The following is a 57,671-nucleotide window of genomic DNA, read 5'->3' as shown; positions in this document are numbered from 1 at the left end:
CGCAGGCAAAAGTACGCTTGTGAAAATCATTTATGGCGTGCTTCAGGCCGATCAGGGCGACCTGATCTGGGAAGGCAAGCCGGTAACGATCCATAGTCCGCATGACGCGCGCGAAATGGGCGTTGGTCTGGTGTTCCAGCATTTCTCGCTGTTTGAAACCATGACCGTGCTTGAAAATATCGCGCTTGCCATGAACGATGTGCGCGATATGGCGGTCCTGCGTCAGAAAGTGATCGAGGTCGAAAAGACCTATGGCCTGCCGCTTGATCCCGATCGCCATGTCTATACGCTTTCGGTTGGTGAACGTCAGCGCATCGAGATCGTGCGCTGTCTGTTGCAGAACCCCAAGCTGCTTATTCTGGATGAGCCGACCTCGGTTCTGACGCCGCAGGAAGTCGAAAAGCTGTTTGAGACGCTCCGTCGTCTGGCCGATGAAGGCTGTGCGATCCTTTATATCAGCCACAAGCTGCACGAGGTCAAAGCACTGTGTCAGCGTGCGACCGTCCTGCGCGGTGGCAAGGTGGTTGGCGGCTGTGACCCGCGCGAGGAAACCGCAAAATCCATGGCCGAAATGATGATCGGTCAAAAACTGGTTGCGCCTGATCGTGGTAAGCAGCGCGAGTTTGGCGATGTCCGTCTGGATGTGACCGACCTTTCGCTGATCAGTGACGAGCAGTTTGGCACTCACCTTAAGAACATCAATCTTCAGGTCCGTGGCGGCGAGATCATGGGCGTTGCCGGTGTTGCCGGGAATGGCCAGAACGAACTGTTCCAGGCGCTTGCCGGTGAGACCGAACATGAGGCCGCCCCGGACAGCATCAAGATTGACGGCAAATCGGTTGCCCATTTCGGCCCGCGTCGCCGTCGCCGTCTTGGCGCGGCCTTTGTGCCTGAAGAACGTAATGGACATGGTGCCGTCCCTGATATGAGCCTGTCGGAAAACGGGTTCCTGACGGCGTTCCGTCGTATGGCGCTTGCCGCGCGTGGTTTGATCCGTGAAGTTCCGACCCGATCCTTTGCCGATAACATCATCAAGACATTTGATGTGCGCACGACTGGTTCGGGTGCCGAGGCAGGGTCGCTTTCGGGCGGTAACCTTCAGAAATTTATCGTCGGGCGTGAAATCCTTCAGGACCCGGGTGTTCTGGTGATTTCGCAGCCGACCTGGGGTGTCGATGCCGGTGCGGCCAGCGCCATTCATCAGGCCTTGCTTGATCTGGCGGCCAAGGGCACGGCGGTTCTGGTGATTTCCCAGGATCTCGACGAGATTTTTGCCATCTGTGATTCGGTTGTGGTGATGTCGGAAGGCAAAATGTCCAAACCGCGCCCGATGGCCGATGTCAGTATTGAAGAAATTGGTCTGTTGATGGGGGGGCTTCATGATCTTGAAGCCGACGCGACCCCGGCGAACGACACCGCAGAAGTAGGAGGTCGCGTTGGTCAGGCTTGAACCCCGTCGCCAGCACTCACAGGCGATGGTTTATCTGTCGCCGGTTCTGGCAATTTTCATGACGCTGGTGGTTGGCGGGATCATCTTTGCCTTTATGGGCAAGAACCCGTTCGACGCGCTTTATACGTTCTTCATTTTGCCGATCAATAACAGCTATGGGATTTCCGAGCTGTTTGTGAAGGCAACCCCGCTTGTCATCATTGCGGTTGGTCTTTCCCTTGGTTTCCGGGCGAATGTCTGGAATATCGGGGCCGAGGGCCAATTGACCATGGGGGCGATTTTCGGCGGTGGTCTGGCACTTTATTTCCATGACAGCGAAAGCGCATTTTTGCTGCCGGCGATGTTTGTTCTGGGTGCCATTGGCGGTGCGTTCTGGGCTGCGATCCCGGCCTTGCTGCGCACCAAATTCAATGCCAACGAAATCCTGACCAGCCTGATGTTGACCTATGTGGCGACGCTATTCCTGAGCTTCCTGGTTCATGGTCCGTGGCGTAACCCCGAAGGGTTCAACTTCCCGGAATCGCGTCCGTTCCCGGATGCCGGTTTGCTTCCGATCATTTATGACGGCACGCGCGTGCATCTTGGTACGGCGGTAGCGGTGTTTGTGGTGATTGCCGGTTGGTTGTTGCTGTCTAAATCGGTGATCGGGTTCCAGCTTCGCGTGGTTGGTAAGGCCCCGCAGGCCGCCCGCCATGTCGGTTTCCGTCAGAAACGCATGGTGTGGTTTACCCTGTTGCTGGGTGGTGCTCTTGCCGGTCTTGCCGGTTTGTTCGAGGTTGCAGGCCCGATTGGCCAGTTGCAGCCGTCGATTTCACCGGGTTATGGCTTTACCGCGATCATTGTTGCCTTCCTTGGGCGTTTGCATCCGGTCGGCATTCTGTTTGGCGGTTTGATCATGGCGCTGACCTATCTGGGCGGAGAGCTTGCCCAGATTACGCTTGGTCTTCCCAATGCGGTTACCGGGCTTTTCCAGGGGATATTGTTGTTCTTCCTGCTGGCCTGTGACGTTCTGACCAAATATCGCATTCGTTTCGGTTCAACCGCGGCCAAAGGGAGAACCGCATAATGGAATGGCTTGTACCCTTTATCCTGACCGTGATTACCGCATCGACCCCGCTTTTGCTGGCGGCGTCGGGTGAGTTGATCACCGAAAAGTCCGGGGTTCTGAACCTTGGCGTTGAAGGCATGATGCTGGTTGGGGCGATTGCCGGATTTGCTGTTACCGCATCAAGCGGATCGGCCATTCTGGGCATTGTTGCCGCGGTGATTGCCGGTGTTTTGATGTCGCTGATCTTTGCGTTCCTGACCTTGACCCTGATGGCCAATCAGGTGGCAACCGGCTTGGCACTGACCATTTTCGGGATCGGATTTTCCGCCCTTGTCGGTTCGAAGTTTGTCGGTTTCGCGATTGAGCCGCTGCCGGGTCTTTCGATCCCGGGCATCAGCGCTATTCCGGTGGTTGGTCCGATCCTGTTCGGGCAGGATTTCCTGGTTTATCTTTCAATCGCGGCGGTGTTCGGGGTTGGCTGGTTCCTTGCGAAATCGCGCGCGGGCCTTGTCCTTAAGGCGGTTGGGGATTCGCATCATTCGGCCCATGCCATTGGCTATTCCGTGATCAAGATCCGCTATCTTGCCACCATGTTTGGCGGGGCGATGGCGGGGCTTGCCGGGGCGTATCTTTCGCTTTCCTATACGCCGATGTGGGCGGAAAACATGACGGCGGGTCGCGGCTGGATCGCGCTGGCGCTGGTTGTGTTTGCGACCTGGCGTCCGGGCCGTTTGTTGGCCGGGGCCTATATGTTTGGCCTGATTTCGGTGATGCAGCTTCATGCGCAAGGGGCAGGCATTCATGTGCCGAGCCAGTTCATGTCGATGCTGCCATATCTGGCGACGATTATCGTGCTGGTGATTATTTCCAGTGACCGTGCGAAAATCAGACTGAATGCGCCTGCCTGTATCGGTCAGGCGTTCCGGCCGGCCCATTAAGGGCCGGTCTGCTTGGGGGACAGGAACGCGCCAAATGATGTTCCGGCCCATCGGGAGGAAAGATCATGCCGGACCAAAACTCACACAAGGCGATTGGCAAAACCGGTTAAAAGTGTGATCGGTTTGACTGAGTCTTGGTTACGGTGTGAACGTGTCATTGATTGCTTAGTGGATTGTGTTTAAATCCTGATCTGCTGATTAACAGGGAGACCTAAACGAATGAATGCAAGCTTCATGAAGCGCACGATTGCTGCTGTGGCAGCGGTTGGTGCTCTTGCGACCGGCATGGGTGCAGCCCAGGCCGAAGATGTTAAAGTCGGCTTTGTCTATGTTGGTCCGATTGGTGACCATGGCTGGTCCTACCGCCATGACATCGGTCGTCAGGCCATCGTGGCTGAAACCGGTGCCGAGACCAGCTTTGTCGAGAGCGTTCCGGAAGGTGCAGACGCCGAGCGTGTGATCCGTCAGATGGCCCAGACCGGCCACAACCTGATCTTCACCACCTCGTTCGGTTACATGAACCCGACCGAAAAAGTTGCCAAGCAGTTCCCGAACGTGAAGTTCGAACATGCAACCGGCTACAAGCGTGCCGACAACCTGTCGACCTATGCCGCACGTTTCTATGAAGGCCGTTATGTTGCTGGCGTCATCGCCGGTAAAATGACCAAGTCGAACATCGTTGGTTACGTCGGTTCGTTCCCGATCCCCGAAGTTGTGCGTGGCATCAACTCCTTCATGATGGGCGCATGGTCGGTTAACCCGGACGTCAAAGTGAAAATCGTCTGGGCGAACACCTGGTATGATCCGGGCAAGGAAGGCGATGCTGCCAAGGCGCTGATCGACCAGGGTGCAGACATCATGGTTCAGCATACCGACAGCCCGGCACCGCTTCAGGTTGCTGAAAACCGTGGCGTTCTTGGTTTCGGTCAGGCTTCTGACATGATCAAGTTCGCACCGAAGGCACAGTTGACCGCAATTGTTGATAACTGGGACAAATACTATGTCGCACGTGCCAAAGCAGTTGCTGATGGTACCTGGACGTCGACCGACACCTGGGGCGGCATCGACAGCGGTATGGTTGACATGGCTCCGTACACCAACATGCCTGATGACGTAAAAGCACTGGCAGAAGCAACCGAAGCTAAAATTGCTTCGGGTGAATTCCACCCGTTCACCGGTCCGATCTATGACCAGGCTGGCGAACTGCGTGTGAAGGAAGGCGAACTTGCTGATGACGGCATGCTGCTTGGCATGGACTGGTACATCAAGGGCATTGATGCCGAACTGCCGAAATAAGTCAGACTTCCGGTCTTTGCTGATCGGTTAAATGACGCAGCCCCGTGCATTGATTTGCGCGGGGCTTTTTCTTTATGACGGATTCTTGGGGCGGATGCGGGCCGGGGCTTCGGTCTTTTCATAGGCGATCATTTCGGTGCGGGGGTGAAGAATCGCATAAAGGGCCGCCCGCCAGCCATGCAGCTTGACCTTGTGTTCGCGGGCCTGACCGGCCCAGCGTTCGCGAAACAGTTCCATGTCTTCTCGTCGTGCAAAATAGATCACCATATCGACGAAGGGTGCCGATTGGTTGGATCGTGGCAATTCAATATTGCGAATTCCCATCGTCCACATATCGCTGCGCACGTTTTTATCGAGCCAGTCAAGAACGCCTTGGGCCGAATGTCGTTCGTGGATAACCACACGATATGGAAAGTTTCGCAAATCTTTGCTCATGAAATCCCCTTGGGATGGGTGCCCGTATTGATCCACGAAGGTCAGTACTTCTTGATATATATGTTTTTTCGGTGTTTGACTAATTCGAGAGTCAAATTTGGATGCGGGCTGGATGTGGTCTTCGGACGAGTTTCACGAATATAACAAACTGATTCCGCAATTTTACGAAGCTGCGATTTCACCGGAACTGTGGTCCGAACGGTTAGACTGGCTGGCTGGTCTGTTGCGTACGCGCAATGCGATCATCATGCATATCGAAAATATCCGGCCTGAAATTTCCGAATACTCGTTTCATGCCAATAGCTGGGTGCCCGGCGAAGCAATTGCCGAATATCTGAGCCTTGGTCTGAACCAGAATGATGGTTCGGCCTATTTCCACGAACAGGAGCTTTATCACTTTTCGGTCGGCGACGATGTCCGTCACCAAAATGGTGATATGGCGCCATCCCGGTTTTATCCGTGGCTTGAAAAAACCACCGGATGCAATCAGGCCGCAGGGATGTGTGTTTCCAAGGATGCTGCGGGCTATGACATTCTGACCGTCCATTATCGTGATGACGGGCCGTTCATCCCGTCCGAAGCCACGGATAAACTGCGTTTCATTGGCCCGCACCTGACCAAGGTTCTGGAAATGAACCGGCCGGTTCATCTTTTACGCCATCGATATGGGGCGTTTCTTGACGTGCTCGATCGGCTGCGCATCGGTGTTGCGATCCTGAATGCCAATGGCGAAATCGTCGTCATCAACGAGGAATTCAGCCGCATCCTTGATAGCCGGGATGCGCTGATTGTCGGGGCAGGGCAAAAGCTTACAGCGAAGGATGATAAGGATGCCCGACGGTTGTCGAATGCAATTCAGGCATTGGGGCAGCGGGCCTTTATCGAAAAGGCATCAGAAAACCTGCGCCTGAACAGCCGGATCAATGAAAGCAGTGCCTATTTGCTTGACCTGGCACCGCTGCGCGAACGACATGGTACGTTTGGCGGCCAGTTTTCCGGCGTATTGGCAACCGTTGTCGATCCGTTCTGGTACACCGATATCAATACCGACCTTTTGAACCGGCACTTTTCCCTGACCAGAACCGAAACGGATGTTTTTGACGCTGTTTTGCGCGGTTTAAGCAATAGTGAAATTGCAGAACATCTGGGCAAGGGACCGGAAACGGTCAAGTCGCAACTTGCCAGCGTCTATCGCAAGACCGGGGTAAATGACCGCCTTGAGCTGGTTCGTCTGGCGGTTCAAATGATCATTCCGCTAAACGAAGATAGTGTCGGCTACAGATAGCTGCCTGGCGATGTGTTTGCGCGTCGAGAAATCAGGAAGCGGCGTGTTTTATCCAGGTGGCGGGTGCTTTCGTGCCGGAAAAGTCGGTGCATCGATGCGCATAAGCCACGTGTTTGTTTCAACCTGTTACCATTTTTATCTTGGATTGGCAGACGTTTATGCCTCTAATAACAGACTTGTCGCATAAATAGACCGCAGGGGCTGATCGCACGTGACTTTCAGTGACAAGAAATTTGCTCTTTTGAACCAAATGATTCCCTTGTTGTACGAAGCTGCTATTGCGCCGGAACTTTGGGAAGATCGACTGGATTGGCTTGCAGGTGAATTGCGTTGCAAGAATGCCATCGCGGTACATGTCGAAAATGTACGACCCGAAATCTCCGAATACTCCTTCCACTCCAATAGCTGGATCACACAGGCATCAATTGATGAATATCTGAGCCTCGGTCTTAATCAGAATGACAGCTCTGCCTATTGTCATCAGCTTGATCTTTATGAGTTCTCGATTGGCGATGAAGTGCGTCATCGCAACGGAGACAGATCCCCGTCACGCTTTTACCCATGGCTGGAAAAGGTCACAGGATGTAATCAAGCAGCGGGCATGTGTGTTTCAAGGGATGCCAGCGGTTATGACATTCTGACCGTCCATTACCGCGATGATGGTCCGTTTGATCCGGTAGAGGCGGCAGAGAAACTGCGCTTTATCGGGCCGCACATGACGAAAGTCCTCGAGATGAATCGTCCTGTTCATCTGTTGCGACATCGCTATGGTGCGTTCTTGGATGTTCTGGACCGATTGCGCATTGGCGTGGCCATTTTGAATGGCAAAGGCGAGATCATTATCATCAATGAAGAATTCAGTCGCATTCTTGACAGTCGGGATGCTCTGATTGTTGGTGCGGGGCAAAGACTTACCGCGCGCGATGGTCAGGATGCGCGGCGGTTGGCGAGTGCTGTTCAGAAACTGGGCCAACCCGACCTTTTCAGCAAGTCTTCGGAAAATCTTCGGTTTAACAGCCGCGTGAATGAAAGCAGTGCCTATTTGCTTGATCTGGCCCCTTTGCGAGAACGACAGGGGACATTTGGCGGGCAGTTTTCCGGTGTGCTGGCAACAGTTGTCGATCCCTTCTGGTATACCGATATCAATACGGATCTTCTCAAACATCATTTTGCACTGACGCGGACCGAAACAGATGTGTTTGATGCGGTGTTACGCGGACTGAGCAACAGTGAAATCGCGGATCATCTGGGCAAGGGACCGGAAACGGTGAAATCGCAACTGGGCAGCGTTTACCGCAAGACAGGGGTCAAAGACCGGCTGGAACTGGTAAGACTGGCCGTGCAAATGATCATTCCGCTCAATGAGGAGAAGGCCTCGTCAAAATGAGTTTCGGTATCTTGCCGAACAAGGGATGCCGGGTCTGGTTCCAGTGCGGAAACGCAGACCCGAATGGATGCCGGAATTCGGATCGCGACATCAAACAGCATCCCAAAAGCCGGTGTTAACCGACCTTCTGGCCAAGGTCGAGTTCGCGGGTCTCGACCAGACCACGTTTCTTGCTAACCTTGGTATATTTGACAGGCCATTTGTGGGTTTGCGAATAGAACCAGGTGCGGGTATTCGATTTGTCCTTGCAGACGACCTCGTAGGTCGGGATCGTGGTGGTGCCAAGGGTGACCATTGCGATGCCTGCAACGCTGCATTCACGGTTGCTGGACCATGTGTCGGTTCCGTCGGTGCCTTCGATCGCATAGCTTTCGGTGTTGCCGACCTTCAGCGGCCAGATATCGCCGGTATGTTCAAGTGTCTGGCTGCCGGTCGAGCTTTCGCAATTTTCCCATTTTACGTCGGGTGAAACGAAGCCTGCCCCTTCAAATGTGCAGCCAGCACCCGGACCTTCGGTGACTTCGAAGCTGAAGGTGTCTGCTCCAACTGCTGTCACGGTCGTGGTTTCATGTTTACCATTCAGGTAATAGGAATATGTATCACCGACTGCCAGTTCCGGTTTCTGCAATGACAGCAAACTGACATTGGTGGTGCGAACGACATTGTCTGTTGTTTGGCATGCCGCCAAGCCTGCAAGCAGGGCGCATGAAAGGGCGATCTTCTTCATCTGGTTCTCCTGATACGTCGAGCCCGGTATTTGGTTGCTATTGTGACTGGATGGGCCCGGGATGCCTCTGCGCTTCTATAAAATGTGAAATTGTTCACGGGCGCATCCCCCGGTCGGGGGAGGAACAAAACGTGCCAGAGTTGCCAGGTTTCAAATATTGCAAATTTTGCAGTCGTTTCGCTGCTTGCTACAGTCAGGAATTCCGACCATTCGCTTAGAGGAATTCTAAAAATTATCGTTGTAAACTGTGCATGAAGCGTATGAAAAATTTACATTTTTTCTTCGCTCTATTAAGGTTGCATGATACTTCAATAATTCAGCTCCCAAGCGACTTGCGCATTGGGATCAAAAAAAAGATTAAACGGGGTGTCAAGGTGAGTGATAAGCGTCCGGTGATCAAGCCATCCGGCAGGGAACGTCACTTCAAGCCACAAGAACTGATCGTTAGCAAAACTGACCTTAAGGGCCATATTACCTATGCTAACGAAGTGTTCTTGCGCTTGTCGGATTACACCGAGAATGAAGTTCTCGGTCAGCCGCATTCCATGATCCGTCATCCCGATATGCCAAGATGCATCTTCAAATTGCTGTGGGACCATATCAGTTCCGGCAAGGAGATCTTTGCCTATGTCCTGAATATGGGGAAACACGGCGACCATTATTGGGTTTATGCCCATGTGACACCGACATTTGATTCCGGTCACAAAGTGATCGGATATCACTCCAACCGTCGGGTTGCTGATCCCGCTATTTTGCGTAGCAAGATCATCCCGCTATATGCGGAGCTTTGCAAAGTCGAAGAAAGTACAAGCAATCGCAAGGACGGCATGAATGCAGCGTCTGAATTGCTTGCCAAGAAACTGTCAGATGCCGGTTTGGCATATGATCAATTTATCCAAAGTCTCTAGGTCCTGACCCTGGGCGTCTCTAAATCGAAGGTTCGAGGTTCGCAATGGCGATATTTGGTGGTTCGAAAGCAGGTATCAAAAAGGCGCTGGACGTTGTTCTGGCTGCTGCAGAAGGTGATTACGAGGCCCGTATCACCAATGTCGACAGTCATCCGGACATGCGCGAGCTGTTTGTTGCGATCAACCGCCTGATCGACCGGAATGACGCGTTCTTGCGCGAAAGTGCGGCGTCGATGGGCGCTGTTTCGGAAAACCGTTATTATCGGCGGATTGTCGAAACCGGCCTTGTCGGTGAATATCTGTCATCGGCCAAGCGTATCAATGCCGCGACCGCATCGATTGAACAGAAACTTTCAGGGTTTTCTGAAATCCTGAGTGACTTCAAAAGCGGATCGTTTGCAGCTGTTGACGATATTGCCAATGCCGCCTCGGCCCTGGCCGAGGCATCGGGCGAAGCCAACACCATTGCCCATGAAACCAGTTCACGTTCGACCAATGTTGCGGCCGCTGCGCGCCAGACCGCAAGCAACGTGACCGAGGTTTCATCAGCGTCCGAGGAACTGAACCAGTCGATCCGTGCTGTGTCCGAGCAGGCCCGTGAATCGGTTGATATCGCCAATCGTGCCAATGGTCTTGCCCAGGAAACTGATGGCCGGATTGGCGAACTTGAAGCTGCGGCTGGCGAGATTGTCGAAGTGGTCAGCTTTATCCGTGATATCGCAGCCCAGACCAACCTTCTGGCCCTGAACGCCACCATCGAAGCCGCGCGTGCAGGCGAAGCCGGAAAGGGCTTTGCCGTCGTTGCCAACGAGGTCAAAAGTCTTGCCAACCAGACCAGCAAGGCGACCGAAAGCATCGAGGAAAAAGTTCAGGACATCCAGAACGCGATTGAACAATCGGTCGGGGCGATCCGCGAAATTGCCAGTGTGATTGATGATCTTGCCGTTCGGTCCGATACGATTTCGGGTAATGTTGAAACCCAGGCCAGCCTGTCATCGAACATCACGCGCAATGTCGAACAGGCATCCAGTGGTGCGCAGGAAGTGACCGACAACATCACCGTGGTGTCCGACATGGCCGGGCGGACCGGTGTTGCCGCCGATACCACACGCGATATGGCCGGACGTCTGGCCGAACAGTCGGAAAATCTGCGCAAGCATCTTGGCGGGTTCCTCGATACCATCGAGAAGCTTCTTTTTACCGCCAAGAAATAGCCGCTTTCACAGCGCAACACATAAACAGGGTGCCAGATATGGCGCCCTGTCGTCATCTCGAAACAAGGAAACGGGGTTATGCGCGTCTTTTTCAATTCCCGTCATGATGCCCATGACGGTGCGGGCGAAATGCATCACGGGCGTATGGTGCCCTGTTTTGAAAATGCCCGGCGTATTCCGATCATTCGTGATGCGGTGGCCCATGCGGTCAAGGCGCAGCTTGTGGATCCCACCGATCATGGCATGAACCCGATCCGGGCCATTCATGATCCCGAATATCTTGATTTCATCGAAAATGCCTGGGTTGAATGGACCAAAGCCGGCAAAAGCGGCGATGCCTTCCCCTATGTCTGGCCGACGGCCGGTTTTTCGGGTGGCCATCCCGAACATATCAGTGCGCGTCTTGGCCAGTTCGCGATTTCAAGCGATACACCGATTACCGCGGGTACTTGGAAGGCTGCTTATTGGGGGGCGCAGACGGTGACGTCGGCGGCCGATGCCACATGGAATGACGGCATTGCATCCTTTGCCTTGACCCGTCCGCCGGGACATCACGCCCATGCCAATCGTTATGGCGGATATTGCTTCCTCAATAACTCGGCGATTGCCGCCCAGCATATGATCACCAAGGGCGCGAAAAAGGTTGCGATCCTTGATATCGATTACCATCACGGGAATGGCACGCAGGATATTTTCTATGAACGTGGCGATGTTCTGACCATTTCGATCCATGCCGATCCAACCCATCAGTTCCCGTTCTTCATGGGCTATGCCAATGAAACTGGTCGTAATGACGGGGCTGGTGCAAACCTGAATATCCCGCTTGCCGGTGGCAGTGATTTCGGGGCGTGGGGACAGGCCTTTGCCAAGGCGATGCAAAAACTTGTCACCTGGCAGCCCGATGCACTTGTCATCGCGCTTGGCGTTGATGCGCATGAAGCCGAACCGATCTGTGACTTCAAATTGCAGACCGATGACTTTAACCGGATCGGTCAGATGATCGGGCGGTTGGGCCTTAAGACCGTGTTTGTCATGGAAGGCGGTTACGCCCATGACGTAATCGGACTTAATGTGGCAGCGGTTTTGAGTGGTTATCTGGATCAGGCGAAGCGCTGATCTTCGAGTAGCCGTTAAATACCAAAACGCCCCGTGCAGAGTGCCGGGGCGTTTTGCATTGTTGGTCTAGCGTTCCCAAGGCGGGGTGCCACCAAATTCGGATACCAGAAAATCGACAAAGGCGCGCACGCGGGTCGGTAGGTACCGGTTTTCCGGGTAAAGCGTATAGACCGCGTGTGACGGTGGTTGATAATCGGGCAGGACGACCCTGAGCTTGCCATCGCGGACCAGTTCGCCAACTTCCCAGTTTGATTTTAGCGAAATGCCGTGACCATCAAGGCACCAGCGGGTCAGAACTTCGCCATTATCGGAATCCATTGATCCGGAAACGGCAAGGGTGACGGGTGGTTCTTCGTTCGGGCCCGAAAGGGTCCATTGATACTGCCTTGAGCCGGGGAAGCGCAGAAGCAGGCAATTGTGGTTCATCAGATCGGCTGGGGTTTGCGGTGTGCCGTGCTTTGCCAGATAATCCGGGCTTGCCACCAGCATGCGTTTGTTGGCCGCAAGTTTGCGCACGATCAGGGAACTTTCCTTAAGCTCGGCGATACGGATGGCAAGATCGACCTTGTCCTGCAAAAGGTCCAAAAGCCGGTCGGACAGATGCAGGCGAATTTGCACGTCGGGGTTTTTTTCGACGAATTTCGGAATGATCGGCGCGACATATTTATTGCCAAATGCCACCGGGCAGGTCAGCGTTACCGGGCCGCGTGTGGTGTTTTTCTGGTTGGCTATGGCGTTTTCGGCTTCCTGCATTTCCGATAAAATGCGCAGGCAGTGCCGGTAATATACATCGCCTTCGGTGGTCAGGTTGACGCGCCGTGTGGTCCGGTTAAGCAGCCTTACGCCAAGGCGTTCTTCAAGGCGCGCAATCCGGTTCGACACCACGGCTGCTGAATGGCGCAACTCGCGACCGGCAGCAGAAAGGTTGCCAAGTTCGGCAACGCGGACAAAAATCTGGATGTCCTCAAAATCGGACATGGCGCGGGAAGCTCCTGAGGTGAATTCTGGCGTTTATTATCGTTCTATATTCTATTTATCGGCGCACACTGTGCCATTTTAAAGAATAGTTTGAAAGTCATTTCGATTATGCTCGGCCCCTTAATAATAGAGCCGATCAGGGGGCTGTGTTAGGAGAAGATAAGAGATTGATTTGAATGGTTCCGAACTGTGCGGGGATATGCAGGGCGGATCACAACCATCAGAGGGGCGGCCCGCAGGCAGAAATCCGTAACCTGCATCCGGGCGTGACGGAGGTTTCAAGCACCGTGGATATTCTGTTTCAGGACTGGATCAACCTGATCCTGCGCTGGGCGCATCTGATTACGGGCATCGCCTGGATCGGGTCTTCATTCTATTTTGTCTGGCTTGATCTGAGTTTGCGCAAGCGTCCGGGCATGGATGAGGGCGTTTATGGCGAAGCATGGATGGTCCATGGCGGCGGGTTCTATCACGTCAATAAATGGATGGTCGCGCCAAGCTCGATGCCGCCTGATCTGCACTGGTTCAAATACGAGGCCTATTTCACCTGGATGACCGGCTTCGCGCTTTTGGTCACCATGTATTACTGGAGTGCGGAAAGCTATCTGATCGATCCAAGCGTTCTGGCGCTGACCAAGATGGATGCGATCCTGATTGGTCTGGGCAGCCTGTTTGCCGGTTGGGTGATCTATGACATCATCTGCAAAAGCGCGATTGGCAAACGCACCGATACACTGGCGGTGGCGCTTTTTGTCCTGATCATGGTGGCGGCTTATCTGTTTACCCATGTGTTTAGCGGCCGCGGCGCATTCATTCATGTTGGTGCGATGATCGGGACGATCATGGCCGCCAACGTGTTTCGTATCATCATCCCGAACCAGAAAAAGGTCGTCGCCAGCCTGATGGCAGGCGAAAAGCCCGATCCGAAACTGGGTCTTCAGGCCAAGCAGCGTTCAACGCATAACAACTACCTGACCCTGCCGGTGTTGCTGATGATGATCAGCAACCATTATTCGATGCTGTTTTCCCATGACCAGTCATGGGTGATTGTCGGCCTGATCCTGATCATCGGTGGTCTGGTGCGTCACTTCTTTAACACGCGCAATGCCGGCGGGACGGGCAAGGCGATTGTCTGGCAGTTGCCGGCTGCGGGTGTTGGTATGGCGATCCTTGCGATGTTTGCATCCTATGATCCCAATGCGGTCAAGCTGGCGGACGAAGATGTGATCAGTGCGGATCACGCCCTTGCAATTGTGCAGACCCGTTGCACGCAATGTCATTCGGCCAATCCGCGGGATGAGGGCTTCGACGAAGCCCCGGCGGGTGTGATGTTTGATGATCTGGCCCAGGTTGAAGCCAATGCGCAGCGCATTCTGGCGCAAGCCGTAATTGGCCGGGCCATGCCGCTTGGCAATTTGACAGAGATGACCGACGAGGAGCGCGCCCAGATCGGGCAGTGGATCCGTGCGGGCATGCCGGAATAAGGGTTTTTCCATCCCGGTTTATCAGCAGAAAGGGCGGTCGCGTGATGCGGCCGCCCTTTTGCGTTAATGTGCCGGTTGGGGGATCGTGAAGTGTTTAGACGTCGGCGCGATAATTCATCGGCACCCAGTCATACATGGTCGTGTCTTCGCGGACGTGACCGATGCCCGGGAACGCAATATGGCATCCGGCAACCAGATATTTTTCCGAAACGGCCTCGGCAAAGGCGGCTTCGCGCGACTTGATGGCAAGATCGGGATCGCTGTCAAAGGCGATGGCAACGCCGGGTTCATCAAACTGAACAACGTCGCCATGGGTGATGTCGCCCCAATAGACAAACTTCTCGCCCTTGCTTTCGATCCAAAGCGCGCTGTGCCCCGGTGTGTGGCCCGGGCGGAAGGTCGTGTTGACCAGGCCGGGGATGGCCGGTGCATTCGGGGCAAAGGTCTGGAAGGTGTTGCTGTCGATATAGGGTTTAAGGGAGGCCGCCGCCTGATCAAAGAAGCCCTTGGCATCGTCGGGGGCCGCGGCCTTGCTTTCGGCACTCAGCCAGAAATCGGCATCGGGCTGCGGGGCATGGACCGTGGCATTGGCAAAGACCTTTTTGCCACCAAGGGTCAGGCCGCCGGTATGATCGGGATGGACGTGGGTGATGACAACATCATCAATCTGATCGGGGTGATAGCCCGATGCGATGATGTTGGCCGGAAGTTTACCCAGTGCCGGTCCCATCAGATCGCTGGTGCCGGCATCAAGCAATACCAGACGGTCACCGAAATTCAGCAAATATGTGTTGACCGAAAGATGAGTGGGCGTGCCCTGAAACGCATTGGCAAGGGCAAGGCGCGCCTGTTCGGGCGTGGTGTTAAGATAAAGGTCGGCAATCGGAAACAGACCAACGCCATCAGAAAGGGCGGTGACTTCGACGTCACCCACCATAACCCGGTAATAGCCCGGTGCCTGTGTGCCGACCAGCGGGGCCTTTGCCTTGGCGGTCAGCGGTACGAAGACCGTGCTGCCAATCGCGCCGACGGCACCGGCGGCAAGCGTGCCTTTAAGCAATTCGCGACGTGATAACATTTTCTTTTCCCTCAAATCGTGCCGGTGGGGAACCGGCGGGTTGTAAGCTTGTGGGGAAAAGCTATAGTGGGTTCAGTCAGTAATCAAATCGATGCCAGTCATGGATAATATTGATCATTTCAATTTACGGTCCTTTGATCTCAACCTCATGATTGCGTTTGACGCCATGATGCAAGAGATGAGTGTCACCAAGGCAGCGGAAAAGCTGCGTATTGGTCAGTCGGCGATGAGCCACAATTTATCGACCCTGCGCATGTTGCTGGCCGATGAATTGTTCGTGCGTGTGGGTCAAAAAATGCAACCGACCGCCAAGGCGCGCGCATTGGCAGGTCCGGTGCGAACCGCACTTTCACAGGCGCAAAATGCCCTTCAGGCGACCGATTGTTTTGATCCGGCCAAGGCGGAGCGCGTGTTTCGTCTGGGTGTGACCGGCGAAATGGAAATGATCCTGTTGCCGGAACTGGTGCGCCATCTTCAGCGCGAAGCACCGGGAACCAAGATTTTAAGTCGTTCGATTACGACCGATACCGTCGATACCATGATCAATAATGGCGAGATTGATCTGGCAATCGGGTGCAAGACCCAGCTGCAAACCGGCCATCACGGGGAATTGTTGTTCAATTCCGAAGTGGCATGCTGCTTTAACCCGGAACTGACCGGGCTGAGTGCGCCCATCACGCGTGCCCAATATCTGGCATCCCGTCATGCGGTACTGTCGCAAACCGAAAATGTCGCGGGATGCGTCGGCGCGGCGTTGCAAGGGTTGGGGATTGATCTGAATGTTGTGATGGCGGCACCCGATTTCATGCCGCTTTTGGCAGCAGCCCGCAACGCCCCGGTCGTGGCAACTGTGCCATGCCGGATTGCGATCCAGTATGCACCGCTATTCGGGCTTTCATTCTGTCCGATGCCGATTGATATCGGATTCCCGCCGGTGACGATGAACTGGGCGGTGTGGACGGACAAGGATGTCGGTCTGGTCTGGTTGCGTGATCAGATCCGTGGCGTGATTGACTCGATTGATCCGAACCGGATCGTTCTTGCCGCAGAGTAATCAGCCCTGAAAATTATGACGCCCCGCCGGTGAACCGGCGAGGCGAGAAGCAGCCCCCAGCAGGGTGAATTGTGGTGCAATAACCGCAGTGGAGACAAAACTTCTGCCCATCAAATAAGCGGTGAAGAATGTGGCGTCAATGTGATTAAAAAATGATCATTATTTAATCTATGATTGAAAATTGATCATGCAAAATGCAGCTTCCGCAAATATTCTCCTGAAATCGGCTGTAAAATAGTGGCATATTGCGTGGGAATCCCTCGATTCTTGATTTTATTCTATTTGAAAAAGAATCTGGCACGGTTTTAGCAAGCATCACTGCGGTGCAATAAACTCGCAGTGGAGGCTATAAATGAATAAGAAGCTTCAGGCGCTTGTCGGCGCTGGGGCCTTGGCATTGTCGACAATGGCAATGTCAGCCGCACAGGCAGCAGATACCATCAAGGTCGGTGTTCTGCACTCTCTTTCGGGTACGATGGCGATTTCTGAAACCACGCTGAAGGACACTGTCCTGATGCTGGTCGATGATCTGAACAAGAATGGTGGTTTGCTTGGCAAACAGGTCGAAGCTGTGGTCGTTGACCCGGCATCCGACTGGCCGCTTTTCGCCGAGAAAGCACGTGAACTGATCGAAAAAGATCAGGTTTCTGTTGTCTTTGGTTGCTGGACCTCTGTTTCGCGCAAATCGGTTCTGCCGGTGTTCGAGGAACTGAACAGCATGCTGTTCTATCCGGTTCAGTATGAAGGCGAAGAAAGCTCGCGCAACGTGTTCTATACCGGTGCAGCGCCGAACCAGCAGGCCATTCCGGCTGTTGATTACCTGATGAGCGAAGATGGTGGCGGGGCAGAACGTATCGTTCTTCTTGGTACCGACTATGTTTATCCGCGTACCACCAACAAAATCCTGCGTTCCTACCTGAACGGCAAAGGCATTGCCGATGCCGACATCATGGAAAACTACACCCCGTTCGGTCATTCCGACTGGCAGTCGATTGTTGCTGACGTGAAAGCATTTGCTTCTGCTGGCAAGAAAACCGCCGTTGTTTCGACCATTAACGGTGACGCGAACGTTCCGTTCTACAAAGAACTCGCAAACCAGGGCATCAAAGCCGAAGACATTCCGGTTGTTGCATTCTCGGTTGGTGAAGAAGAACTGGCCGGTATCGATACCGCGCCGCTGGTTGGTCATCTTGCTGCCTGGAACTATTTCCAGTCGGTTGAATCCGATGCCAACTCTGCCTTCATCAAAAAATGGCACGCCTTCATCGGTGATGAAAAGCGCGTAACCAACGACCCGATGGAAGCAACCTATATCGGCTTTAACATGTGGAAACAGGCTGTTGAACAGGCTGGCACCACCGATGTTGATGCGGTTCGCCAGGCCATGTATGGCCAGGAAGTTGCCAACCTGACCGGTGGCACCGCTGTCATGAACACCAACCACCACCTGTCCAAGCCGGTTCTGATCGGCGAGGTTCAGGATGATGGCCAGTTCGACATCGTTTGGGAAACCGAAGGCACCGTCGTTGGCGATGCCTGGTCGGACTTCCTGCCGGAAAGCGCAAAGCTGACCGCCGACTGGACCTATCCGTGGGTCTGCGGCAACTGTGAAAAACCGATGTACTAATTGGTTTTGGGATGGGCCGGTCGTGTTTGCGCGACCGGCCCGTTCTGTATCAGGCCGATGGCATTGCCAAAGTTTCCTGATGATTTCTTTTCTTGATTTTCCAATTTGAATTCAAAGGTTTGGTGATCATGCGCAAGGGCATTTTTTCAGTACTGCGCCGTTCTCCGTTTGCAGTTTGCACAGCGCGCAACATGGCAGCCCGAATGATGGGTGTGGTTGCCTGTGTCGTGATGCTTGCAACCGTCGCGCCCGATATGGCGCAGGCGTTTAGCGACGAAGAACTTCGAAATATTGCCGAACAGCTTGATGATAACAGTGCGACCAAAAAGGTTGCGGTGATCGAAAAAATGGCCGCCGATGGCGATCCGCGCGTGGCCCCGATCCTTAAGGCCATGCTGGATGGCGATCTTTATGTGCGCGATAGCGACGAACATGTCGTGATCGCCACCAAAAAGGGCAAGGTTTTCACACATATCGATATCGTTAGCGGCGAAGTGGCCGGTGAAAGCAGTTCCAAGGAACTGAGCAAGATCAAGGTCAATAACCGTTTGCGCGGGGCGCTGCGTGATGCGTTGGCGACGTTGAACCTGTTCAGCCCGGACATCAATGTCCGTACCGCGGCGGTCGAACAGATCATGGATGCCCGTGATCCGGCGATGTTGCCGTTGCTTTTGCGCGCAATCGAGCGCGAAGAAGATGAAACCCTGCTGGCGCGCATGCAACTGGCCGAGGCGACCATGGCGCTGGCGGCTGGTGAAACCACCGATGAACGTTTGGCCGCGATTGCGGTTCTGGCCAGCGAAACCACACCGCAAATTCGCGCTGTCCTGTCACAGTTCGTTGCCAGTGCCGAGGCAGAAGGCTATCAGCCCGAAGTCGTCGAGGCGGCAAAGGACGCGCTTTCGTCGGTTGAGCGTCGCCTGTCCACCTGGCAGACGGTTGGCGATGTTTATCGCGGTATCAGTCTGGGCTCGGTCCTGTTGCTGGCGGCAGTTGGTCTTGCCATCACCTTTGGTGTGATGGGCGTGATCAATATGGCGCATGGCGAAATGATCATGATTGGTGCCTATACCACCTTTGTGGTGCAACAGGCGCTCGCGCCGTTTCTGCCATCGGGATCGGCATGGTCGCTGGCGATTTCTGTGCCGGCGGCATTCCTTGTTGCCGGGGCGGTTGGTGTTGTCATTGAACGGTGCGTGATCCGCTTCCTTTATGGTCGTCCGCTTGAAACCCTGCTTGCGACATGGGGGGTTAGTCTGGCGCTTCAGCAGGCCATTCGTTCGATCTTTGGCGCAACCAACCAGCAGGTTACCGCACCTGATTTCATGAGTGGCGCAATTGAATTTTCGACCGGACTTGTCCTGACCTATAACCGTCTCTGGATCATCCTGTTCAGTGTGATTGTGGTGGCCGGCATTGCCGGGGTTCTGCGTTACACGGCATTTGGTCTTCAGATGCGTGCCGTGACCCAGAACCGCCGCATGGCCGGATCGGTTGGCATTCGGACCGGCTACGTTGATGCGCTGACTTTTGGTCTGGGTTCGGGGATCGCCGGGATTGCCGGTGTGGCACTGAGCCAGATTTCAAATGTCAGCCCGAACCTTGGCCAGACCTATATCATCGACAGTTTCATGGTGGTGGTGTTTGGCGGGGTTGGCAATCTTTGGGGGACGGTTCTGGGCGCGTTCAGCCTTGGCATCGTCAACAAGTTCCTTGAGCCGGTGGCAGGTGCCGTTCTGGCCAAGATCTTTGTCCTGATTGCACTGATCCTGTTTATCCAGAAACGACCCAAGGGCCTGTTTGCCCTTAAAGGTCGCGCGGTGGAGGCCTGATCCATGACCGATTATCGTCAAAAATACAAAATGACGCCGGTTGTTGGCTGGCTCCTGCAGGACCGGGGCGGGATGATCCTGCTTTTGATCCTGATTGCGGCGGCCATCCTTGTTCCGGCGGGCAATCTTTTGGTGCCCGAAGGATCGGCGTTGCATGTGCCGACCTGGATGTTGAGCCTTTTGGGGAAGTATCTTTGCTATGCGCTTTTGGCGCTGAGTGTCGATCTGATCTGGGGGTTCTGTGGTATTTTGTCGCTGGGCCACGGCGCGTTCTTTGCGCTGGGCGGCTATTCGATGGGCATGTATCTGATGCGTCAGATCGGTGATCGCGGGGTTTATGGCGATCCGATCCTGCCGGATTTCATGGTGTTCCTGAACTGGAAGGAATTGCCCTGGTACTGGTACGGCTTTGACATGTTCTGGTTTGCCATTGTCATGGCGATGTTTGTGCCGGGGCTTTTGGCCTTTGTGTTCGGGTTCCTTGCCTTCCGCTCGCGCGTTACGGGTGTTTATCTTTCGATCATTACACAAGCCATGACCTATGCGCTGTTGCTAGCATTTTTCCGCAACGATATGGGCTTTGGCGGCAATAACGGTCTGACGGATTTCAAGGATTTGCTGGGCTTCTCGTTGCAGTCCGATGGCACGCGTGCCGGACTGTTTGTGGCGTCCTGCGTGTTCCTTGGTTTGTGCTATATCGTGGCGCGCGGTATTACCCAGTCGCGTCTGGGCAAGGTTCTGATTGCTATTCGCGATGCCGAAAGCCGTGTGCGTTTCACCGGCTACCGGGTGGAATATTACAAGCTGTTTGTCTTTACCGTCTCCGCTGTCATGGCGGGCATTGCCGGTGCGCTTTATGTACCGCAAGTCGGCATCATCAATCCGGGCGAATTTGCCCCGGCCCTGTCGATTGAAATCGTCATCTGGGTCGCGGTCGGCGGGCGCGGGACGCTTTATGGTGCCGTACTTGGCGCGTTTATCGTCAACTATGCCAAGACCTTCTTTACCGGGGTGATGCCGGATTTCTGGCTGTTCTTCCTGGGCGGGCTTTTCATTGCCGTGACGCTGTTCCTGCCAAAAGGCGTGATTGGCGCGATCCCGGCATTCGGGTCGGCAGATCGCCAATCATTATTGACGAGCTGGCGTAAACGCCGCGCAGATGAAGGAGGCAAGGCATGAGCGAAGCTGCTGTCATGGAAACACATGCCTCGGACGAGCCACAGGTCAAATCAGCACGGGCGGAAACCATTCTGTATGTCGACGGTGTTTCGGTCACCTTTGACGGGTTCCGGGCGCTTAACAGTCTGTCCTTTTATGTCGAGCCGGGCGAACTTCGTGCCATCATCGGCCCGAACGGGGCGGGCAAGACCACGATGATGGATATCATCACCGGCAAGACCCGGCCCGATACCGGCGACGTCTTGTTCAAAAGCGAGATCGACCTGACCAAAATGGACGAGGCCGAGATCGCCAATCTTGGCATCGGGCGTAAATTCCAGAAGCCGACGGTATTTGAAAGCCACACGGTTTTTGACAACCTTCTTCTGGCCTGTTCGGGCGGGCGCGGCGTGTTTCAGGCGCTGTTCCATCGGTTAAGCGATGCCGAGAAGATCAAGATCGAAAAGACTCTGGTCACCATCATGCTTGAAGACAAGCGTGATGAAACGGCTGCCAATCTTTCGCATGGTCAGAAACAGTGGCTCGAAATCGGGATGCTGTTGATGCAGGAACCCGAATTGCTTCTGGTCGATGAACCGGTGGCCGGGATGACCGATTCCGAGACCGAGGAAACCGCCAAGCTTTTGCGCTCGATCGCCAAGGACCGTTCGGTTGTGGTGGTCGAACATGACATGGAATTTGTTCGTGACCTTGATTGCAAGGTGACCGTTCTGCACGAAGGATCGGTTCTGGCCGAAGGCCGTCTTGATCACGTGCAAAAAGACCCGCGGGTCATTGAAGTTTATCTGGGCCGCTAGGGGGAATGTCATCATGCTGGATGTCAGCAATATCGATCTGTTTTATGGCGCGTCCCATGCCCTGCGCAAAGTGTCATTGAGGGCGGAAACAGGCAAGGTAACAGCGGTTCTGGGGCGTAACGGGGTTGGTAAAACATCGCTGATGCGCGCCGTTGTTGGTCAGCACCCGATTGCCGATGGCAATATCAAATGGGAAGGCAAGGATATCTCGCGCGATCCGTCCTGGCGGCGGTCGGCGAACGGGATCGCCATTGTCCCGCAGGGGCGCGAGATTTTTCCGCTTTTGACGGTGAAGGAAAATCTGGAAACCGGGTTTGCCGCCCTTCCACGCGCCATGCGCCATATCCCCGACGAGATTTTTGAACTGTTCCCGGTTCTGCGCGACATGCTGGGCCGTCGCGGCGGGGATCTTTCAGGTGGTCAGCAGCAACAACTTGCCATCGGGCGTGCGCTTGTGACTCGCCCAAGATTGCTTGTGCTAGATGAGCCGACCGAGGGTATTCAGCCGTCGATCATCAAGGATATTCAGCGCGTTATCAAACAGTTGGCCGATCGCGGCGATATGGCGATCTTGCTGGTCGAGCAATATTTCGAATTTGCCCATGAACTGGCCGACGAGATTGTCGTTCTTGAGCGTGGCGAGGTCGTTTTGTCCGGTGCCAAGGATACGCTCGACCGTGAAAAAGTCCGCGCCTATCTGACTGTTTGATCAGCATTTGCCAAAAAATTGCGCAACTTTCGCGTGATTGATCAGACCAATGAACCCCGAAATCCGTGTTTTGGCATGGTTTCGGGGATTGGCCCGCATCTTGCTGTTACGCCCCTTGGAATTACCGGCAAACGGTATCAGGTTCATTAAACGGGCCAAACAATTCAGGTGGCTTAGTGCAGCTTAGCAAACTCGAAACCCCGATATCTGCGTCCCAAAATGCAGATACAGCAACGATTGGAACGCCCGCGCGCATCATTACCGATGGCCGCGCCGAGGTGACATTCTGTCAGGGGTCCGGTCCTGCCCATCAGGGCGGGCATGCTGCCCTTGATCATCTTTATTACCGTGATCCGATGAAAATCCTGTTCCCGCGTCCGGTGGCGGGGGATTTGACGACGGCGGTTCTGGTGACAACGTCGGGCGGGATGGTTGGCGGTGACAAGCTTGCCTTTGCGGGCAAGGTTGAGGCGGGGGCATCCGCCCTTTTTACCGCGCAGGCCGCCGAGAAAGTTTACCGATCTGTCGGGCCGGACTGCGAAATGTCGGTTGATCTGATGGTCGAAGATGGCGGCTGGCTTGAATGGTTGCCCCATGAATCGATTCTGTTTGATCAGGCACGGTTAAAGCGCAAAACGACGATTTCCGCATCGGGAACCGGCCGGGTTCTTGCCGGCGAGATGATGGTGTTTGGCCGTCTGGCGCGTGGTGAAGTGTTTAAAGCCGGACTGGCGCGCGACGCATGGGATGTGTCGATTGACGGACGTCCGGTGTGGCGGGATGCGCTGCATCTTGAAGGCGATGTGTTGCGTATTCTGGATCATGCGGCGGCCTTTGACGGCGCGCGCGCCAATGCCACGGCCATTCTGGTCGGGCATGGGGTCGAAGATCACCTTGATGATGCGCGCGCCTGTCTTGAACAGGCATCGGCGGGCCTTGCAAGGGATGATGTCCTGTGCGGTGCGACCGCGATGAAGGGAATTGTGATTGCGCGTTTCATGGCGCGTGAACCGATGAAATTGCGCCGGGTATACGGTGCTTGGTGGAAACAGTTCCGCCACAAGACAAGGGGGCTTCCCGAACGTTTGCCGCGTTTGTGGGAGATTTAAAACGGTGGATCCAAGGAGTAGGCAGGCATGAATTTGACGCCACGCGAAAAGGACAAGCTGCTGGTTTCGGTTGCGGCCATGGTCGCACGCAATCGCCTTGAAAGGGGGGTAAAGCTTAATTACCCCGAAGCCATCGCAATCATCACGGACTATGTCGTCGAAGGGGCGCGTGATGGCAAATCTGTTGCGGCTTTGATGCGCGACGGGGCCACCGTGATCAAACGCGATCAGGTGATGGATGGCATTGCCGAAATGATCCATGAAATCCAGGTCGAAGCAACGTTCCCGGACGGAACCAAGCTTGTCACCGTTCACGAACCGATCCGTTAAGGGGGTAAGCAGATGATTCCAGGTGAAATCATTACCAAGGAAGGCACCCTTATTCTTAACGAGGGACGCGAAACCAAAACCATCATGGTGGCCAATACCGGGGATCGTCCGGTGCAGGTCGGATCGCATTACCATTTCTATGAAACCAATCCGGGTCTTGATTTCGACCGCGAAGCCGCCCGCGGTTTCCGCCTTGATATCCCGGCCGGGACGGCAGTCCGGTTTGAACCGGGCCAGTCGCGTGAGGTCAATCTGGTGAAATATGCCGGGTCCGGCATGGTTTACGGCTTTAACGCCAAAATCAACGGCAAGCTCTGAGCGGGGGAACGATACATGGCATATGAAATTGATCGTCCATCCTATGCGGCCATGTTTGGCCCGACCGTTGGCGATAAAGTCCGTCTGGCCGATACCGACCTGATCATCGAGGTCGAAAAGGATTTCACCACCCTTGGCGAAGAAGTCAAATTCGGCGGTGGCAAGGTTATCCGTGACGGCATGGGCCAGTCACAGGCAACGCGCGCCGAAGGGGCGGTTGACACCGTTATCACCAACGCGCTGATCCTTGATTATACCGGCATCATCAAAGCCGATATCGGCATCACGGGTGGCCGCATTGCCGGGATCGGCAAGGCCGGAAACCCGGACGTGCAGCCCGGCGTGAATATTATCATCGGCCCGGGCACCGAAATCATTGCCGGTGAAGGCAATATCATCACCGCGGGCGGGATTGATGCCCATATTCACTGGATTTGCCCGCAACAGGTTGAAGATGCGCTTTATTCCGGTGTGACCAGCATGTTGGGCGGTGGTACCGGCCCGGCGGCGGGTACGAACGCCACCACCTGTACGCCCGGTCCGTGGCATATTGCCCGCATGTTGCAGGCCGCCGACGGCATTCCAATGAATATCGGTTTCTTTGGCAAGGGCAATGCGACCCTTCCGGGGTCGTTGATTGAGCAAATCAAGGCGGGGGCCTGCGGGCTTAAGCTTCATGAAGACTGGGGCACCACACCGGCCGCGATTGATACCAGCCTTTCGGTTGCCGATGACCTTGATATTCAGGTCATGATCCATACCGATACGCTGAATGAAAGCGGCTTTGTCGAACATACCCACGCATCGTTCAAGGGCCGTACCATTCACACCTTCCATACCGAGGGTGCCGGTGGTGGCCATGCGCCGGACATCATCAAGCTGTGTGGTGAAGCCAACGTTCTGCCAAGCTCGACCAACCCGACACGTCCATTCACGGTCAACACGATTGACGAGCATCTGGACATGTTGATGGTCTGTCATCACCTTGATCCGAAAATCCCCGAAGACGTGGCTTTTGCCGAAAGCCGTATCCGCCGCGAAACCATCGCGGCCGAAGACATCCTGCATGACCTTGGCGCGTTTTCGATCATTTCGTCGGACAGTCAGGCCATGGGCCGTGTGGGTGAGGTCATCACCCGCACCTGGCAAACCGCCGACAAGATGAAGAAACAGCGCGGCGCACTGCCCGAAGATGCGGGCAAGGGCAATGATAACTTCCGTGCCAAACGCTATGTCGCCAAATACACTATCAACCCGGCAATTGCGCAGGGCATTGCGTCCCATGTCGGGTCCATCGAAGTTGGCAAGATTGCCGATCTTGTGGTCTGGAAGCCGATGTTCTTTGGCACCAAGCCCGACATGGTGGTCAAGGCCGGGATGATCATTGCCGCAGCGATGGGCGATCCGAATGCCTCGATCCCGACGCCACAGCCGGTTCATTATCGTCCGATGTTTGGTGCTTATGGCAATGCACTTGCGAAATCGAGTTTCTCGTTCGTCTCGCAAGCCGGCATTGATGCCGGAATTGCTGCCGAGTTCGGGCTTTCCAAGGAATTGCTGGCCGTATCGAACACGCGCAATATCGGCAAAAAGGACATGAAGCTTAACGATGCGCTTCCGGTGATGGAAGTTGACCCGGAAACCTATCAGGTGACGGCGGATGGGGAACTTCTGACCTGTCAACCGGTGGATGTTGTGCCGATGGCACAACGTTACTTCCTGTTCTGATCGGATCAGTTTTATGCGTCACGCCATTGAACATATCCCGGTCGATCGCACCGACACATCCGAGGTCCGCGGTACGGTGACACTGGTCTTTTCTGACCGTCACCGTCGCCGTATTCGCCTGCATGATGATGCGGGCGAGCCTTTCCTGCTTGATCTTCCGCATGCGGTGCGTCTGGCCGACGGGGATCGGTTGCGCCTTGTTGATGGCGGGGTGATTGTGGTGCGCGCGGCCGAGGAGCCGGTTCTGACCATTACCGCATCCGACCCGATTGCCGCGGCCAAGCTGGCCTGGCATATCGGCAATCGTCATACCCCGGTCGAGGTCCTTAAAGACGGGCGGTTGCGGATCATTGATGATCATGTGATGCGCGATATGATTACCGGCCTTGGCGGAGTGGTCGAAAATGAAATTGCACCATTCAATCCGTTAAACGGGGCCTATCACGGTCTTGGTGGGGCGCATGGCCATAGCCACGGCAATGATCATTTCGATCATGAGGATCATGACTACAAACAGAGTCATGACAGCCATAGCCATAGCCATTCACACAGTCATTCACACAGCCACGGTGATCACAGCCATTCCCACGCCCATACCGCAGGGAAACCGCATGACCACTGAAACCCTGACCCTTAACCCCGCGGGCCTGATGCGGTTGATGACCTGGCTTAGTCCGTCATTTCCGGTCGGTGCCTATACATATTCCCATGGTGTGGAATATGCGGTGGAAGATGGACGGGTAAGCTCGGCCGACAGCCTGATCAACTGGGTTGAAGGGGTATTGGAATTCGGAGCCGGGCGGATTGATGCGGTGCTGTTTTGTGCAGCATGGCGGGCTGCCCTTGCCGGTGATGAAGATGCGCTTTTTGACATCGGTATCGAAGCCGATTGCTGGCGCGGGACATCTGAAATGGCGTTGGAGGCAACTGCACAGGGACGTGCCTTTGTCTCGACGGTGGAAAAGGTCTGGGGCGACGGGATGCTGTCACGCTGGGCCGGTCGGATGCGCGGTGATGATCGGTTGCCATCCTATCCGGTGGCGGTCGGTATTGCGGCGGCCGAGGCCAAAGTACCGCTCTGTGATGCCCTGACCGCCTATTTGCATGCCATGGCGGCAAACCTTGTTTCCAGTGCGGTACGTCTGGTGCCGCTTGGTCAGACCGATGGGGTTCGGTCCCTGTCATCCCTTGATCACGCGGTTTCCGTCGCGGTGGATCACGCGATGGCGGCCGAACTGGCCGATCTCGGGGCATCTGCCCCATTGATCGACTGGACATCGATGAAACACGAAACCCAATATACGAGGCTATTTAGATCATGAGTTCTCCCCTTCGTATCGGAATTGGTGGGCCGGTTGGCTCGGGCAAAACCGCACTTCTGGAGCGCCTGTGCAAGGCCATGCGCGACGAGTTCAATATCGCGGCCATCACCAATGATATCTATACCCGCGAAGACGCCGAATTCATGACCCGGTCGGGCGCGTTGGCGCCGGATCGTATTGCCGGTGTTGAAACCGGCGGCTGTCCGCATACGGCCATTCGCGAAGATGCCTCGATCAATCTGGCGGCGGTCGAAGATATGGCTGCCAAACATGCAGGCCTTGAGGCGATCTTTATTGAATCGGGTGGCGATAACCTGTCGGCGACCTTCTCGCCGGAGCTTGCCGACATTACCATTTACGTGATCGACGTATCGGCCGGGGACAAAATCCCGCGCAAGGGTGGACCGGGCATTACACGATCCGATTTGCTGGTGATCAACAAGACCGATCTGGCACCGCTTGTTGGTGCCGATCTTGGCGTGATGGACCGTGATGCCAGGAAAATGCGCGGGGATCGTCCGTTCCTGTTTACCAATCTCAAGGCCATGGATGGTCTTGACGACGTCAAGAATTTCATCATCGAGACAGGGGGGCTCCGCCAATCCGCAGCATCCTGATATGGGGATATAAGGAAAGCTGCACGGGCTTTGTCCGTTGCATTGTCAGCGGCACTGACCCAAGGATGACGGGAGCACGCATCGCCCGGCCAGAAATGGCCGGGCGTTTGTGTATAGTGTCATTGAGTTTTAAAAAGGGGGAGCCAATGGCACTTAAGGATGAAGAGCTCATGCAGATTATTGTTACAGCTGACAATGCTGCGTTTATTGACGGGGTTGCACCCAAAGGGCGTGTGTTTCCGGTAATCCAGTCGGTTATGAGGCAGCTTGGGCATGAGAGTTACCAGTTCGCCGGCGTAAATGAAAACCCTTTGGTCAAGAGGATTGAAGAGCTCCATTCTTCAATGTACCGGTCAAAGGATCTTGCGATTGGCGGTGTGCATGGCGGTGTTTATATGTTCCGCGACGTTTTCATCCAAATAAGTGTTCCATTGATCTATGGAACAGTTGAGCTCGACATTCTGCGACTCACTGACATGAGTGATATGCAGAAAAGGCTTCTTGCGATGAACCCAGCTTTTTTCAATCAGTTTGCAGACCAGTTTATTGATATTTTCGATTTTGGAGCTGGTTTTGAAGGGTTCGACGAAGCGCGTCACTTGGAAGAGCGACTACTTCCAAAGTTTGGATTGGCCAAATATCAGCTCCAAGCCGCAGCAGCAACGTTGTGTAGTCCTTTCGAGTTTCAAGGGGCGGTACAAAGTGGATTGCTTGCCGCAGAGTTGACTATCAAAGCGGGACTATCAGCAGCTGGATACACCGACCAGCAGTTGAAGAAGCTAAATCATGACATGTCTAACTGCGTGAACGCATTTTGCGAGGTTTACGGTGATGCAGACTTCGAGCGTATGGCTCGTGTTTCGGGAAGTTTGCCAAAGTTTGTGGAAAACAGATATTCGTCCGAACAACCGGGCCGTGTCGAAACTGGAGAAATCGTGATGAAAGCCCAATACATTGCCGGTGAGGTGATGCGCCAGCTCTCTGGGTGGTCACTTAGACAGAGGCTTGATGGGGTTTCCGAACGGTCTTATCCATAAGAGCAACTTTTTGGTTGCGTAATCCAAAATCATCTGGCAGATTAAATGCAACAAGGAGGTTGCATAATGTCAAATACCATTGAAAAATCGATTGAGATCAAAGCGTCCCGTTCCCGCGTCTGGAAGGCCCTGACCGATTCCAAGGAATTCGGTGCATGGTTCGGGATCAATATCGAAGGCCCGTTTGTGGTGGGCAAGGTGTCCAAGGGCATGATCACTATTGACGGCTTTACCCATGTGCCCTGGAATTCGACGATCAAGGCGATGGAGGAACCGGCCTATTTCGCCTATACATGGCATCCATATGCGGTTGATCCCGATGTGGATTACAGCGGCGAACCCGAAACGCTTGTCGAATTCTGGCTTGAAGAAGGTGGTGGTCAAACATCAGTTCGGGTGCGTGAAACCGGATTTGATAACCTGCCACCCCATCGCATTGCTGATGCGTTGCGGGCCAACACACATGGCTGGGGTGCCCAGTTGGAAAACATCAAGAAACATGTCGAAAACTGAACATAATCCTGCATATGGCGAACATGACCGTGATTTTTCGGTCATGTTCGCTGCTTTGGGCGATCCGACACGGTTGGCGATCTTTGATCGTCTGGCCGATGGCAAGCCGCGTTCGATCTCGGTTTTGTCCGATGATGCCGACATGACGCGCCAGGCCGTGACCAAGCATCTGCGGGTTCTTGAAACCGCGGGTCTGGTGCAAAGTCACAAGGTCGGACGTGAAAGCCAGTATGCCTTTTGCCCAGAACAACTTGCCGAGGCACGCGCCTATCTTGATCAGGTGGCGGGACGTTGGGAATCTGCCCTTATGCGGCTTAAAACCTTTGTCGAAGGCGATCAGGACTAAGTTTTTGAAATTCATTGCTTATCATCGGGCGGGTGCATTCGGCCCGATGATGGCGATGTCATTTTGCTTGGCGGGATGAAAATTTGCGGTTATCCCATATCGCGTTGAGCCGGTCGGGCGGACCGGTTAACGAAAGGCGTCCTTGCGCAAGGGGTTGATGCAGGGCCGTCTTATAACGGGAATGGGAACCGTTACATGAAGACCAAAGATATCGTCTATATCGCCTTGTTTGCAGCTTTGACCGCTGTTCTTGGCCTGTTTCCGCCAATCACACTTCCGATTACCGGTGTGCCGGTAACGGCCCAGTCACTGGGGCCGATGTTGGCCGGTGCCATTTTGGGTGCCCGTCGCGGTGGCCTTTCGATTGTGCTGTTCCTTGTGCTGGTCGCACTTGGCTTGCCTTTGCTTTCGGGTGGTCGAGGTGGTTTTGGCGTGATGATCGGGGTTACCGGCGGGTTCATGTTTGGCTGGGCCATTTCGGCCTTTGTTATCGGGCTTCTGATCGAGAAGTTCTGGAACAGCCTGAATGTCGTTAATGCGGCCCTGTCGATTGCCTTTGGCGGGATTGTTGTCCTTTATGCGCTTGGCAATGCCTGGGTCGCGGTGGTGGCCGAAATCAGTTATTGGCAGGCAACTGTTGGCGCGGCACCGTTCCTGATCGGTGATGTGATCAAGGTGGCGATTGCAACCGCGGCATGTCTTGCGGTGCGTCGTTCGTACCCCTTGATTTCCAAATCAGCCTGACGTCTTATGGGCGCAAGCAGAGATCGCCTTTGCGGTCTGCTTGCGCCCGTTCTCTGCTGATTTTGATCAGCACCCTTTCCCGAAGAACGCCGGACAGCCAACCCCATGATCCGTTTTGAAAATGTATCTGTGCAATTTGATGCACGCCGCGCCCTTGAAGGTATCGATATCACGCTTGGCGAAAAGCGGATCGGGATCATCGGGGCCAACGGATCGGGCAAAAGCACGTTTGTGCGGCTTCTGAATGGCCTTCAAACCGCGACCGGCGGGCGGGTTTTGGTCGATGATCTTGACCCGGCCAAGGATGGCCGCAAGGTCCGCCGCCATGTCGGTTTTGTCTTTCAGAACCCCGATAACCAGATCGTCTATCCGGTGGTGGAAGAAGACCTGGCCTTTGGCCTTAAGGCCCTGAAACTGCCCAAGGACGAGATCAATCGTCGCATTGATGAAATCCTTGCGCGCTATGATCTGTCGGCTTTCAAAACCCATCCCAGTCATTTGCTGAGTGGTGGACAAAAACAGCTTCTGGCGATTTCCGGCGTTCTGGTGATGGAGCCGCGCTATATCGTGCTGGATGAACCAACCACCTTGCTTGACCTGCGCAATCGCAACCGGGTTGAACGCGCCATTGCCGATCTGGACCAGACGGTGATTACGGTGTCGCATGACCTTGATCTGATTGCCGGGTACGACCGGGTATTGGTGTTTGAAAATGGCAAGATCGTCGTTGATGACATTCCGGCCAAGGCCATCGCCATCTATCGCGAGATGATGGCATGATCGCCGGCCTTTATATCAAGGGGAACTCAGCCCTGCATCGCGCACAGGCCGGGGCCAAAATCCTTGCGATGGTGGCGCTTGGTACCGGGGTGTTTCTGATCCCCGACTGGCCGGTGGTGGGGCTTGTGTTGATCAGTGTGATCGCACTTTATCGCGTTTGCGGTTTTGGCTGGCCGGTCTTGGCCGCTCAGATCAAGCCGGTGGCGTGGCTGCTTGCGATCTTTTTTGCGGTTCAGCTTTGGCTGAATGACTGGCAGGCGGGATTGCTTGTCATCACCCGGATTGCCGCCATCGTGATGTTTGCGTCCCTCGTCACTTTGACCACCAAAACATCCGATATGCTGGCATCGCTTGAACGTGCCATGCGTCCATTGAAACCTGTTGGGGTAAACCCGGAAAAGGTCAGCCTCGCCATTTCAATGGTGCTGCGCTTTATCCCGGTGATTGCCACGGTGGCATCGGAAATCCGCGATGCCCAACGCGCCCGCGGCCTTGATCGATCCATCCTTGCGATGATCGTGCCCCTGATTATCAGGACCCTGAAAATGGCCGATGATGTTGCCGATGCGATTGAGGCGCGCAGCTTCGACTAATGGTGTCTGAGTAGGGGGCAAAAGCCCCCGACACGCCAGGGGGGAGACGGGTACGTGGCGGCGTGCCGGGGGAAACCGAAGATCGGGGTGCAATCAGCTCAGGCCAAGATGCTTGGCGTGGAAGCGGATATGATCTTCGATAAAGGTCGAGATGAAGTAATAGCTATGGTCATAGCCATCCTGCATCCGAAGGGTCAGTGGATAGCCTGATGCCTTGGCAGCAGCTTCAAGGGCTTCTGGTTTAAGCTGTTCGGCAAGGAAGCCGTCGGCATCGCCCTGATCAACCAGTGCCGGTGTCCGGGCATCGCTTGCCGTGGCGGCCTTCATCAGTTCCGAGCTGTCCCATGCCTTCCAGACCGATTTGTCATCGCCCAGATAATTGCCAAGTGCCTTTTGGCCCCACGGGCAATTGATCGGATTGGTAATCGGTGAAAAGGCGGTGGCGGATTTGAAGGTGCCGGGATTGCGCAGCGCAATCATAAGCGCACCATGCCCGCCCATCGAATGGCCGGAAATGACGGCCTCGTCACTGACCGGGAAGTGATCCTTGATCAATTCCGGCAGTTCCTTGGTCACGTAATCATACATGCGGTAATTGCGTGCCCAGGGTTCCTGGGTGGCATTGACGTAAAAGCCCGCACCCTTGCCGAAATCATAGGCCTCGTTCTCGTCATCAGGGACGTGTTCGCCGCGCGGGCTGGTGTCCGGGGCGACAATCGCAATGCCGAGTTCGGCGGCAACGCGAAACGCACCGGCCTTTTGCATGAAGTTTTCATCGGTACAGGTCAGGCCCGAAAGCCAGTACATCACCGGAACCTTGGTGCCGTTGCCTGCCTGTGGCGGCAGGAAGATGGCAAAGCGCATGTCACAGCCCAATACAGCAGACGGGTGGGTGTATTGCTTTTGCCAGCCGCCAAACACCTTGTTGCTTGACGCGTTTTCAATACCCATTCGGGCCTCCTTCTGATCGGCCAGTACCGGAGTTTTTCCGGCACTGGCGCAGATTTTCAATCAAACTATCAATGATCAGTAATGGATAACCGAACGGATGCTTTCGCCTTCATGCATCAGGTCGAATGCTTCGTTGATGTCTTCAAGCTTCATGGTGTGGGTGATGAAGTCAGACAGTTTGAATTCGCCGGCAAGGTAGCGTTCAACATAATCAGGAAGCTGCGAACGGCCTTTGACGCCGCCAAATGCAGTACCGCGCCAGACGCGACCGGTCACAAGCTGGAACGGACGGGTCGAGATTTCCTGACCGGCACCGGCAACGCCGATAATCACCGACTCACCCCAACCCTTGTGGCAGCATTCAAGCGCCGAACGCATGACATTGACATTGCCAATGCATTCAAACGACCAGTCAACGCCACCATCGGTCAGCTCGACAATGACTTCCTGGATCGGCTTGTCATGGTCTTTCGGGTTGATGCAATCGGTTGCGCCAAGCTGTTTGGCAAGTTCGAATTTCTTTTCATTCAGATCGATGGCAAGGATGCGACCGGCACCGGCCATCTGTGCGCCGATGATTGCCGAAAGTCCAATACCGCCAAGGCCAAAGACCGCAACCGAATCACCCGGTTTAACCTTTGCCGCATTGACGGTGGCACCCATGCCGGTGGTCACACCACAGCCCAGCAGGCAGACTTCTTCAAGCGGGGCGGCCTTGTTGATTTTCGCAAGCGAGATTTCCGGCAATACAGTGTATTCCGAGAAGGTCGAGCAGCCCATATAGTGGAAGATCGGCTTGCCATTCTGCGAGAAACGGGTGGTGCCATCGGGCATCAGGCCCTTGCCCTGGGTGACGCGGATTTTCTGGCACAGGTTGGTTTTGCCCGATTTGCAGAATTTGCATTCGCCACATTCCGGGGTGTAAAGCGGGATCACGTGATCGCCAACCGCAACGCTGGTCACACCTTCGCCGATGGATTCAACAATACCGCCGCCTTCATGACCAAGGATGGCCGGGAAAATGCCCTCGGGATCGTCACCCGACAGGGTAAAGGCATCGGTGTGGCAAACGCCGGTGGCAACGATTTTGATGCGCACTTCGCCGGCCTTGGGCGGTGCGACCTGTACTTCTTCGATCGACAGCGGTTTGCCCGCTTCCCATGCGATGGCGGCTTTACAGGTAATGGTTTCGGCGCTCATGACGCTCCTCCGGCAAAAGAAATGATAATGGCAACAGTCTATTTATTTCACTCAGTTTGATAATCCGGTATTTTGGTAAATGACTTTTACTGTTGTGTAATAATATGGGCCAATTGCCATGAATGCCTGGGACGGGATCAGCGAATTTATCGCCGTATCGGAACGCCAAAGCTTTACCGCGGCGGCCAAGCAGCTTGGCATTTCAGTCGCCCAGGTCAGCCGACAGGTCACCGCCCTTGAAGAAAAGCTTGGCACCCAGCTTTTTTACCGCACCACGCGCAAGGTCAGCGTGACCGAGGCCGGACAGATTTATTATCAGCATTGCCGTCAGTTGCTTGATGGTCTGGGCGAGGCGGAGCGCGCGATTGGCAACCTGACCGAGGTGCCGCGCGGCAAGCTGAAACTGACCGCGCCGACAACCTATGGGGAAACCGTGATTGCGCCGCTGGTGAATGATTTTGTGGCGCGCTATCCCGATCTTGAAGTCCAGTGCCGTTTCACCAACCAGAAGCTTGATCTGGTGCTTGAAGGTTATGACATGGCGATCCGTCTGGGCCGGTTGGAGGGCACGACCGGAAGCCTGATGACCCAGCAACTTTCGACCCGCCGTCTTTATGCCTGTGCAGCACGAAGCTATATCGCCAAGCGCGGCGAGCCCTATTCCCTTTCGGAGCTTAATCACCATAACTGCCTTGTCGGGACGCTTGATTACTGGCGCTTTGAAGAGGACGGGCGCGAACGCACCATCCGCATTCACGGATCGATCCATGCCAATAGCGGGCAGGCTTTGCTTGATGCGGCGCTTAAGGGGATCGGGATCGTGCAACTGCCCGACTATTACGTTGATCCCTGGATCGCCAGCGGTGATTTGATCCCGGTCCTGACCAAATATCAGCCTTCAGACGAAGGCATCTGGGCGATCTATCCGACCAACCGGCACCTTAGCCCGAAAATCAGGATGCTGGTGGAGCATCTTGGGCGGTATTTGGGATCGTAAGTTTTTGCGTCACAGACCATCGGTTCGGGCGTCATCCTTGCAACGGGATAAAACGTAGCAAACGAGGTGACGCATGTCTGAATGTACCGATCAGCGCGGTGACCGCTGGGAAATTTACGAAGGCAAGGATGGCTGGCGCTGGCGACGTACCGCCAAGAACGGCAATATCGTCGGGGCCTCGACGCAGGGCTATTCGAAGAAATCTGATTGCCTTGCCAATGCCGAACGCAATGGCATGACCTGCACGCCGAAAGACTGATCAATCTTTCGAAACCAACCATGAAAAAGCCCCTCTGACCGGACTGGTCGAGGGGCTTTTTCATTTTGGATGCAGGTTTTCTGAACGTTCAATCCCCTTGATTTGGAACAGAAACTTTTGATGTGGCATCCAAGCTCAAGAGCAGGTCGGGTCTTTTTGTGTGAGCAGTAGTTCACCGCAGGAAGACCTTAGGTCTTCGACAAACTTTCTATCAGATTTCGATTGGTTTATAGGGGTAAGCTATTCTTTAGAAAATTTGCATCTCTGACCGCTAAGTTCGAATATTGAATATCATTGTTGCTTAAGGGACCTTGGTTTTGTCGAAAACCCTGATTGTCGTTGTTGCTGCCCGGATTACCGAATGGGCTGAAAAAGGAGAGCTTTCTCCTGGATACTTCAATCCGGACAACAGGTTTCAACGGGTTGTTGTTATCTCTCTTGTTGAGGACAATGCGGCAAAAGAAGTTGTTGGTTACCTGTGCGGCTCCAAGGAATATTCTTTCATATCCCTAAACTTGCTATCTGTTTCTGGATTGCTTCGGTCGGTGGGCTTTTCTGCAGTTTTGATGCGTGTTGTTGTGAAGCGGGAAGTTGTGCCACGGTTATCCAAACAGGATAATTTTGTGGTGCGCGCCTACGGCGATACATTTGCGGGCAAATTTGCTGCCATTTTGGCAGATGCCTTAAAGTGCAGGTCCATTGCGAGTATTCATACAACGTTTACGCACCTGCCTCCGACAGCGAAGCTGTCTTTAAAAAATAAATGCATACGATTTCTGGAGGGAAGTGCGCGGGCTTTTGCGCACAAAAACCTTGATGTTTTGGCACCTGTATATAGTCCGATCATTGCTTCTATTCCGGCCGCCTATCGATCGAAAGTCTGCGTCATCCCGAATGCGGTCGACGTAGGGCCAGAGAACGCCAAAACCAGTTATTCAGCGAGCGGCATTTTGAAAATTGTCACTGTTGGTCGTTTGGTTCCGGGCAAAAGCCCGCTTCCAATTCTGCATGGTCTTAGAGACCTTGAAGGATGGCATTTAACGGTTATCGGGAATGGTCCTTGCTTGTCCGATCTCAAAGACTGGGTGGAGCGTAATGGAAAAGAAACCACAGTTCGTTTTATACCGTCTATGCGTAATAAAGAGCTGGTCGAAACTCTCAGAAAATTTGACGTCTTTGCTGCCCACACTTCTTATGCCGAAATCCCTAAAACAGTGATTGAAGCCGGACTGGTCGGTTTGCCGGTTATCTTAAATCGGCCCGATAGATTTGCTGCCAGCGAGTATGAAAATGCACCCATCCTGTGGTGCCAAGGAGATGCAGAAGGCTACAAGCATGTCTTTGAAGGTTTTAGCGCATCCCGTGAAAGATGGTTGGAAATTGGGAATGCCAGTAGAAAACATTTTGAAAAGTGGTTCTCGCCTGTTTTTGCTGGAAAAAGCATGGCTGATCTACTATCGCAAAACACTAATGATTTCCCGCACTCGTCAAACGAGGAATAAGATCGCGTGACTACCAACGTACCAAAGCACATTGCAATCGTCGCAGGAACTAGGCCGGAGTTCATTAAACTAGCGCCGGTTATTCGGTCTTTGCGGGCGAAGCTGGGTGAGGCACGTGTACGCGTCTATTCGACGGGGCAACACAGAAGTCTTATGGACCAAGCAATCCACAGCCTTCACTTGAAGGTAGATGTTGACTTTGACTTGATGACCCATGCGCAACCGGCTGCCGAAATACAGCGACGTGTGATTTCTGCGCTGGACCGAGAGTTTCAGGCAAGGAAGCCTGACCTTGTTGTTGTGCAGGGGGATACCATTTCCGCATTTGGCGGGGCTATGGCAGGGTTCTTGAACCATATCCCGGTTGCACATGTCGAGGCCGGCTTAAGAAGCCACAACATCAACAATCCTTGGCCGGAAGAAGGGTTGAGGCAAATGATTGCGCGTATTGCTTCGATACATTTGGCCCCGACACCAATTGCGAAGGAGAACCTTCTGCAAGAGGGGATTGCGGAAAACTGCATTCACATTGTGGGAAATCCGGGGATTGATAGTCTGGTCGCGACGCAGGAAGAAAACAGCGGGCTTCAGCGGTTTGGCGATGGCGAGCATTTTCATCCGGGAAGTAAGCCTTTTGTGCTTGTAACCATGCATCGCAGAGAAGCCCTGCAGGGGGCTTTGGATGCATTTTGCGAAAACCTTGAAGGAACCGTCAAAAACCATCCGGAAATTGACTTCGTTTGGCCCGTTCATCCCAATCCAAAAGTTCGTGAAACTGTCGAACGCCATTTTGACTCTGCGTTGCCTAATCTGCATTTTGTCGAGCCACTGCCGTATGACGAAATGATGACCCTTCTACCAAAGGCCCGTGTCGTGATTAGTGATTCTGGTGGGATGCAGGAAGAGGCCCCATATTGTGGCGTGCCAATTATTGTAATGCGCGATGTTACGGAACGACCCGAGATTATTGATCTTGGGTTGGGTAAGCTCGCGGGAGCATGTGGTGCGAGACTTTCGGACGAGCTCGAACGAACGCTGTCGGCGGACGTGGATGAGCCGTCTGTCAATAAATGGCGTGACATTCAGGGCAGAGGTCAAGCCGCTGAGGTGATATCAGAGATCCTCATCAAACGCTTGGCAGCGGCAGAGCAGGTTTAAGCAGCAATCTTCCGGCACCATAGATTATGGTATATATCAGCAAAGTGATTGCAATTTCATAGATCGGTGGCAAGGACTGAGTTAGGCCTTGTACCAACCAATAGGTGGCGATCAATGACAAGCTGTTTGTGCATGAGAGTGCCGCAATCTTGGCGAAGGGCCAAGCCCATCCGTCAAAGCCGTTTCTGTTCGCAGTGATACCAAAAAATGCTGCAAGGCACAGTTTACCTAGGAGTATGCCGCAAGCGATACCGGTTAGTCCCCATATTGGCGCAAGTTGCCATGCGGTGATGAAGCCGAGCAATGAGCAAGAAATTGCAGCAGACATCAATCTTTTTCCGGATGAAATGGAGACAAGGTAATATTCCCAGCCTGTCGTCATCTGCGATGTGAGTATCGCAAAGCCCGCGACGATGATTACCGGTGTCAAATTGCCGACCTGGCTGTTCAATAGTATCGAAACAGCGGGGTTAACGATCAAAATTGCCAACGCTAATGCAGGCAGCGCCAACTCCGCAAATAGCATTGTATGACACTTTGCCACGTGACAGCAATCGTCAATCTCTCCTCTGCGCACATGTCCCGAAATTTTTGGGAAAAGCAGCCACCATATTGGGGCGCCTAACGCAGATAGAATGGATAAAATCATGATGCTGGCACCATATTGTGCTACGGCTTCTGCACCCAGAAAACGTCCCACAATCAATCTGTCTCCGAGATTGCCTGCCCATTCAGCAAGTCCAGCCAACATGAAGGGAAGGCCGCTGATGGAAACCTGAAGAAGGTTGCTCCTGTTTCTTGAATGATCAAACCTGGATAGGCGGATTAATTCTGGTGTCAAAAGACATAAAATGACCGAAAATTTTGCGGCGGCGATCGCAAATAACGCTGTCTCCAAGCTTAGTCTTCCAAAGGTCAGAATGACCGCAATCAGCAACATTTGAATCGCGAAGCCCGCGATCTGGGCATAGAGAGACTTTCGAGCTTTGATCATTGCCCGTAAATATTCACCGATCAGAGCTTCTATAGCAAAGAGCCAAGCTAGAACGGGGATGGCGAAGATCAGCCAGTCTGCGTTTTGGATAGAGACAAGCGACAGGTAAGTTGCGATTTCTTCGATCGCAAGTGCGAGAATTACGACAAGTATCAGGCATAGAATACTGACAATTGTGATTGCTGCGACAAGCAATCTTGGGGCGTCGGAGCTGTCGCTGTGGCCTGCCAGCTTGCGGATGAGTGTGAAGCCAAGCCCCGCCGAAACAAGTGGCACAAACGCAAATGACAGACTCATGATTTGAAGGTAGCTGCCAAAAACAGCAGCCCCCAAAGACCAGGAGAGAAGAGGAGTGAGTATAAAGGCGTTGGATCGTACAAACCCCTCGGCAACAAATCGAACACCGAGATCGCTTTTCAGGAAGCCAAGCGTTTTCCTGGATGCCTTGTGGATCAAGGTAAGAGGCCTTTCTGCAGTACGATGTAGTCTCGGTTGGCAAAACCTGGAAGTATTGCGGTCATTTTGCCGTCGATATCTGGTGACTGTCCTTTCTTGTGGATCCAGCTACGCAAGTTTGTGCCATTTTCTATGAAAGGTAGATACAGGAGCTGGCTTAGGAGCCCGGTGGCGATTTTCTCCAACATAGAACAGTTCAGATTCAGGAAAAGTTTTTTTGTCCGGGCTGATGACAAGGGAAATATACCGGGAAAGCCAAGCTTCTTATAGTGGCGGTCCCAGTAGAACCAACTCACATTCCATGGACGGGCAATATCCAGAATGATGAAGCCGCCGGGCTTTACGATGCGTACAAGCTCGGAAATTGCTTCTTCCTGATCTGGCATCAATAGAAGAGTGGCAAAGCAATAGGCCATGTCCGCCGAATTGCTGGCGATGGGTAAACATTGTGCTTTCGATACGACAGGGGTTGGTCGCTGTTCTTCCTGGAGACTCAGAAATTCATCACGTAGACGCATTTGTTCGAGCATGCCGGGGCTCAAGTCGACGCAGGTTACTTTACGGCCATGTCGTGCGAGGTCGACTGCATGACGGCCATTTGCGCCTCCGATATCTACGATTGTTTGACCTGCGCCTGAATACTTCTCAATCAAGCGCCACTTAAGTGCTTGTGGATATTCTGTCCCGATTTCGGTCTCGTAGCCTGCAGCGCGTTCATTAAAGTGCTGTTGTTCTGTTGTGTTCACTTCTTCGTCCCGCCCTGTCGCAGATTTCTTGCAATCTCCATTATCGCCTCAGTAATCGGACGGTAAATTTTTTGCCCGCGGAAATAAGGATACAAAGTGCCGCCAAATGACTTTTTGAAGTCGTTTAGGCCCTTCAGTTTGTCCTGTCGTGGGCCCGGAAATGCTTCGCCACATTCTAAATGATCTACCGAATGTTTGGTGAATTCGGTTATGGCATGCCAGATACCAAAATCATTTGCGCATAGCTTCAAGGCATCATTACTTCCGGCTGTCGTCCAATAAAGGGCCTTGTTTTTGTAGACCAGAAAATTATGAATCGCCAGAATAGTAGAGCCTCTTTTAATGATACAGCTTTTGGACAAACCAGCCTCAGCCACATCGTTAAATATGGACTCAAAATATCCTATTGGATGCCGGGGGATGCTATTGCGACGGCAAGTTTCCAGATGCAGGGCATAGTAAGTATCTAGTAAAGAATGGTCCGGTGTGATCAAGTCCGCCGATAACTGGTTGCGTTTTGCCTTGTTAATTTGTTTTCGGCAACGATGTTCTAGGTTCGACCAAATCTCGTTCTCGCCCATGTCGGCGAGATTAAGCAACCAGGATTGTGTAGAAGCATCGGAGTAGCCAAAATGGCACAAAGGGTTTGGAAGGGGATGTGAGGCAAGCACGAGGTCCGGAGCTAGTGGCGGACATGAAAGGTCCACTCTTCTTGCTGCTTCGCGTTGCGCCAGTTGTTCGATTTCCTGTGCTATCAGCGCACGCACTTTGTCTTGTGTTCTTCTAGGCAGCTTGCTGTCAATGGCAGGCCCTCCGGTACTTTCAAGATGCGGTCCTAGAAAGTGTTGGGCACGTTTCGGCAGGACAGCGACAAGTGGGATCAGAGCCAAGAGTTTTGAGTTGTCCTGTTGATCTGCAATCGCAAAGGATAAATCACTCGTACGAGCCCAATTGCTGCGTGCTTCAAGAAGTTCCCATCGATGCCATGCCCAGGCGCCGCCAATGTTGTCAGCGGCGTGGTTCCATTGGCTCGCGAGGCAGTTATGGCGTTTGAGAACTGTGAGCATCTTCTGTTTCTGACACGTTGGCATTTTGTCGAAGGGATAGCCAAATTCCAAGCAGGGCAACGAATATCAAGTGTATGTAATGGAATCTGGTTACGCTTAAATCGAATGCTTCTGCAACAAAAAGTCCTAGTAGGACGCCGGCAGTTATGTGCGAAAAATTTGACTGATTATCGGATCTCAATTTTGAACGATTGGAAATGAATATTGGTGAAATCCAAATCGTAGTTAATAAAAATGTTCCAAAAATTCCTGTTTCAACCAGAGAGTTCATGAATACCGAATGGACTGCTTTGATGTTTGATGCGTCAGGGAACAGGTAATCAGATCCTACGCCGAAACCAACGCCAATTAGCCAGTTGTTGATAAATCCATTCCATGCTGCGGCTAGTAATTGACTGCGTTCTCCCAAGCTGAAAACTTCGTGATTTAAAATGGTGGGCAGAAATGTTGCTTGGTGTGATTGAGTGGCGGAAAATGATGATACAGCTAAGCTAAATGAAATTACGATCACGAAGCAGAAAGCTGTGAAAATTTGACGTATATTTGAAGATTTGATGTTAATATATACTGTAGTTACAGCGAATAATAAAATTCCCATCCGGGAGAAAGAAATTATCAAACCTGCTATCGAGACTATGCGGATGAAATTTCGCATTCGTCGGGATAGCAACTTGTTGTAGGAGAAGCCGAATATGATTGCGCAAAGCAGTCCCAAGCCATTTGGGTTGGGGAGTATGCCGGCATGCCTTTGGATGTAAAATTTGTCATTTCCATAGTAAAATGCTCTATTGGCGATTATTTGTTCCAGCTTCAATCCAAATATTTGAATGTCAATTATTTCATAAGATCGTGTTGATATGTAGTTATTGCTGTATATTATGCCAATTATGGCGTATAATACAGAAAACGCACAAATATAAGATAAGGACTTAATTATTCCGACGTAAAAAATATCTATATTTCTTATTTTTTGAATGAGAATTAATATGAGAAATGAGGGGATGAGTGTTATTAGTGCCCTTTCTGTGGATTTTGCAAATAAATCAGAGTTTATTGATGTTGAAAAATAAATTAATGAAATCATTATAAGTGGTATTAGCGATGGGATTGTAATATCTTTAATTTTTAATTTTGTTGCTATAATTAATGATATTATTGTGACGTTTATTAATATTAGTTGTGATTTTCCCGATAATGATATGTCTAGTCCGTTTGCGTTTATTTTGCAAAATGGTATTACTAATAAAAATGAGGTAAGTATTCCTATTTTGTAAGAATTTATTTGATCTGATTGTGGCAATTTATTGATGATTTGACTGAATAATTTTTCGAAATTTTGACCCGATTGCATGTGCGTCGTACTCCGTGATAGCTTTTTTTCTTGTTCTTTGACTTTTTTCTCTTTCTATTGCTTTCTCCATCGCGATTGAGATGGATTGGGTATCGTCAATGTTCGCAACATGGTGGCCATTTGCAATGGTAATATTTTCCACAGTCCCTGCGCGGCAAATAGAGAGCACTGGTGTTCCGCTGCCAAAGTAATCAATGATCTTTGAGGGAAGGTAGAAGCTTTGTTCAAGCTCGGTGCTGTCAACCACAATCAATAAGTCAGAGTTCTGCATGAGTCTCAGGGCATTCTTGTGTGGCGTTTGACCCATATACAGTATTTCTCGATCGTTGTACTTCGTATTAAATTGGTCTAATTCGGTGTACTTCTCGTGCGCCGTGCCGTAGATTTCAATTCGGACCTTTTTTCCTTTAGGGATGTTAATTAACTGAAGGGCTTTAATCAGTATATCTGGCTGGCGATTGCCATAAAAGGAGCCAAAAATTCGCCAGCAATACTCTGTCGTTCCATTTGCAGGGATTTTTTTGGTGAGTTCATCGCTGTCGTGATAGAGGCGGGGATCGTATCCGTGAGGGACGATAGATGATTTTTGTCGAAGGTTTTTATCGTTATTGGTCATGTGCAGCATGAGGCCTTCGGTCGGGAATACTAGTTGGTTAGCATTCGCCAAGACCTTCTTCTCCAAGTTTCGACTGTAAGCCGAAAATAGTGGCACATTCTTTTGGTGGTCAGAATTGGACCAAGGGTCGGAGAAGCACGCAATCCATGGGAGTTCAGGGAACCTCTTTTTGAGGTGGAGTCCTATCAGGTGGGCGGAGTGATACTGTGATCTCGTGACGACACAGTCGTAGCCGTTTGGCAGTAAGTCCAGAGCCTTTTTGCGCACACTGCTGTTAGCAAGCAGCCATCTGTCTGGTCGCAACGGGAGTCTTGGCGAGCGGCAAAGGATTCTGGCGAGTAAGGAGGGGTTTACTTTGAACACCTCGCCATTAATGTCTTGAGCGTATTTACCCATTTCCGGGTCGCGGAAATTACTGACAAGGCCGGCTTCAAGCGTCAAGACGTCAATCTTACAGTTGGGAATGTTCCTCAGGAGCTTTGCTGTGACGAAAGCTTCCGGGCTGGCCGTGGGTGGGTAGCAATACCCAATGACAAGAATTCGAGGGAGTGTGGTCATGAGTGCATTTTCAATACATCTTGCCAAGGGTCGGGTTGTCGTAGCCGCTGTTGCAGTGCGGCTCGAATTTGACGAGTAAATCGAGTATTTCCTGGTCATCTGCAATATCAGCTGGATCAAAGTAGATGTTTGTCAGTAGTTTCGATCCAGACGACAAGGTCGCTAAATAAGATTTGAGTTCTCGTATGAGAGCATTCCTGCCCAGTGCATCAGGCGCTGAGAGGAAGCCCCAGCTGTCGATGAGTTGTGATGGTCTAGCGATAGATCCGCTCAATGGTATTTCAATAATGCCTGCACCACCACCGTACATGCCGCCATTAATGTAGCTAAAGACTGGCGTGGTGGATGTTGATATTCTGTAATTCAGAGTGGCGAGAAACTTGTATAACTCGCTGAGTTGATGTGGCTTGTTGAACTCTCCAAAATGTGGAGTTCTGAAGATATAGGGCGCGTTGCCAGTCAGGGTTTGTATTGCATTGTGGCCATCAACAATATCTCGTTGCCATATGTCTCTATCTTCATCGCGGTACGTGAATGTGGAATAGGGTTTACCGGTTGTATCGTCTATAGCTGCGTGCTCGCGATATCCATGGTTTACGAAATATCCACCAAGCGCTTGGAGGTCGCGATAAGTGCCCCAGTGTTTTTCTAGTAGTGCGCCTGGAATGGCGTAAGCGGCGCGAATGTTAGCTTTGTGAAGCTGTCTTTGTATCTTCAGTGACGCTTCCGCATCTCTGTTCGTATCGCAATCAAAGGATAAAAAGAAAGGTTGGACGTCTTGAAGGTGATTTTTTGTCCAATGAGTTACCTTGCGCAGGTAAAGGCTAGGAGCTAATCGTAAAGCTATTTTCCCGAGGAAAATTTGCGTTGAGCTTGTCATTGGTCAGTGTTTTCACATGCATTTGGCCGCCGAGTAATCTTTGGTATCATGCAAGTGCTAATATGCATAGGGAAATAAGGGGGGTTGTGTGTGCGATAAGCTGGGCTGCACGAGTCTGTTGTATGCTATAAGCATTTTTTAGACTCGCGCATGTTGCTTACTGCGCCGTCCAGCCACCATCGACCGACAGGTGTGTGCCGGTCATTTGTGAAGCGGCGTCCGAACACAGGAACAGCGCGGTCTGGCCGATCTGTTCGGGGCTGACGAACTGTTTGGACGGGTGTTTGTCCGAGACCAGACGGGTTGCGGATTCTTCGATGGAGATGTTGGCATCTTTGGCGCGTGCTTCGATCTGGCGTTCGACCAGTTCGGTGCGGACCCAGCCCGGGCAGATGGCATTTGCGGTGATACCGGTTTCGGCCGTTTCAAGGGCGGTGACTTTGGTCAGTCCGATCACGCCATGTTTGGCGGCAACATAGGCCGCCTTCTGTACCGAGGCGACAAGGCCATGGGCGGAGGCGGTATTGATGATCCGGCCCCAGTTTTTCTTGCGCATATAGGGAACGGCAAGGCGGGTGGTGTGGAAAACCGATGTCAGGTTGATCGCGATCACCGCATCCCATTTCTCGACCGGGAAATCTTCGACATTGGCGGTGAACTGAATGCCGGCATTGTTGATCAGGATATCGACGCCGCCAAATTTGGCTTCGGCATCCTGCATCATGGCTTCGATCTGGTCGGCCTTTGAAAGGTCCGCGCCATTATAGAAGGCGGTGACACCATATTCGGTTTCAAGGGATTTGCGGGTGGCCTCGATCGCATCGGCATCGCCAAAGCCATTGAGCATCACATCCGCGCCCGCACCGGCAAGTGCCTTTGCCATGGCAAGGCCGATGCCGCTGGTGGAGCCGGTTACGAGTGCGCGTTTTCCTGTCAGCATATTTCTTCTCCCTGAGGGTGAGTAGTTTGTTCCTCTTGTTAAGTTGGAAGGATCATGCCGCACTGCAACCAAACTGGCAAGAAGTGGTGTGACCAATTATCGCAAGGCGCGCTGATGGACTTGAAAACATGTGTTACCCCAAAGGTTTGCTTGTAAGGAGACGGACACAGAATTAAATTGCCGCGATGATAACTATCAGAGCTTCCAGACCCGGTGAGGGGGATCGCATTATTGAAATCTGGCGTGGTGCCGTTGATGCCACCCATGATTTCCTGACGCCGGAGGATCGTCTTGCGATTGATGATCTTGTCTGTGGATTTTTGCCCGATGTGCCGCTTTGGCTTGCGGTCGATGGCAAAGATTATCCGCTTGGTTTCATGTTGATTGATGGTGGTCATATGGAGGCACTGTTTGTCGACCCGGCCTGTCGCGGCAAGGGGATTGGCGCGGCTCTTCTGCGCCATGGTCTGGTGCTTCATCCCGCGATGACAACCGATGTGAATGAGCAAAATCCGCAGGCCATCGGTTTTTATGAAAAGATGGGCTTTGTACGCATCGGGCGCTCGGCCCTTGACAGGCAGGGGCGGCCCTATCCGCTTATTCATCTGAAATATGCGGGTGTGTAATTCGCCTTAGGTGCCGATGTTGTATTTACGGAGTTTATTGGCAATTGATGTGTGCGAAACACCCAGTCGTTCTGCCAATTTGCGCGAGCTTGGATAATCCGGGTAAAGCCGTACCAGCATTTCACGTTCCAAAAGATCAAGCCCGGCATTGAAGTCATCCTGCGCCAAGGCCCGGGTGATCAGGTCGGGGCCGCTGGACGGGGTGGTTTGGGCGTCGGATGGATTGGGGTTTTCCGATGCTGCGGCCATGTCGGGTGTTGTTGTGGTGCCGGTTGCGGCACTGGTCAGATCGCGGGCGCCAAGGATATCACCATCGAGCAGGGCGACAGCACGAAACAGGGTGTTTTCGAGTTCACGCACATTGCCCGGCCAGTCATGGGCGCGCAGCCAGTCAAGTCCGTCCTTGGCAAGATGCGGGGTCGGGCGTTCGGTTTGCTGGGCGGTGCGGGCCATGAAGAATTTGGCAAGATCGTCGATATCCTCGACCCTTTCGCGCAAGGGCGGCAGGGTGATGCCAAGGACATTGAGGCGGAAATAAAGATCCTCGCGGAAGGTACCGTCATGGGACATGGTTTCCAGATCGCGATTGGTCGCACTGATGATGCGGACATCGACCGTGATTTCATCGGTGCCGCCTACGCGGCGGAAGCGGCCATCTTGCAAAACGCGCAGAAGCTTGGCCTGCAAATACGGGGTCAGTTCGCCGATTTCATCAAGAAACAGCGTGCCGCCATCGGCCAGTTCCAAAAGGCCCGGCTTGCCGCCGCGACGCGCGCTGGTAAATGCACCCGCGGCATAGCCAAACAGTTCGCTTTCGGCCAGGCTTTCGGGCATGGCGGCACAGTTAAGGGCCAGAAACGGTTGATCGGCACGGTTGCTGGCGCGGTGGCAGGCGCGGGCAAAAAGCTCCTTGCCGGTGCCGGTTTCACCAAGGATCAGAAGCGGGGCGTCAATCCCGGCAAGCCGTTGGGCTTGTGATTTTGCGCGGGCCAGGGTGCGGCTGTTGCCGATAATGTCGTCAAACCCGGTGTGGCTGCGATCCTGAAGGGCGGTGATCACCCGGCCCAGCCGTGCCGCCCGGTGAAAGACCATGACGCCGCCCCAGGGTTCGTCATCGGCTGCGTCCGATCCGTCATCGACATGACCAATCGGTTCGACCTGAAGCAAATAGGTTTGCCCGCCAAGTGTGACTTCATGTTCGGGCAGGCGAAAACCGCTTTGGCGTAAATCTTCAATGGATGGTTCGACAAGTATGCTTGAGATATCCTGATCACGCAGTGGTTTTTCGTTGCTGCCTGCAATGGCTTGTGCCGCCGGATTGGCCTGTGCGATCAGGCCATTGGCATCAACGGCAATCACCGGGTCGCCAAGGGCGGCAAGGGTGGCGTGAAGCTGGGCGCGCCTGCGTTCGGTGGGCAGGCGTTCAATCTCTCGGATATCAAGGATGCCGGGGATCTGTTTCAGGGAATGGGCCAAAAGCGGAAAGCGGTCCGGGCGAATGGCCGGGATGTCGGCATAGATATAATGGGTGGTGACTTCGAACGTGCGGATATCCAGACCATGATCGGTCAGGACGTTGATGACATCACGGGTGATGCCCAATCTGTTCTCGCCGCGAATTTCGAACCGCATGTCTGTACCGATAAGTTTACACTGTAACGAAATTTGTACGCGTCCAAGATGCTGATTTCCAGTGTTTTTGCGGATTTAAGTGGTTAAGACAGTTTGCGTGTAAATAATTGTTTACACAAATGGTGTAGTGCATTCGGCCAAAGCCTTGAAAAGTGCGGGTTTTGCAATCTGGCACGCGGATTGCGGAGTGGAGGGCAAGAAACATCTTTTCAGGAGTCTTACCATGTCTGCCAATGACACCCGCCACAGCAATGTTGCCAAAACCGGCTTTGCCACCCGTGCGATCCACCACGGTTATGATCCGCAAAGCCATAATGGCGCGCTGAACCCGCCGGTTTACATGTCTTCGACCTTTGCGTTCGAAACGGCCGAGCAGGGCGGGCGGTTCTTTGCCGGTGACGAGCAGGGCTTTATCTATTCGCGTATTTCCAACCCGACCCTGGATCTTCTGGAAAAACGTCTGGCGGTGCTTGAAGGTGGTGAAGCCGCCCTTGCGACCGCATCGGGCATGGGGGCGATTACCTCGGTCTGCTGGACCTTTATCGAACCGGGCGACGAGATCATCGTTGATCGCACCCTTTATGGCTGCACATTTGCCTATTTCCGGCATGGTCTGGAAAAATTTGGCATCAAGCATACCCATGTCGATCTGACTGATCCGGCGGAGCTTGAAAAGGCGATTTCGGACAAGACCAAGATTGTCTATTTCGAAACACCGGCCAACCCGAATATGCGTCTGGTCGATATCGCCGCAATTTCCGAAATTGCCCATAAACATGGTGCCAAGGTGGTGGTTGATAACACCTATTGCACGCCATATTTGCAGCGCCCGATTGAACTGGGGGCGGATATCGTTGTGCATTCGGCCACCAAATATCTTGGCGGTCATGGTGATCTTATGGCCGGTGCGGTGATCGGTTCGCTTGAAGATATGACGCAGGTGCGTCTGGTCGGTCTTAAGGACATGACCGGCGCGGTATTATCCGCGCAGGATGCCAATCTTGTGATGCGCGGGCTTAAAACGCTTGAACTGCGGATGGAGCGCCATTGCGACAATGCCGAAAAAATCGCAGCGTTTCTGGGGGCCCATCCCAAAGTCGACCGGGTTTACTATCCGGGTCTTGAAAGCTTTGCGCAGCATGATCTGGCGAAAAAGCAGATGGACCGTTTTGGCGGCATGATCGCATTCGAACTTAAAGGCGGGATCGAAGCGGGCCGCAAGTTGATGAATGGTCTTAATATGATCACCCGTGCGGTCAGCCTTGGTGATGCCGAAACCCTGATCCAGCATCCGGCATCCATGACCCATTCGACCTATACCGCCGAAGAACGCGCCGAATATCAGATCACCGACGGTTTGATCCGCCTGTCGGCCGGTCTTGAAAGCATTGATGACATCCTGGCCGATCTTGCCAATGCGCTTGATGGTGGCGAGATGGCGATTGCGGCCGAATAATCCGGCAACACGGATTTCCAGGACAACCTCTGGGGAGGAAGAGAGAGCCGGTCTGTTTTGACAGATCGGCTTTTGACCTGACGCGCATCCCCCACAGCGCCAGAGCCCGGACATAAGGCAGGTTCATGCCGATCGGGTCGTACCCCGCTGGCGCGTCAGGTTTCTCTTTTCGGCTTAAAGCGGGGGTTTAATCAAAAAGTCCGTATTTATTCATGGATTCTTTTGATTTTTCCGACAAATTTTCGTTAGTTCCGAGAATGACGCGAAGTTTTCGCAAATCAATCAGATGAAAAGACGGTGCTGTTTCCGGGTGGTTCTTTAAAAGATAAAACATCAAACCGTTTGAATAGGCCCGTTCCAGTCCGATCTGCACCGCATCGCGTAACTCCGTTTCCTTGGGACTGAAAAAGAAATAGATCGGCTGCGAATAATAAAGCGCAATGCCCGGTGATACCGTGATGTTTGGTGCCTGATCCTTCATCCAGCTCCATTCCCCGATGATCTGCCAGAAGGCGCGGGGATAAAGATCAAACCGTTTGGCATCGAGCATCTTATGCAGGGTCTTGTAACGTCCGTCGGCAACCGTGAAGCCGTTTTCGATCAGGATTTTTGAATCCGGCCAGCCAAGCCCCTGGCCCATCGAAAATTTGCGAAGATCATTGATCGACCTGACCCCATTAAGAGCGGCAAGGTTGTCATCGCGCACCATAAAAAGCCGAAGCCCGGTCGTTCCCAGATAGATCGGGACATAGGCCGCCAGCAATTTGTCTTCGCGATCCTGCGACGTGCCAAAATAGACCGTATTGATCGGATCATTGGCAAGCAGCATCGATACCCGGCGTTCCTCGGTCGGGTAATCCATACAAACCGGCGTGATCTTGATGTCCTTGCCGCTTAATCGTGTGGCAAGGCGCAATAGTTCAACATGATATTCCGAATATTGATCCCACGGTGTGATGCCCTTGCAATAGGCCGACTGCTGATCCATCGGCAGCCTGATCTCTTGCCCGGGTGTTGGTGCAGCGGGTTGTAAGGTGTTTTCATCCGCTTTGACCGGGGCAAACCCCGGCAAAGTACACAGTAAAGCGCAAAACAATATCGTCTGTGCGCTGTGTCTGAATGTGTTGCGGATAGCGGCGATAAAAGCGGAGAAAACCAAGAGAGTTCCGGGATAATAGCGATGTATAGTGCGATATGAGCGCAGGACTATACGGATGGTTTGGTCGCTACACAATCAGACGATCTTCAACCTGCGACCATTCGTTGTGATTGGTGTGCTTTGTGGCAGGGTTATTTGATTGCCTTTGCCTGATGATTGCGTTGATTGCTGCTTCCATATTACGTGGGGGGCATGGCGTATTGCATCTTATTGGTCGTCAAATAAATTGAACTGATTTTGGGTGTTCTCACCTTTTTTATGCGGTCCAATTAGTTCCTCAAGTTCGTCTTCAGAAAGAGGCTCTGATACAGGTCTGCTATTATAGCGAAGCACCCGTAGTACGGTGTTGTGTATCTTTCGATCATCAATCAGATGGTATTTGATTTGCACTCGTAGCCGATCTGCAAAATGGAAATTCAGCATTTCATGTTCTGCAAGGAACCAAAATGAGTCGTCATCAATCGTGAAATAGCGATCATGGCCGTCTGAGTCCTTGCCCTTCCAGTGCCTTTTGCTATCACTTTTTGCCCAGTTAGGTGATGAAACGATAATTGTCGTCGTTTCGACATGCCACGGCAGTTCGTCTTCTTCCTCAACTTTGGGAGGGATTACTGTTTGCAATTCAATAAATGCGGATCGAGGGACTTCGAAGTCTTCGGTATCGGCAAAGCTGACTCCTGAAATCTCGTGATGTTCGAGACATGCTATATAAAATGCGTTCCGCGCGGCGAATGCCTCCCGGAACATCTCGGTCGAGATATTGCTTTCGATCAATTCTTTCGTTGGCCTTTGCATGAAGGTACTTGTCGCAGCAGCCAACATCTTGGCAACAGCTCTACATTCCTGACTGCGAATGAACGAGGTTTGCTCCTCCTCTGGTTCATCTGCGATTGCCTCGGACGAGAATAGATTGCGTAGCTCTTGGCCTGCCAATTCGCCCCACTCATTGGGGTTTCGATTAGTCAGCCCCTCTATCAACCCTGATGTAAAATCGGTTGCAAGAGCAGGAAGTAGCGCGGCACCGACGGAGATCACAATTATTTTTAGCTTGCTGCGGAAGGAGCCTACTTCCGGTGGTAAAACAATAAGAGAGTATTCCACACTGCCATTGAAGATTTGATCAATTAAAGATTCAATGACTTCCTCTGCTGCGGAAGCCGTTTCTACGAATGTTTTAAGGGGTAATCCGTGCGCGGGAATATCAAAGTGAATTGCAATGTTGCTAGACTGAAGTATCTCGGTATTCATTGGGACTCCAAATCCATACTAGGCAATGCATATATTGCTATTATTTCAAGTTTTCGTGTCAATTAAAAGTTGTTGTGAGCTTTCAAGTTTTAGAAAGAATGGTTGAGAAACTTCGCTGGGCGAATCGCCCCTTCCATATAGGAGTTTCAAAACCGCGAAATATTGTTTCAGACGGGAAATTCGAAGGTTCGAGCGGGATTGTCGCAGGCGATTCCACATTTGAAGCAAATGTGACGAATCTTGTGTGAAATGCATGTGTCATCCCTTGATTTCCGTAATAGGCGCCTAAAAATCGGTAATCCAATACCGGAATATCACGGGCCCAAAGAGGCGCCCGAAAGAGACCCGGAAGATCAGGCGTGAAAAGGGATCAGGAATATGTCAGCACAGGATGCCGCCCCGGAAATCGGCGAAATTATCGAAGCAACCAGCACCGGCAATGTCAAAGCCGAAGACCTTGAGATGCTTGGTCAGATCGAAAAGAAGGTGCGCTGGCTGTCAAGCTGGACGATCCATAATGCCAACCATCTGCGTCCGAAACGCGACGGCATCAAGGTTGGCGGCCATCAGGCAAGCTGTGCTTCCATGACCACGCTTATGACGGCGCTTTATTTCAATGTTCTGCGTCCGCAGGACCGGGTTGCCGTCAAGCCGCATGCAAGCCCCGTTTTCCATGCAATCAATTACCTGTTCGGTCGTCAGACCAAGGAAAAGCTTGAAAACTTCCGTTCGTTCGGTGGCGCGCAGTCCTATCCGTCGCGCACCAAGGACGGGGATCAGGTTGATTTTTCCACCGGCTCGGTCGGGCTTGGTGCGGCGGTGACCAACTTCGCGGCCCTGACGCAGGATTACCTGCGTTACAAGGATATGCTGCCCAAGGGTGAAAAGCCCGGTCGCATGGTTGCCCTTGTTGGTGACGCCGAACTTGATGAAGGCAATATCTATGAGGCGCTTCTGGATACCTGGAAGCATGACATTCGCAATGTCTGGTGGGTGATCGATTATAACCGCCAAAGCCTTGATGGCATGATTGATGCGCATCTGTTCCGGGTTATTGGCCGGTTCTTCCGTGCGGTTGGCTGGAACGTGATCACCATCAAATATGGCCGCAAGCTTCATGATGCCTTTGCCAAGCCGGGTGGTAAGTCGCTTAAGAAATGGCTGAATGATGCGCCAAACGATATCTATTCGGCCCTGACTTTCCAGGGCGGGGGGGCGTGGCGCAAACAGATATTGTCCGATATGCCCGGCGATAATGCATTGGTAAGCCTGCTTGGCGATTATGACGATGATGCCCTGCATGATCTGATGACCAATCTGGGCGGGCATTGCATGGAGGCGGTTCTGAATGCCTTTGATGCGGTCCCCAATGACAAGCCGACAGTGTTTATTGCCTATACCGTCAAGGGCTATGCCACGCCGCTTCAGGGTCATAAGGACAACCATGCGGGCTTGATGAATATCCCGCAGATGGATGCCTTCAAGCTTCAGAACAAAATTGCCGACGGGCAGGAATGGGATATGGCGGCGGGCCTTGATGTCAGTGCCGAGCGTGTCCGCGATTATATTGCCAATGCGCCGTTCAATGACCGTGCCCCGCGTCATAAAATGGCCGAGGTCATCGCCATTCCTGAAATGCCCTATGCGCGGGTGGAAACATCCAGCACGCAGGAAGTATTTGGCAAAATCCTGAATGAACTGGCGAAGATGAAAGATAGCGATCTTTCGGATCGCATCGTGACCACATCGCCCGACGTGACGGTGTCGACCAACCTTGGCGGCTTTGTGAACCAGCGCGGTCTGTTTGGTCGCGAAGAACTGGCCGATGAATTCCGCGAACGCAAGGTGCCCTCGGCCCAGAAATGGATCAGATCACCGCAGGGCCAGCATGTTGAACTCGGCATTGCCGAGAACAACCTGTTTTTGAATCTGGCGGCCCTTGGCCTGTCGCACAGCCTGTTCGGGCAACGGTTATTCCCGATTGGCACCCTTTATGATCCGTTCATTGCGCGTGGTCTGGATGCGCTTAATTATGCCTGTTATCAGGATGCGCGGTTCATGGTTGTGGCAACGCCAAGCGGCATTACCCTTGCCCCGGAAGGGGGCGCGCATCAGTCGATCTCGACCCCGATGATCGGCATGGGGCAGCCCGGCCTGACCAGCTTTGAGCCAAGCTTTGGTGATGAGCTTGCCACCATCATGGGCTGGTCATTTGATCATTTGCAGGCACCCAAGGGCGGATCGGTTTATTTGCGCCTGTCGACCAAGCCGCTGGCACAGCCCGAACGTGATCTTTCCGATGCCACCAAATCGGAAATCGTTTCCGGTGGCTATTGGCTGCGTGAACCGGGCAAGGATTGCAAAATGGTCATCGCTTATTGCGGGGCGATGGCGCCCGAGGCAATTGTCGCCTGGGAAAAGCTTTCCGAAGATCATCCGGGCTTGGGCCTTTTGGCCGTGACCTCCACCGACCGGCTTTACAATGAATGGCAGGATCTGGAACGCGCGCGCCTTGAAGGCAAGGCAAAGGGCGAAATGTCGCATGTTGAAAACCTGCTTAAACCGCTGGCATCCGATGCCCGCCTTGTCACGGTGATTGATGGTCATCCTGCCGCCCTTGCCTGGCTTGGTTCGGTCCGTGGTCATGCGGTTGCACCGCTTGGTGTGAACGGTTTTGGCCAGTGCGGCGACAGCATCGCGCTATATGATCACTACCAGATCGGCACCGATGCGATCCTGCGGGCGGCAAGGCGTTGGGATTAATTTGTGTAGTTTAGTGAGGGCGGGTAGCCCTCACTAACCCTTTATTGACGGCATTCATCGAGCACTTGTTGTGCAACTTTTGCGGGAATAAGTATATCCCAACCGGCAGAGTTGTTTATGGCTTTTATAGTACAGTTGAGTTTCTGACGTTCATTCAAGTCGGTTCTTACTAAAGTAGTATGCGCATCAGCAGTAAATCCCCAAGATAATCCGCTGATGAAAGCTGCGGCCAGGCAGAAGATGGAGACGCAGAAACCATTCCTAGCTTTAGATAGTCTTGTCTTGCTGCTGTAAAGCATGAATGCAGAACTAGCTGCAAGTGCGGTAGCTAATAAACTAGGTACCAATGCATGGGAAAAAAAGAACGGCTCTATAATCGGTATTGGAAAGTGTTGCGTCTGCAAAATAGGCTAAGCACGTTATGCTGATGCCTAGGAGTACGAGTATTCCATTCTTATGGTATGAGTTCCAGTTTGCACCTGTAAACATTGTTTTCTCCTTCGATAATCAGATATTGAAATATTTGACTGATACTAACAAAAGCGTGATCCAAATTATCAATGACGTGCTAAAGGCAATGTATAAAGGTTCATACTGAGCAAATGTGAAAATGCCGTGGTGATGCCAATCAGAGGTGACTAGTTGATCGGTTCATGGCCATGCGGTGGCGCCGCTTGGCGTGAACGGTTTTGGCCAGTGCGGCGATAGCATCGCGCTTTATGATCATTACCAGATCGGTGCCGATGCGATCCTGCGTGCGGCGAAGCGCTGGGATTGATTTGCGCGTAAATATTGCACGTGAGGATAATGGGGGCAACTTGTCCTCCCATTTGCGATTGGAATGTCGTGAGAGAGATTGACCAAGCAGATGATTCAAAGTACGTAAAGCAAACGCAATTTATAAAAATTAAACACTGTTTTTGCGTTCAATATTGAACGTATTTGTGAAACGTACCAATGAAACATAATTACATTCGCGGGCTTTTGCCTGCGATGCCCTTTGATACACCGTTCGAGGTTGTTCGTGCCGGTGTTGGTGCATTGATCGGTTTGGGGGTGGCAGGATTTCTGCTGTCCTTGTTTGATTTGCAAGGGATGGGGCTGTATCTGATTGCGCCATTCGGAGCGTCATCCGTACTGCTGTTTGCTGTGCCCAACAGTCCGTTGGCCCAGCCTTGGTCTGCGATTGTCGGTAATTCGATTGCGGCATTTGTCGGGATCGCGGTTTGTCTGGTGATTGATGATGTGGTTCTGTCGGTGGCATTGGCCGTCGGGCTTGCCATTTCGGCAATGATTCTGGTGCGTGCGGTCCATCCGCCGGGCGGGGCGGTTGCGATGGTTGCGGCACTCAGCCCGGATATCGCAAGCGAGATGGGGTTTCAGTTCGTCCTGACGCCGGTGGCGGCGATTACCGTTGTGCTGGTTCTGATTGCGATGGCCTATGCCCGCATGACAGGGCGGACATATCCGCTTCGGCATTTTGATGACAAAAGCATTCATCAGACATCCGACCGCCCGCCGATTGAGCGCCTTGGGCTGGACGAGGATGAACTTAATGCCATCCTGCAACAATATCGCCAGTCTCTTAATCTTGGTGTCGAGGATTTGGCACGCCTGATCGGGGCCGCAGAATTGCAGGTCGCGTCCCATCGTACGGGTCCGTTAACCACGGGCGATATCATGTCGCGTGATCTGGTGACGGTCAGTGCCGATACTGCCCTTGGCGAGGTTGCCGATCTGTTTCGTCGGCACAGTTTTACCTCGCTCCCGGTGGTGGATGGCAGCGGGCAGTATCTTGGTGTGATTTTCCAGATCCATCTGATCCGGCGGGCGCGTGAAGATGCGTTACGGCTTGATCGTGGCTTGATGGCGGCAATGGCGCGCCTGATGGATCGAAAACGCAGCGTGCCGGTACGCGCCATTGAAATCATGTCAGTGACCGAACCGCGTGCGACGGCAAGTACGCCGATTGCGGCTTTGTTGCCTCTGATGGCGGATGGGGCCTGTGATGCGGTGCCAGTGGTTGAAAATAGCAAGATCATCGGTATTGTTACCCGTACCGATCTGATTGCTGCCCTTGCCCATGCGGGACTCAGCAACAGTTAAGCCCCACCACAGTTCAGTTCATCGAACTGAATGTGTTTACAGAGTTGGAAGCCCCTATGACCGATACCGTCACCCTATCGATTGAACAGGCCGAAAAACTTGGTCTTGCCGTGCTTGAAGACAACGGGTTTGGCAACGCACATGCAAGTGCCATTGTGCGCAGTGTTGTCACCGCACAGATTGACGAATGCCATTCCCACGGATTGTATCGACTTATCGGGTGCGTGCAGACCGCGCGCAATGGCGGGCTTGATACCCATGTGCTGCCGGAAGTCATCGATCAGGCCCCGGCGATCACGCGCATCAATGCGCATAAGGGCTGTTCGCTTTTATCGTTTGAAACAGGCTTGCCTTATCTGGTTGAAAAAGCGCGCCATTGCGGGATTTCGGTTCTGGCGATCAATAACAGTTTCCATTTCTCGGCCCTGTGGCCGGAAGTTGAACAGATCTCCGCCCAAGGGCTGGTGGGTTTGGCGATGACGCCGACCCATGCCTTTGTCGCGCCCGCAGGTGGTGCAAAGCCGCTTTTGGGAACCAACCCGATTGCCTTTTCATGGCCGCGACCGGGCAAGAAGCCCTATACGTTTGATTTCGCGACCAGCGTCATTGCACGCGGTGAGATCGAACTGCATCGCCGGGCGGGCAAGGAGATTCCGCAAGGCTGGGCGATTGATGAAGATGGCCAGCCGACCACGGACGCCACCAAGGCACTGGAAGGGGCGATGCTGACATTTGGCGGGCACAAGGGCTCCGCCCTTTCGACCATGATCGGTTTGCTGGCCGGGCCGCTGATTGGTGATGTGCTGGGCCATGAAACCCATGCCGCGTCCGAAGATGCACCGGGCAATCCGCATCACGGCGAGATCATTATCGCCTTTTCCCCGGAAACCTTCCTTGGTGCGGAGGCGCAAAAGCATCTTGATCATGCCGAAGAACTGTTTGAACGCATCATCGCACAGGGGGCCCGCCTGCCATCACAACGCCGGTTCGAGGCCCGCGAACGCAGCCGTCAAAACGGGGTAACGAT

At 53.1% G+C, this 57,671-nt stretch carries 54 protein-coding genes (2 of these 54 running past the window's edge); 38 read left to right on the top strand and 16 right to left on the bottom strand.

Going from position 1 to position 57,671, the window contains the following annotated elements; translation table 11 throughout:
* The 4 genes from TH19_RS04885 to TH19_RS04870 all read left to right on the top strand — a co-directional run.
* Positions 1–1,450 carry the 3' portion of an ABC transporter ATP-binding protein gene (locus TH19_RS04885; protein ID WP_258547831.1) on the top strand. 158 nt of this gene lie to the left of the window's left edge, so the window shows 1,450 of its 1,608 coding nt (coding positions 159–1,608); its start codon lies off the left edge, out of view; it ends in the stop codon at positions 1,448–1,450.
* The gene (locus tag TH19_RS04880) at positions 1,437–2,516 is read left to right on the top strand and encodes an ABC transporter permease (RefSeq protein ID WP_114101194.1); all 1,080 of its coding nucleotides are present in this window, start codon (positions 1,437–1,439) and stop codon (positions 2,514–2,516) included. The genes TH19_RS04885 and TH19_RS04880 overlap by 14 nt, the downstream gene beginning before the upstream one ends.
* Entirely contained in the window at positions 2,516–3,436 is a 921-nt protein-coding gene (locus TH19_RS04875; protein ID WP_114101193.1) for an ABC transporter permease, read from the top strand. The genes TH19_RS04880 and TH19_RS04875 overlap by 1 nt, the downstream gene beginning before the upstream one ends.
* Before the next feature lie 234 nt (positions 3,437–3,670).
* Positions 3,671–4,732: a BMP family ABC transporter substrate-binding protein gene (locus TH19_RS04870; RefSeq protein WP_114101241.1), complete on the top strand. Its 1,062-nt coding sequence runs from the start codon at positions 3,671–3,673 to the stop codon at positions 4,730–4,732.
* A gap of 72 nt (positions 4,733–4,804) precedes the next feature.
* On the opposite strand, the gene TH19_RS04865 is transcribed toward TH19_RS04870, so the two are convergent.
* On the bottom strand, positions 4,805–5,167 hold the full coding sequence (locus tag TH19_RS04865) for a hypothetical protein (protein WP_114101192.1): 363 nt from the start codon (positions 5,165–5,167) through the stop codon (positions 4,805–4,807).
* A gap of 112 nt (positions 5,168–5,279) precedes the next feature.
* Between TH19_RS04865 and TH19_RS04860 the strand changes: the two genes are divergently transcribed.
* Together TH19_RS04860 and TH19_RS04855 are read left to right on the top strand one after the other, a co-directional pair.
* Complete coding sequence (locus tag TH19_RS04860; protein WP_114101191.1) at positions 5,280–6,452, top strand: helix-turn-helix transcriptional regulator; 1,173 nt, start codon at positions 5,280–5,282, stop codon at positions 6,450–6,452.
* 250 nt (positions 6,453–6,702) lie between these two features.
* The gene (locus tag TH19_RS04855; RefSeq protein ID WP_114101190.1) at positions 6,703–7,839 is read left to right on the top strand and encodes a helix-turn-helix transcriptional regulator; all 1,137 of its coding nucleotides are present in this window, start codon (positions 6,703–6,705) and stop codon (positions 7,837–7,839) included.
* Between the two features lie 115 nt (positions 7,840–7,954).
* On the opposite strand, the gene TH19_RS04850 is transcribed toward TH19_RS04855, so the two are convergent.
* Entirely contained in the window at positions 7,955–8,566 is a 612-nt protein-coding gene (locus TH19_RS04850; RefSeq protein ID WP_114101189.1) for a hypothetical protein, read from the bottom strand.
* 374 nt (positions 8,567–8,940) lie between these two features.
* Here TH19_RS04850 and TH19_RS04845 point away from each other — a divergent pair, with 374 nt between their 5' ends.
* From TH19_RS04845 to TH19_RS04835, 3 genes are all read left to right on the top strand, one after another.
* Positions 8,941–9,474: a PAS domain-containing protein gene (locus TH19_RS04845; protein WP_258547828.1), complete on the top strand. Its 534-nt coding sequence runs from the start codon at positions 8,941–8,943 to the stop codon at positions 9,472–9,474.
* A gap of 44 nt (positions 9,475–9,518) precedes the next feature.
* Positions 9,519–10,688: a methyl-accepting chemotaxis protein gene (locus TH19_RS04840; RefSeq protein ID WP_114101188.1), complete on the top strand. Its 1,170-nt coding sequence runs from the start codon at positions 9,519–9,521 to the stop codon at positions 10,686–10,688.
* A 78-nt stretch (positions 10,689–10,766) separates the two neighbouring features.
* Complete coding sequence (locus TH19_RS04835) at positions 10,767–11,804, top strand: histone deacetylase family protein (RefSeq protein ID WP_114101187.1); 1,038 nt, start codon at positions 10,767–10,769, stop codon at positions 11,802–11,804.
* A 66-nt stretch (positions 11,805–11,870) separates the two neighbouring features.
* Here the strand turns inward: TH19_RS04835 and TH19_RS04830 are convergent, their stop codons facing one another.
* The gene (locus tag TH19_RS04830) at positions 11,871–12,782 is read right to left on the bottom strand and encodes a LysR family transcriptional regulator (protein WP_114101186.1); all 912 of its coding nucleotides are present in this window, start codon (positions 12,780–12,782) and stop codon (positions 11,871–11,873) included.
* A gap of 287 nt (positions 12,783–13,069) precedes the next feature.
* On the opposite strand from TH19_RS04830, the gene TH19_RS04825 reads away from it, so the two are divergent.
* Entirely contained in the window at positions 13,070–14,266 is a 1,197-nt protein-coding gene (locus tag TH19_RS04825) for a urate hydroxylase PuuD (RefSeq protein WP_114101239.1), read from the top strand.
* A 94-nt stretch (positions 14,267–14,360) separates the two neighbouring features.
* Here the strand turns inward: TH19_RS04825 and TH19_RS04820 are convergent, their stop codons facing one another.
* A complete protein-coding gene (locus TH19_RS04820) occupies positions 14,361–15,344 on the bottom strand; it encodes an MBL fold metallo-hydrolase (protein WP_114101185.1) in 984 nt (327 codons plus the stop codon).
* Positions 15,345–15,444: 100 nt separating this feature from the next.
* On the opposite strand from TH19_RS04820, the gene TH19_RS04815 reads away from it, so the two are divergent.
* The 19 genes from TH19_RS04815 to TH19_RS04725 all read left to right on the top strand — a co-directional run bounded on the left by TH19_RS04815 (position 15,445) and on the right by TH19_RS04725 (position 31,979).
* On the top strand, positions 15,445–16,398 hold the full coding sequence (locus tag TH19_RS04815; protein WP_181846313.1) for a LysR family transcriptional regulator: 954 nt from the start codon (positions 15,445–15,447) through the stop codon (positions 16,396–16,398).
* A 352-nt stretch (positions 16,399–16,750) separates the two neighbouring features.
* Complete coding sequence (gene urtA, locus TH19_RS04810) at positions 16,751–18,025, top strand: urea ABC transporter substrate-binding protein (RefSeq protein WP_114101183.1); 1,275 nt, start codon at positions 16,751–16,753, stop codon at positions 18,023–18,025.
* 128 nt (positions 18,026–18,153) lie between these two features.
* Positions 18,154–19,857, top strand: coding sequence for an urea ABC transporter permease subunit UrtB (gene urtB, locus TH19_RS04805; RefSeq protein ID WP_114101238.1), 1,704 nt, complete (start codon positions 18,154–18,156; stop codon positions 19,855–19,857).
* Positions 19,858–19,860: 3 nt separating this feature from the next.
* Positions 19,861–21,036 carry an urea ABC transporter permease subunit UrtC gene (gene urtC, locus TH19_RS04800; protein WP_114101182.1) on the top strand — a complete coding sequence of 392 codons (1,176 nt, stop codon included), beginning with the start codon at positions 19,861–19,863 and terminating at the stop codon, positions 21,034–21,036.
* Positions 21,037–21,050: 14 nt separating this feature from the next.
* Positions 21,051–21,833, top strand: coding sequence for an urea ABC transporter ATP-binding protein UrtD (urtD, locus tag TH19_RS04795; protein ID WP_114101237.1), 783 nt, complete (start codon positions 21,051–21,053; stop codon positions 21,831–21,833).
* 13 nt (positions 21,834–21,846) lie between these two features.
* Positions 21,847–22,542, top strand: a complete 696-nt coding sequence (gene urtE, locus TH19_RS04790; RefSeq protein WP_114101181.1) for an urea ABC transporter ATP-binding subunit UrtE — start codon at positions 21,847–21,849, stop codon at positions 22,540–22,542.
* A gap of 176 nt (positions 22,543–22,718) precedes the next feature.
* Positions 22,719–23,651, top strand: a complete 933-nt coding sequence (locus TH19_RS04785; RefSeq protein WP_114101180.1) for an urease accessory protein UreD — start codon at positions 22,719–22,721, stop codon at positions 23,649–23,651.
* A gap of 27 nt (positions 23,652–23,678) precedes the next feature.
* Positions 23,679–23,981 carry an urease subunit gamma gene (locus TH19_RS04780; RefSeq protein ID WP_114101179.1) on the top strand — a complete coding sequence of 101 codons (303 nt, stop codon included), beginning with the start codon at positions 23,679–23,681 and terminating at the stop codon, positions 23,979–23,981.
* A gap of 12 nt (positions 23,982–23,993) precedes the next feature.
* Positions 23,994–24,299, top strand: coding sequence for an urease subunit beta (locus tag TH19_RS04775; RefSeq protein ID WP_114101178.1), 306 nt, complete (start codon positions 23,994–23,996; stop codon positions 24,297–24,299).
* Positions 24,300–24,314: 15 nt separating this feature from the next.
* Positions 24,315–26,027 carry an urease subunit alpha gene (gene ureC / locus TH19_RS04770; RefSeq protein ID WP_114101177.1) on the top strand — a complete coding sequence of 571 codons (1,713 nt, stop codon included), beginning with the start codon at positions 24,315–24,317 and terminating at the stop codon, positions 26,025–26,027.
* Positions 26,028–26,040: 13 nt separating this feature from the next.
* Positions 26,041–26,649: an urease accessory protein UreE gene (locus TH19_RS04765; RefSeq protein ID WP_114101176.1), complete on the top strand. Its 609-nt coding sequence runs from the start codon at positions 26,041–26,043 to the stop codon at positions 26,647–26,649.
* Positions 26,639–27,349 carry an urease accessory protein UreF gene (locus TH19_RS04760; RefSeq protein ID WP_114101175.1) on the top strand — a complete coding sequence of 237 codons (711 nt, stop codon included), beginning with the start codon at positions 26,639–26,641 and terminating at the stop codon, positions 27,347–27,349. The genes TH19_RS04765 and TH19_RS04760 overlap by 11 nt, the downstream gene beginning before the upstream one ends.
* Positions 27,346–27,966 (top strand): urease accessory protein UreG, encoded by a 621-nt coding sequence (gene ureG, locus TH19_RS04755; protein ID WP_114101174.1) that lies wholly within the window; start codon positions 27,346–27,348, stop codon positions 27,964–27,966. The genes TH19_RS04760 and ureG overlap by 4 nt, the downstream gene beginning before the upstream one ends.
* Positions 27,967–28,112: 146 nt before the next feature.
* Positions 28,113–29,003 carry a hypothetical protein gene (locus tag TH19_RS04750; RefSeq protein ID WP_147250715.1) on the top strand — a complete coding sequence of 297 codons (891 nt, stop codon included), beginning with the start codon at positions 28,113–28,115 and terminating at the stop codon, positions 29,001–29,003.
* 66 nt (positions 29,004–29,069) lie between these two features.
* Positions 29,070–29,516: an SRPBCC family protein gene (locus tag TH19_RS04745; protein WP_114101172.1), complete on the top strand. Its 447-nt coding sequence runs from the start codon at positions 29,070–29,072 to the stop codon at positions 29,514–29,516.
* Positions 29,503–29,862 carry an ArsR/SmtB family transcription factor gene (locus TH19_RS04740; RefSeq protein ID WP_114101171.1) on the top strand — a complete coding sequence of 120 codons (360 nt, stop codon included), beginning with the start codon at positions 29,503–29,505 and terminating at the stop codon, positions 29,860–29,862. The genes TH19_RS04745 and TH19_RS04740 overlap by 14 nt, the downstream gene beginning before the upstream one ends.
* Before the next feature lie 195 nt (positions 29,863–30,057).
* Complete coding sequence (locus TH19_RS04735; protein ID WP_114101170.1) at positions 30,058–30,606, top strand: biotin transporter BioY; 549 nt, start codon at positions 30,058–30,060, stop codon at positions 30,604–30,606.
* Positions 30,607–30,711: 105 nt separating this feature from the next.
* On the top strand, positions 30,712–31,386 hold the full coding sequence (locus TH19_RS04730) for an energy-coupling factor ABC transporter ATP-binding protein (RefSeq protein ID WP_114101169.1): 675 nt from the start codon (positions 30,712–30,714) through the stop codon (positions 31,384–31,386).
* Entirely contained in the window at positions 31,383–31,979 is a 597-nt protein-coding gene (locus TH19_RS04725) for an energy-coupling factor transporter transmembrane component T family protein (protein WP_114101168.1), read from the top strand. Before TH19_RS04730 ends, TH19_RS04725 begins: the two co-directional genes overlap by 4 nt.
* Positions 31,980–32,072: 93 nt before the next feature.
* On the opposite strand, the gene fghA is transcribed toward TH19_RS04725, so the two are convergent.
* Positions 32,073–32,930: an S-formylglutathione hydrolase gene (gene fghA, locus TH19_RS04720; protein ID WP_114101236.1), complete on the bottom strand. Its 858-nt coding sequence runs from the start codon at positions 32,928–32,930 to the stop codon at positions 32,073–32,075.
* Positions 32,931–33,005: 75 nt separating this feature from the next.
* Positions 33,006–34,130 carry an S-(hydroxymethyl)glutathione dehydrogenase/class III alcohol dehydrogenase gene (locus tag TH19_RS04715; protein ID WP_114101167.1) on the bottom strand — a complete coding sequence of 375 codons (1,125 nt, stop codon included), beginning with the start codon at positions 34,128–34,130 and terminating at the stop codon, positions 33,006–33,008.
* 118 nt (positions 34,131–34,248) lie between these two features.
* Here TH19_RS04715 and TH19_RS04710 point away from each other — a divergent pair, with 118 nt between their 5' ends.
* The 4 genes from TH19_RS04710 to wecB all read left to right on the top strand — a co-directional run bounded on the left by TH19_RS04710 (position 34,249) and on the right by wecB (position 38,046).
* A complete protein-coding gene (locus TH19_RS04710; RefSeq protein ID WP_114101166.1) occupies positions 34,249–35,127 on the top strand; it encodes a LysR substrate-binding domain-containing protein in 879 nt (292 codons plus the stop codon).
* A 73-nt stretch (positions 35,128–35,200) separates the two neighbouring features.
* Positions 35,201–35,386, top strand: a complete 186-nt coding sequence (locus TH19_RS04705; RefSeq protein WP_114101165.1) for a YegP family protein — start codon at positions 35,201–35,203, stop codon at positions 35,384–35,386.
* Positions 35,387–35,703: 317 nt separating this feature from the next.
* On the top strand, positions 35,704–36,888 hold the full coding sequence (locus tag TH19_RS04700; protein ID WP_147250714.1) for a glycosyltransferase family 4 protein: 1,185 nt from the start codon (positions 35,704–35,706) through the stop codon (positions 36,886–36,888).
* A 6-nt stretch (positions 36,889–36,894) separates the two neighbouring features.
* Positions 36,895–38,046, top strand: coding sequence for a non-hydrolyzing UDP-N-acetylglucosamine 2-epimerase (gene wecB / locus TH19_RS04695; protein ID WP_114101163.1), 1,152 nt, complete (start codon positions 36,895–36,897; stop codon positions 38,044–38,046).
* On the opposite strand, the gene TH19_RS04690 is transcribed toward wecB, so the two are convergent.
* The 7 genes from TH19_RS04690 to TH19_RS04660 all read right to left on the bottom strand — a co-directional run bounded on the left by TH19_RS04690 (position 38,015) and on the right by TH19_RS04660 (position 45,654).
* Positions 38,015–39,496, bottom strand: a complete 1,482-nt coding sequence (locus TH19_RS04690; protein WP_181846312.1) for a lipopolysaccharide biosynthesis protein — start codon at positions 39,494–39,496, stop codon at positions 38,015–38,017. The two genes, wecB and TH19_RS04690, sit on opposite strands and share 32 nt — an antisense overlap.
* A complete protein-coding gene (locus TH19_RS04685; protein WP_114101161.1) occupies positions 39,493–40,242 on the bottom strand; it encodes a class I SAM-dependent methyltransferase in 750 nt (249 codons plus the stop codon). The genes TH19_RS04690 and TH19_RS04685 overlap by 4 nt, the downstream gene beginning before the upstream one ends.
* The gene (locus TH19_RS04680) at positions 40,239–41,309 is read right to left on the bottom strand and encodes a GNAT family N-acetyltransferase (RefSeq protein WP_181846311.1); all 1,071 of its coding nucleotides are present in this window, start codon (positions 41,307–41,309) and stop codon (positions 40,239–40,241) included. The genes TH19_RS04685 and TH19_RS04680 overlap by 4 nt, the downstream gene beginning before the upstream one ends.
* Positions 41,284–42,660, bottom strand: a complete 1,377-nt coding sequence (locus tag TH19_RS04675; RefSeq protein WP_114101159.1) for an O-antigen ligase family protein — start codon at positions 42,658–42,660, stop codon at positions 41,284–41,286. The genes TH19_RS04680 and TH19_RS04675 overlap by 26 nt, the downstream gene beginning before the upstream one ends.
* The gene (locus TH19_RS04670) at positions 42,611–43,717 is read right to left on the bottom strand and encodes a glycosyltransferase (protein WP_147250712.1); all 1,107 of its coding nucleotides are present in this window, start codon (positions 43,715–43,717) and stop codon (positions 42,611–42,613) included. The genes TH19_RS04675 and TH19_RS04670 overlap by 50 nt, the downstream gene beginning before the upstream one ends.
* Positions 43,718–43,844: 127 nt before the next feature.
* Positions 43,845–44,714: a polysaccharide deacetylase family protein gene (locus TH19_RS04665; RefSeq protein ID WP_114101157.1), complete on the bottom strand. Its 870-nt coding sequence runs from the start codon at positions 44,712–44,714 to the stop codon at positions 43,845–43,847.
* Positions 44,715–44,871: 157 nt separating this feature from the next.
* Entirely contained in the window at positions 44,872–45,654 is a 783-nt protein-coding gene (locus tag TH19_RS04660) for a 3-hydroxybutyrate dehydrogenase (protein ID WP_114101156.1), read from the bottom strand.
* 185 nt (positions 45,655–45,839) lie between these two features.
* Between TH19_RS04660 and TH19_RS04655 the strand changes: the two genes are divergently transcribed.
* Complete coding sequence (locus tag TH19_RS04655) at positions 45,840–46,280, top strand: acetyltransferase (protein ID WP_114101155.1); 441 nt, start codon at positions 45,840–45,842, stop codon at positions 46,278–46,280.
* A gap of 6 nt (positions 46,281–46,286) precedes the next feature.
* On the opposite strand, the gene TH19_RS04650 is transcribed toward TH19_RS04655, so the two are convergent.
* Positions 46,287–47,912: a sigma 54-interacting transcriptional regulator gene (locus tag TH19_RS04650; protein ID WP_114101154.1), complete on the bottom strand. Its 1,626-nt coding sequence runs from the start codon at positions 47,910–47,912 to the stop codon at positions 46,287–46,289.
* A gap of 223 nt (positions 47,913–48,135) precedes the next feature.
* On the opposite strand from TH19_RS04650, the gene TH19_RS04645 reads away from it, so the two are divergent.
* A complete protein-coding gene (locus TH19_RS04645; protein ID WP_114101153.1) occupies positions 48,136–49,368 on the top strand; it encodes a methionine gamma-lyase in 1,233 nt (410 codons plus the stop codon).
* A 187-nt stretch (positions 49,369–49,555) separates the two neighbouring features.
* Here TH19_RS04645 and TH19_RS04640 read toward each other — a convergent pair whose 3' ends face one another.
* On the bottom strand, positions 49,556–50,356 hold the full coding sequence (locus TH19_RS04640) for an ABC transporter substrate-binding protein (protein WP_147250711.1): 801 nt from the start codon (positions 50,354–50,356) through the stop codon (positions 49,556–49,558).
* 378 nt (positions 50,357–50,734) lie between these two features.
* Entirely contained in the window at positions 50,735–51,775 is a 1,041-nt protein-coding gene (locus TH19_RS04635) for a hypothetical protein (protein ID WP_114101151.1), read from the bottom strand.
* Positions 51,776–52,153: 378 nt separating this feature from the next.
* Between TH19_RS04635 and TH19_RS04630 the strand changes: the two genes are divergently transcribed.
* The 3 genes from TH19_RS04630 to TH19_RS04620 form a co-directional block, all read left to right on the top strand.
* Positions 52,154–54,538, top strand: coding sequence for a transketolase (locus TH19_RS04630; RefSeq protein WP_114101150.1), 2,385 nt, complete (start codon positions 52,154–52,156; stop codon positions 54,536–54,538).
* A gap of 957 nt (positions 54,539–55,495) precedes the next feature.
* The gene (locus TH19_RS04625) at positions 55,496–56,644 is read left to right on the top strand and encodes an HPP family protein (protein ID WP_114101149.1); all 1,149 of its coding nucleotides are present in this window, start codon (positions 55,496–55,498) and stop codon (positions 56,642–56,644) included.
* Between the two features lie 56 nt (positions 56,645–56,700).
* On the top strand, positions 56,701–57,671 hold the 5' portion of the coding sequence (locus tag TH19_RS04620) for an Ldh family oxidoreductase (protein ID WP_114101148.1). The gene runs 49 nt beyond the window's last position; the window shows 971 of its 1,020 coding nt (coding positions 1–971); the start codon lies at positions 56,701–56,703; the stop codon falls past the right edge of the window.

The organism is Thalassospira profundimaris, from assembly GCF_003326675.1.
Classification (GTDB): domain Bacteria; phylum Pseudomonadota; class Alphaproteobacteria; order Rhodospirillales; family Thalassospiraceae; genus Thalassospira; species Thalassospira aquimaris.
This window is presented reverse-complemented; position numbering and strand designations above follow the sequence as displayed.

Excerpts from the sequence above, each read along its gene's own strand:
- TH19_RS04875 (WP_114101193.1), top strand. The coding sequence starts at position 2,516 with ATGGAATGGCTTGTACCCTTTATCCTGACCGTGATTACCGCATCGACC.
- TH19_RS04870 (WP_114101241.1), top strand. The coding sequence starts at position 3,671 with ATGAAGCGCACGATTGCTGCTGTGGCAGCGGTTGGTGCTCTTGCGACC.
- TH19_RS04865 (WP_114101192.1), bottom strand. The coding sequence starts at position 5,167 with ATGAGCAAAGATTTGCGAAACTTTCCATATCGTGTGGTTATCCACGAA.
- TH19_RS04860 (WP_114101191.1), top strand. The coding sequence starts at position 5,280 with ATGTGGTCTTCGGACGAGTTTCACGAATATAACAAACTGATTCCGCAA.
- TH19_RS04855 (WP_114101190.1), top strand. The coding sequence starts at position 6,703 with ATGATTCCCTTGTTGTACGAAGCTGCTATTGCGCCGGAACTTTGGGAA.
- TH19_RS04850 (WP_114101189.1), bottom strand. The coding sequence starts at position 8,566 with ATGAAGAAGATCGCCCTTTCATGCGCCCTGCTTGCAGGCTTGGCGGCA.
- TH19_RS04840 (WP_114101188.1), top strand. The coding sequence starts at position 9,519 with ATGGCGATATTTGGTGGTTCGAAAGCAGGTATCAAAAAGGCGCTGGAC.
- TH19_RS04835 (WP_114101187.1), top strand. The coding sequence starts at position 10,767 with ATGCGCGTCTTTTTCAATTCCCGTCATGATGCCCATGACGGTGCGGGC.
- TH19_RS04830 (WP_114101186.1), bottom strand. The coding sequence starts at position 12,782 with ATGTCCGATTTTGAGGACATCCAGATTTTTGTCCGCGTTGCCGAACTT.
- TH19_RS04820 (WP_114101185.1), bottom strand. The coding sequence starts at position 15,344 with ATGTTATCACGTCGCGAATTGCTTAAAGGCACGCTTGCCGCCGGTGCC.
- TH19_RS04815 (WP_181846313.1), top strand. The coding sequence starts at position 15,445 with ATGGATAATATTGATCATTTCAATTTACGGTCCTTTGATCTCAACCTC.
- urtA (WP_114101183.1), top strand. The coding sequence starts at position 16,751 with ATGAATAAGAAGCTTCAGGCGCTTGTCGGCGCTGGGGCCTTGGCATTG.
- urtB (WP_114101238.1), top strand. The coding sequence starts at position 18,154 with ATGCGCAAGGGCATTTTTTCAGTACTGCGCCGTTCTCCGTTTGCAGTT.
- urtC (WP_114101182.1), top strand. The coding sequence starts at position 19,861 with ATGACCGATTATCGTCAAAAATACAAAATGACGCCGGTTGTTGGCTGG.
- urtD (WP_114101237.1), top strand. The coding sequence starts at position 21,051 with ATGGAAACACATGCCTCGGACGAGCCACAGGTCAAATCAGCACGGGCG.
- urtE (WP_114101181.1), top strand. The coding sequence starts at position 21,847 with ATGCTGGATGTCAGCAATATCGATCTGTTTTATGGCGCGTCCCATGCC.
- TH19_RS04780 (WP_114101179.1), top strand. The coding sequence starts at position 23,679 with ATGAATTTGACGCCACGCGAAAAGGACAAGCTGCTGGTTTCGGTTGCG.
- TH19_RS04775 (WP_114101178.1), top strand. The coding sequence starts at position 23,994 with ATGATTCCAGGTGAAATCATTACCAAGGAAGGCACCCTTATTCTTAAC.
- ureC (WP_114101177.1), top strand. The coding sequence starts at position 24,315 with ATGGCATATGAAATTGATCGTCCATCCTATGCGGCCATGTTTGGCCCG.
- TH19_RS04765 (WP_114101176.1), top strand. The coding sequence starts at position 26,041 with ATGCGTCACGCCATTGAACATATCCCGGTCGATCGCACCGACACATCC.
- TH19_RS04760 (WP_114101175.1), top strand. The coding sequence starts at position 26,639 with ATGACCACTGAAACCCTGACCCTTAACCCCGCGGGCCTGATGCGGTTG.
- ureG (WP_114101174.1), top strand. The coding sequence starts at position 27,346 with ATGAGTTCTCCCCTTCGTATCGGAATTGGTGGGCCGGTTGGCTCGGGC.
- TH19_RS04750 (WP_147250715.1), top strand. The coding sequence starts at position 28,113 with ATGGCACTTAAGGATGAAGAGCTCATGCAGATTATTGTTACAGCTGAC.
- TH19_RS04745 (WP_114101172.1), top strand. The coding sequence starts at position 29,070 with ATGTCAAATACCATTGAAAAATCGATTGAGATCAAAGCGTCCCGTTCC.
- TH19_RS04740 (WP_114101171.1), top strand. The coding sequence starts at position 29,503 with ATGTCGAAAACTGAACATAATCCTGCATATGGCGAACATGACCGTGAT.
- TH19_RS04735 (WP_114101170.1), top strand. The coding sequence starts at position 30,058 with ATGAAGACCAAAGATATCGTCTATATCGCCTTGTTTGCAGCTTTGACC.
- TH19_RS04730 (WP_114101169.1), top strand. The coding sequence starts at position 30,712 with ATGATCCGTTTTGAAAATGTATCTGTGCAATTTGATGCACGCCGCGCC.
- TH19_RS04725 (WP_114101168.1), top strand. The coding sequence starts at position 31,383 with ATGATCGCCGGCCTTTATATCAAGGGGAACTCAGCCCTGCATCGCGCA.
- fghA (WP_114101236.1), bottom strand. The coding sequence starts at position 32,930 with ATGGGTATTGAAAACGCGTCAAGCAACAAGGTGTTTGGCGGCTGGCAA.
- TH19_RS04715 (WP_114101167.1), bottom strand. The coding sequence starts at position 34,130 with ATGAGCGCCGAAACCATTACCTGTAAAGCCGCCATCGCATGGGAAGCG.
- TH19_RS04710 (WP_114101166.1), top strand. The coding sequence starts at position 34,249 with ATGAATGCCTGGGACGGGATCAGCGAATTTATCGCCGTATCGGAACGC.
- TH19_RS04705 (WP_114101165.1), top strand. The coding sequence starts at position 35,201 with ATGTCTGAATGTACCGATCAGCGCGGTGACCGCTGGGAAATTTACGAA.
- TH19_RS04680 (WP_181846311.1), bottom strand. The coding sequence starts at position 41,309 with ATGCTCACAGTTCTCAAACGCCATAACTGCCTCGCGAGCCAATGGAAC.
- TH19_RS04675 (WP_114101159.1), bottom strand. The coding sequence starts at position 42,660 with ATGCAATCGGGTCAAAATTTCGAAAAATTATTCAGTCAAATCATCAAT.
- TH19_RS04665 (WP_114101157.1), bottom strand. The coding sequence starts at position 44,714 with ATGACAAGCTCAACGCAAATTTTCCTCGGGAAAATAGCTTTACGATTA.
- TH19_RS04660 (WP_114101156.1), bottom strand. The coding sequence starts at position 45,654 with ATGCTGACAGGAAAACGCGCACTCGTAACCGGCTCCACCAGCGGCATC.
- TH19_RS04655 (WP_114101155.1), top strand. The coding sequence starts at position 45,840 with ATGATAACTATCAGAGCTTCCAGACCCGGTGAGGGGGATCGCATTATT.
- TH19_RS04650 (WP_114101154.1), bottom strand. The coding sequence starts at position 47,912 with ATGCGGTTCGAAATTCGCGGCGAGAACAGATTGGGCATCACCCGTGAT.
- TH19_RS04645 (WP_114101153.1), top strand. The coding sequence starts at position 48,136 with ATGTCTGCCAATGACACCCGCCACAGCAATGTTGCCAAAACCGGCTTT.
- TH19_RS04640 (WP_147250711.1), bottom strand. The coding sequence starts at position 50,356 with ATGGATCAGCAGTCGGCCTATTGCAAGGGCATCACACCGTGGGATCAA.
- TH19_RS04635 (WP_114101151.1), bottom strand. The coding sequence starts at position 51,775 with ATGAATACCGAGATACTTCAGTCTAGCAACATTGCAATTCACTTTGAT.
- TH19_RS04630 (WP_114101150.1), top strand. The coding sequence starts at position 52,154 with ATGTCAGCACAGGATGCCGCCCCGGAAATCGGCGAAATTATCGAAGCA.
- TH19_RS04625 (WP_114101149.1), top strand. The coding sequence starts at position 55,496 with ATGAAACATAATTACATTCGCGGGCTTTTGCCTGCGATGCCCTTTGAT.